The sequence below is a fragment of the Actinomadura darangshiensis genome, assembly GCF_004349235.1.
Classification (GTDB): domain Bacteria; phylum Actinomycetota; class Actinomycetes; order Streptosporangiales; family Streptosporangiaceae; genus Spirillospora; species Spirillospora darangshiensis.
In genome coordinates this window covers 1-57,671 of the sequence record NZ_SMKY01000018.1, presented here as the reverse complement: position 1 = coordinate 57,671, position 57,671 = coordinate 1, and the positions used below count along the sequence as shown (strand labels likewise).

The 57,671-nt window shown below is 71.0% G+C and carries 48 protein-coding genes, 1 tRNA gene and 1 riboswitch (1 of these 50 running past the window's edge); of the genes, 38 read left to right on the top strand and 11 right to left on the bottom strand.

The genetic code is table 11. The features are described 5' to 3' along the window. From E1293_RS06675 to E1293_RS06640, 8 genes are all read left to right on the top strand, one after another. Positions 1-24: the 3' end of an alpha/beta fold hydrolase gene (locus E1293_RS06675; RefSeq protein ID WP_132194923.1), read on the top strand. The gene continues 849 nt to the left of window position 1, outside the view; 24 of the gene's 873 nt are visible here — the last part of the coding sequence; its start codon lies beyond the left edge, outside the window; the stop codon is at positions 22-24. A gap of 1,228 nt (positions 25-1,252) precedes the next feature. Further along, on the top strand, positions 1,253-1,381 hold the full coding sequence (locus E1293_RS50120) for a hypothetical protein (protein WP_279472980.1): 129 nt from the start codon (positions 1,253-1,255) through the stop codon (positions 1,379-1,381). After that, the gene (locus E1293_RS06665) at positions 1,378-2,667 is read left to right on the top strand and encodes an enolase C-terminal domain-like protein (protein WP_243716059.1); all 1,290 of its coding nucleotides are present in this window, start codon (positions 1,378-1,380) and stop codon (positions 2,665-2,667) included. The genes E1293_RS50120 and E1293_RS06665 overlap by 4 nt, the downstream gene beginning before the upstream one ends. Beyond that, positions 2,664-3,416, top strand: a complete 753-nt coding sequence (locus E1293_RS06660; RefSeq protein WP_132194921.1) for an SDR family NAD(P)-dependent oxidoreductase — start codon at positions 2,664-2,666, stop codon at positions 3,414-3,416. The genes E1293_RS06665 and E1293_RS06660 overlap by 4 nt, the downstream gene beginning before the upstream one ends. Positions 3,417-3,419: 3 nt before the next feature. Beyond that, positions 3,420-4,349 carry an aldo/keto reductase gene (locus tag E1293_RS06655; protein WP_132194913.1) on the top strand — a complete coding sequence of 310 codons (930 nt, stop codon included), beginning with the start codon at positions 3,420-3,422 and terminating at the stop codon, positions 4,347-4,349. Then, entirely contained in the window at positions 4,346-5,206 is an 861-nt protein-coding gene (locus E1293_RS06650) for an amidohydrolase family protein (protein WP_132194911.1), read from the top strand. Before E1293_RS06655 ends, E1293_RS06650 begins: the two co-directional genes overlap by 4 nt. 110 nt (positions 5,207-5,316) lie before the next feature. Beyond that, the gene (locus tag E1293_RS06645) at positions 5,317-7,137 is read left to right on the top strand and encodes an alpha-L-fucosidase (protein WP_132194909.1); all 1,821 of its coding nucleotides are present in this window, start codon (positions 5,317-5,319) and stop codon (positions 7,135-7,137) included. Continuing rightward, on the top strand, positions 7,127-7,528 hold the full coding sequence (locus E1293_RS06640; protein WP_132194907.1) for a hypothetical protein: 402 nt from the start codon (positions 7,127-7,129) through the stop codon (positions 7,526-7,528). Before E1293_RS06645 ends, E1293_RS06640 begins: the two co-directional genes overlap by 11 nt. Before the next feature lie 14 nt (positions 7,529-7,542). On the opposite strand, the gene E1293_RS06635 is transcribed toward E1293_RS06640, so the two are convergent. Then, positions 7,543-8,223, bottom strand: a complete 681-nt coding sequence (locus E1293_RS06635; protein ID WP_132194905.1) for a FadR/GntR family transcriptional regulator — start codon at positions 8,221-8,223, stop codon at positions 7,543-7,545. A gap of 197 nt (positions 8,224-8,420) precedes the next feature. On the opposite strand from E1293_RS06635, the gene E1293_RS06630 reads away from it, so the two are divergent. The 4 genes from E1293_RS06630 to E1293_RS06615 are packed head-to-tail and all read left to right on the top strand — an operon-like array spanning position 8,421 to position 12,803. After that, entirely contained in the window at positions 8,421-9,716 is a 1,296-nt protein-coding gene (locus E1293_RS06630) for an ABC transporter substrate-binding protein (RefSeq protein WP_132194903.1), read from the top strand. Next, positions 9,698-10,642, top strand: a complete 945-nt coding sequence (locus E1293_RS06625) for a carbohydrate ABC transporter permease (RefSeq protein WP_207938705.1) — start codon at positions 9,698-9,700, stop codon at positions 10,640-10,642. Before E1293_RS06630 ends, E1293_RS06625 begins: the two co-directional genes overlap by 19 nt. Next, on the top strand, positions 10,639-11,469 hold the full coding sequence (locus E1293_RS06620) for a carbohydrate ABC transporter permease (RefSeq protein ID WP_207938704.1): 831 nt from the start codon (positions 10,639-10,641) through the stop codon (positions 11,467-11,469). Before E1293_RS06625 ends, E1293_RS06620 begins: the two co-directional genes overlap by 4 nt. Further along, positions 11,466-12,803: a glycoside hydrolase family 36 protein gene (locus E1293_RS06615; RefSeq protein ID WP_132194901.1), complete on the top strand. Its 1,338-nt coding sequence runs from the start codon at positions 11,466-11,468 to the stop codon at positions 12,801-12,803. Before E1293_RS06620 ends, E1293_RS06615 begins: the two co-directional genes overlap by 4 nt. On the opposite strand, the gene E1293_RS06610 is transcribed toward E1293_RS06615, so the two are convergent. Beyond that, the gene (locus E1293_RS06610; protein WP_132194899.1) at positions 12,778-15,321 is read right to left on the bottom strand and encodes a beta-glucosidase; all 2,544 of its coding nucleotides are present in this window, start codon (positions 15,319-15,321) and stop codon (positions 12,778-12,780) included. The two genes, E1293_RS06615 and E1293_RS06610, sit on opposite strands and share 26 nt — an antisense overlap. Positions 15,322-15,573: 252 nt before the next feature. Between E1293_RS06610 and E1293_RS06605 the strand changes: the two genes are divergently transcribed. The 5 genes from E1293_RS06605 to E1293_RS06585 all read left to right on the top strand — a co-directional run bounded on the left by E1293_RS06605 (position 15,574) and on the right by E1293_RS06585 (position 22,226). Further along, positions 15,574-17,592: an NPCBM/NEW2 domain-containing protein gene (locus E1293_RS06605; protein WP_207938703.1), complete on the top strand. Its 2,019-nt coding sequence runs from the start codon at positions 15,574-15,576 to the stop codon at positions 17,590-17,592. 33 nt (positions 17,593-17,625) lie between these two features. Further along, positions 17,626-18,441, top strand: coding sequence for a polysaccharide lyase family protein (locus E1293_RS06600; RefSeq protein ID WP_132194897.1), 816 nt, complete (start codon positions 17,626-17,628; stop codon positions 18,439-18,441). Between the two features lie 907 nt (positions 18,442-19,348). After that, positions 19,349-19,756: a PASTA domain-containing protein gene (locus E1293_RS06595; RefSeq protein ID WP_132194895.1), complete on the top strand. Its 408-nt coding sequence runs from the start codon at positions 19,349-19,351 to the stop codon at positions 19,754-19,756. Between the two features lie 144 nt (positions 19,757-19,900). Then, positions 19,901-20,170 (top strand): hypothetical protein, encoded by a 270-nt coding sequence (locus tag E1293_RS48500; protein ID WP_207938702.1) that lies wholly within the window; start codon positions 19,901-19,903, stop codon positions 20,168-20,170. A gap of 1,345 nt (positions 20,171-21,515) precedes the next feature. After that, positions 21,516-22,226 (top strand): hypothetical protein, encoded by a 711-nt coding sequence (locus tag E1293_RS06585; protein WP_132194893.1) that lies wholly within the window; start codon positions 21,516-21,518, stop codon positions 22,224-22,226. Here the strand turns inward: E1293_RS06585 and E1293_RS06580 are convergent. Continuing rightward, the gene (locus E1293_RS06580; protein ID WP_132194891.1) at positions 22,198-22,596 is read right to left on the bottom strand and encodes a class I SAM-dependent methyltransferase; all 399 of its coding nucleotides are present in this window, start codon (positions 22,594-22,596) and stop codon (positions 22,198-22,200) included. The genes E1293_RS06585 and E1293_RS06580 overlap by 29 nt on opposite strands. A 512-nt stretch (positions 22,597-23,108) precedes the next feature. On the opposite strand from E1293_RS06580, the gene E1293_RS06575 reads away from it, so the two are divergent. Both E1293_RS06575 and E1293_RS06570 read left to right on the top strand, forming a co-directional pair. Next, entirely contained in the window at positions 23,109-23,792 is a 684-nt protein-coding gene (locus tag E1293_RS06575) for a response regulator transcription factor (protein ID WP_207938701.1), read from the top strand. Then, a complete protein-coding gene (locus E1293_RS06570; protein WP_132194886.1) occupies positions 23,789-25,237 on the top strand; it encodes a HAMP domain-containing sensor histidine kinase in 1,449 nt (482 codons plus the stop codon). Before E1293_RS06575 ends, E1293_RS06570 begins: the two co-directional genes overlap by 4 nt. 205 nt (positions 25,238-25,442) lie before the next feature. On the opposite strand, the gene E1293_RS06565 is transcribed toward E1293_RS06570, so the two are convergent. The 3 genes from E1293_RS06565 to E1293_RS49280 all read right to left on the bottom strand — a co-directional run bounded on the left by E1293_RS06565 (position 25,443) and on the right by E1293_RS49280 (position 28,586). Further along, positions 25,443-27,521, bottom strand: a complete 2,079-nt coding sequence (locus E1293_RS06565) for an MMPL family transporter (protein WP_243716061.1) — start codon at positions 27,519-27,521, stop codon at positions 25,443-25,445. 157 nt (positions 27,522-27,678) lie between these two features. Next, on the bottom strand, positions 27,679-27,840 hold the full coding sequence (locus tag E1293_RS50660) for an aromatic-ring hydroxylase C-terminal domain-containing protein (protein ID WP_424923603.1): 162 nt from the start codon (positions 27,838-27,840) through the stop codon (positions 27,679-27,681). 254 nt (positions 27,841-28,094) lie between these two features. Continuing rightward, positions 28,095-28,586: a DUF6879 family protein gene (locus E1293_RS49280; protein WP_243716057.1), complete on the bottom strand. Its 492-nt coding sequence runs from the start codon at positions 28,584-28,586 to the stop codon at positions 28,095-28,097. A gap of 1,088 nt (positions 28,587-29,674) precedes the next feature. Between E1293_RS49280 and E1293_RS06550 the strand changes: the two genes are divergently transcribed. Continuing rightward, positions 29,675-29,989: a tyrosine-type recombinase/integrase gene (locus E1293_RS06550; protein ID WP_207938699.1), complete on the top strand. Its 315-nt coding sequence runs from the start codon at positions 29,675-29,677 to the stop codon at positions 29,987-29,989. A gap of 70 nt (positions 29,990-30,059) precedes the next feature. On the opposite strand, the gene E1293_RS06545 is transcribed toward E1293_RS06550, so the two are convergent. Continuing rightward, positions 30,060-30,133: transfer RNA gene (locus tag E1293_RS06545), tRNA-Pro, on the bottom strand. Positions 30,134-30,488: 355 nt separating this feature from the next. Between E1293_RS06545 and E1293_RS47300 the strand changes: the two genes are divergently transcribed. The 11 genes from E1293_RS47300 to E1293_RS06490 all read left to right on the top strand — a co-directional run bounded on the left by E1293_RS47300 (position 30,489) and on the right by E1293_RS06490 (position 44,706). After that, positions 30,489-31,115: a hypothetical protein gene (locus E1293_RS47300; RefSeq protein ID WP_165978106.1), complete on the top strand. Its 627-nt coding sequence runs from the start codon at positions 30,489-30,491 to the stop codon at positions 31,113-31,115. A gap of 166 nt (positions 31,116-31,281) precedes the next feature. Next, positions 31,282-33,174 (top strand): PP2C family protein-serine/threonine phosphatase, encoded by a 1,893-nt coding sequence (locus E1293_RS06535; protein WP_132194880.1) that lies wholly within the window; start codon positions 31,282-31,284, stop codon positions 33,172-33,174. 475 nt (positions 33,175-33,649) lie between these two features. After that, positions 33,650-33,803, top strand: a riboswitch (cyclic di-AMP (ydaO/yuaA leader). 11 nt (positions 33,804-33,814) lie between these two features. Then, positions 33,815-34,588 (top strand): CHAP domain-containing protein, encoded by a 774-nt coding sequence (locus E1293_RS06530; RefSeq protein ID WP_243716055.1) that lies wholly within the window; start codon positions 33,815-33,817, stop codon positions 34,586-34,588. A 159-nt stretch (positions 34,589-34,747) separates the two neighbouring features. Further along, on the top strand, positions 34,748-37,663 hold the full coding sequence (locus E1293_RS06525) for a bifunctional glycosyltransferase/CDP-glycerol:glycerophosphate glycerophosphotransferase (RefSeq protein ID WP_132194876.1): 2,916 nt from the start codon (positions 34,748-34,750) through the stop codon (positions 37,661-37,663). Then, on the top strand, positions 37,647-38,921 hold the full coding sequence (locus E1293_RS06520) for a glycosyltransferase (protein WP_132194874.1): 1,275 nt from the start codon (positions 37,647-37,649) through the stop codon (positions 38,919-38,921). The genes E1293_RS06525 and E1293_RS06520 overlap by 17 nt, the downstream gene beginning before the upstream one ends. Positions 38,922-38,945: 24 nt before the next feature. Next, the gene (locus E1293_RS06515) at positions 38,946-40,127 is read left to right on the top strand and encodes an acyl-CoA dehydrogenase family protein (protein WP_132194872.1); all 1,182 of its coding nucleotides are present in this window, start codon (positions 38,946-38,948) and stop codon (positions 40,125-40,127) included. Next, positions 40,124-40,903: an SDR family oxidoreductase gene (locus E1293_RS06510; protein ID WP_132194870.1), complete on the top strand. Its 780-nt coding sequence runs from the start codon at positions 40,124-40,126 to the stop codon at positions 40,901-40,903. Before E1293_RS06515 ends, E1293_RS06510 begins: the two co-directional genes overlap by 4 nt. Before the next feature lie 24 nt (positions 40,904-40,927). Beyond that, positions 40,928-41,545, top strand: a complete 618-nt coding sequence (locus E1293_RS06505) for a TetR/AcrR family transcriptional regulator (protein ID WP_132194868.1) — start codon at positions 40,928-40,930, stop codon at positions 41,543-41,545. Positions 41,546-41,570: 25 nt separating this feature from the next. After that, positions 41,571-42,725 carry an acetyl-CoA C-acetyltransferase gene (locus E1293_RS06500; RefSeq protein ID WP_132194866.1) on the top strand — a complete coding sequence of 385 codons (1,155 nt, stop codon included), beginning with the start codon at positions 41,571-41,573 and terminating at the stop codon, positions 42,723-42,725. Between the two features lie 2 nt (positions 42,726-42,727). Further along, on the top strand, positions 42,728-43,903 hold the full coding sequence (locus E1293_RS06495; protein ID WP_207938697.1) for an NADH:flavin oxidoreductase: 1,176 nt from the start codon (positions 42,728-42,730) through the stop codon (positions 43,901-43,903). Then, positions 43,900-44,706: an HTD2 family dehydratase gene (locus tag E1293_RS06490; protein ID WP_132194864.1), complete on the top strand. Its 807-nt coding sequence runs from the start codon at positions 43,900-43,902 to the stop codon at positions 44,704-44,706. The genes E1293_RS06495 and E1293_RS06490 overlap by 4 nt, the downstream gene beginning before the upstream one ends. On the opposite strand, the gene E1293_RS06485 is transcribed toward E1293_RS06490, so the two are convergent. The 3 genes from E1293_RS06485 to E1293_RS06475 form a co-directional block, all read right to left on the bottom strand. Beyond that, positions 44,703-46,367 (bottom strand): glycerol-3-phosphate dehydrogenase/oxidase, encoded by a 1,665-nt coding sequence (locus E1293_RS06485; protein ID WP_132194862.1) that lies wholly within the window; start codon positions 46,365-46,367, stop codon positions 44,703-44,705. The genes E1293_RS06490 and E1293_RS06485 overlap by 4 nt on opposite strands. A 107-nt stretch (positions 46,368-46,474) precedes the next feature. Beyond that, positions 46,475-47,992 (bottom strand): glycerol kinase GlpK, encoded by a 1,518-nt coding sequence (gene glpK, locus E1293_RS06480; RefSeq protein ID WP_132194860.1) that lies wholly within the window; start codon positions 47,990-47,992, stop codon positions 46,475-46,477. Between the two features lie 45 nt (positions 47,993-48,037). Then, entirely contained in the window at positions 48,038-48,883 is an 846-nt protein-coding gene (locus E1293_RS06475; protein WP_132194858.1) for an MIP/aquaporin family protein, read from the bottom strand. Positions 48,884-49,129: 246 nt separating this feature from the next. On the opposite strand from E1293_RS06475, the gene E1293_RS06470 reads away from it, so the two are divergent. After that, a complete protein-coding gene (locus E1293_RS06470) occupies positions 49,130-49,897 on the top strand; it encodes an IclR family transcriptional regulator (RefSeq protein WP_132194856.1) in 768 nt (255 codons plus the stop codon). 39 nt (positions 49,898-49,936) lie between these two features. Beyond that, complete coding sequence (gene glpK / locus E1293_RS06465; RefSeq protein WP_132194854.1) at positions 49,937-51,463, top strand: glycerol kinase GlpK; 1,527 nt, start codon at positions 49,937-49,939, stop codon at positions 51,461-51,463. Here the strand turns inward: glpK (E1293_RS06465) and E1293_RS06460 are convergent. Continuing rightward, positions 51,460-52,611, bottom strand: a complete 1,152-nt coding sequence (locus E1293_RS06460) for an acyl-CoA dehydrogenase family protein (RefSeq protein ID WP_132194852.1) — start codon at positions 52,609-52,611, stop codon at positions 51,460-51,462. The two genes, glpK (E1293_RS06465) and E1293_RS06460, sit on opposite strands and share 4 nt — an antisense overlap. A gap of 85 nt (positions 52,612-52,696) precedes the next feature. Here E1293_RS06460 and E1293_RS06455 point away from each other — a divergent pair, with 85 nt between their 5' ends. The 5 genes from E1293_RS06455 to E1293_RS06435 all read left to right on the top strand — a co-directional run. After that, complete coding sequence (locus tag E1293_RS06455; protein ID WP_132194850.1) at positions 52,697-53,392, top strand: GntR family transcriptional regulator; 696 nt, start codon at positions 52,697-52,699, stop codon at positions 53,390-53,392. A 46-nt stretch (positions 53,393-53,438) separates the two neighbouring features. Continuing rightward, on the top strand, positions 53,439-54,233 hold the full coding sequence (locus tag E1293_RS06450) for an enoyl-CoA hydratase/isomerase family protein (protein WP_132194848.1): 795 nt from the start codon (positions 53,439-53,441) through the stop codon (positions 54,231-54,233). Between the two features lie 15 nt (positions 54,234-54,248). Next, positions 54,249-55,424, top strand: coding sequence for an acyl-CoA dehydrogenase family protein (locus E1293_RS06445; protein ID WP_132194846.1), 1,176 nt, complete (start codon positions 54,249-54,251; stop codon positions 55,422-55,424). A gap of 90 nt (positions 55,425-55,514) precedes the next feature. Further along, on the top strand, positions 55,515-56,699 hold the full coding sequence (locus E1293_RS06440; protein ID WP_243716054.1) for a CaiB/BaiF CoA transferase family protein: 1,185 nt from the start codon (positions 55,515-55,517) through the stop codon (positions 56,697-56,699). A gap of 113 nt (positions 56,700-56,812) precedes the next feature. Beyond that, a partial coding sequence (locus E1293_RS06435) for a serine/threonine-protein kinase (protein WP_132194842.1) occupies positions 56,813-57,671 on the top strand: 859 nt, incomplete at its 3' end.

Below are 57,671 nucleotides of genomic sequence, written 5' to 3'. Positions count from 1 at the left end.
TTCCTCGACGGCCTCAACCTCTGAAAGCCCGCACGGGGTGCGGCCTCGGGGACTGTCCTGAAGATCGCGTGGGCGGGATGGTGATCCGGGATGCTGGGGCCGCTGCCCCGGCCGGGAAGGATCACACGTGACCAACCACGACGAGGGCGAACCGCAGGGTGGGCTGCGGGACCGCACTGCGGCCGCCCCTCACCGTCCATCGCCACGCCACCGTCGCTGAGTCTCCTGGTACGGGACGGTGGCTTCCGGTGTCGCGGTGTGGGCGAAGAGCAGGTCGTTGACCAGGCAGCCATAGAGCTGTGCCAGGCGCGTGAGGTGTTCGTAGGAGGGCGCACGGGCCGAGGATGTGGATGGCGCGCTTCCGGGGCCGGGCCAGCATTCCCAGAGGGAGATCTCCTTGCGGGTCCGGGGGCCTCGTCCGGCCATCCGGTGGGTGTGGCTATCGGCCACCTGCGTCTGGGTGAGTCCAAGCGCGTGCCGGTAGGCCACCCGGGGGTGACCTGGGATTCCTCAATAAGCGCTGCCACGATCTGATCGGTGCTGGCGCCCTGGGCGACCATGCGATGGCGGTGGCGCCTGATCTGGCTGAGCGTGCCGTCACCGTCCATCCCGTTTCCTGCCTAAGAGCATGTGGGAGAAGCCATGATCCTCACCAGCACCTGCCGCCACCGCACCGTTCCCAGCCGGGACATGCCGGCCGCGTTCTCGCCGCTGGACCACGCGACCACCGCCGAACTCGACGTTGACACGGTGGAGGGCGCCTACGAGCGCCTGCTCCGCCGTCTGGTCGTCCTTATCGCACTCCACGGGCCCGCGGCGCCCGCCCGCCACCTCGACGCTCCCACCGACGACGCGGATGGTCGCCGGGCAGCTCGCTTTGGGGGCCAAGCCTGGGGCTCGCCTGTTCACCGGCCCGCGTGGTGGGCGAATCACCACCGCCGTTCCTCCCGATGCGACGCATCGGGAGGACGTCGTGACCCGGCTCGGGGACGAGTACCCGGCGTCATGATCTGCGGCACACCGGCCTGACGCGACGCAAACCGCAGCCCCCGCGGCTCAAGGACGGCGGGGACGCCGGGCGGTTGCGGAGCGCCGTCTCCGGGGAAAGCTTCGAGGGTATAGATCCAACCAATTCGGTGTTTGTAACAACTTGATTGCGGGGGATTGCCAGGATACAGGGCATCGGTGTTCTCATTGCCACACGAGACATCAGATGAATCTGGGCGGCTCCAGATGAAGGGGGTATCTCTTCGTGAAGTTGCTGCGCGTCGGCCCGGCCGGCGCCGCGTACCTGCGGGCCGGTGATGTCGTGGCGGCCGAGATCGAGGGTCTCGGCCGTCAGCGGCAGGTCGTGGCGTCCGCGTCCGAGGCGGCGGTGTGAAGGTCGAGGTCACCGGGTTCGATCTGCACGACGTCCGGTTCCCGACCTCGCTGGAGCTGGACGGCTCGGACGCGATGAACCCCGATCCCGACTACTCGGCCGCCTATGTGGTGCTGCGAACCGACCTCGGTGACGGGCACGGGTTCTGCTTCACGATCGGACGCGGCAACGAGGTGTGCGTCGCCGCGATTCGGGCGCACGCGCCGCTGGTGACCGGCCGTGCCCTGGACCTGGACGATCTCGGCGGCTTCGCCAAGGGGTTGCTGCACGACTCGCAACTGCGCTGGCTCGGCCCCGAGAAGGGCGCCGTGCACATGGCCGCCGCGGCGATCATCAATGCCGCGTTCGATCTGGCCGGGAAGGTCGCGGGCAAGCCGGTCTGGAAGCTGCTTGCCGACATGTCCCCGGAGCAGATCGTGGACCTGGCGGATTGGCGATATCTGACGGACGCGCTGACCCCCGCCGATGCGACCGACCTGCTGGCCGACATGCTGCCCGGCCGGAATGCGCAGGAGGCGCGGCTCCTCCAGTACGGATTCCCCGCCTACACCACGACCCCCGGATGGCTCGGCTACTCCGACGACAAGCTCGTCCGGCTCGCCCGCCAGGCCGTCGCGGAGGGCTTCTCCCAGATAAAGCTGAAGGTCGGCGTGGATGTCGCCGCGGACGTGCGGCGGATGCGGCTGGCCCGCGAGGCCGTCGGGCCCGGCGTCCGCATCGCCGTGGACGCCAACCAGCGCTGGGACGTCCCGGAGGCGATCGAGTGGGTACGGGCGCTCGCCCCGTTCGACCCGTACTGGATCGAGGAGCCGACGAGCCCGGACGACGTCCTCGGCCATGCCGCGATCCGGCGCGCGGTCGCCCCGGTCAAGGTCGCCACCGGCGAGCACGTCGCCAACCGGGTGATCTTCAAGCAACTGCTTCAGGCGGGCGCGGCGGACGTGCTGCAGTTGGACGCCTGCCGCGTCGCGGGAGTCACCGAGAACATCGCGATCCTGCTGCTCGCGGCGCGGTTCGGCGTGCCGGTGTGTCCGCACGCGGGCGGCGTCGGGCTGTGCGAGGTCGTCCAGCACCTGTCGATGTTCGACTACGTCGCTGTCGGCGGCAGCACGCGTGGCCGGGTCCTTGAGTACGTCGACCACCTGCACGAGCATTTCGCCGACCCCGTGCGGATCGTGGACGGCCATTACGTCGCGCCCTCCAGACCCGGCCTGTCAACGGAGATGAAGGCCGCGTCCCTGGCCGATCACCTCCATCCCGGCGGACCTGTCTGGAGGAACGCATGAACGAGTTCGGCGGGCTTCGGGCCCTGGTGACCGGGGGAGCGTCCGGGATCGGGCTGGCGACGGCCCGGCTGCTGGCCGATCGCGGCGCGGCGGTGGCCTGCCTCGACCTTCGGCCGCCGCCCGGCAACGCGGTGTACGGCGTCGTTGGTGACGTCACCGACGACGCGTCCGTCCGGCGGGCGGTGGACGATGCCGTCCGCCGCCTCGGCGGCCTCGACGTGCTGATCAACAACGCGGGCGTCGGCGCGCAGGGCACCGTCGAGGAGAACGACGACGACGAGTGGCGCCGCGTGATGGACGTCAACGTGCTCGGCATGGTCCGGGTCGCCCGCGCCGCGCTGCCGCACCTGCGCAGGTCCGAGCATGCCGCGATCGTCAACACCTGCTCGATCGCGGCGACCGCGGGCCTGCCGCAGCGGGCGCTGTACTCGGCGACCAAGGGCGCGGTGCTGTCGCTCACCCTCGCCATGGCCGCCGACCACGTCCACGAGGGCATCCGGGTGAACTGCGTGAATCCCGGCACGGCCGACACACCGTGGATCGGACGCCTGCTGGACGCGGCCGGCGACCCGGTCGCCGAACGCGCCGCGCTGGAGGCCAGGCAGCCGATGGGACGGCTGGTCTCGCCGGACGAGGTCGCCGCGGCGATCGCCTACCTGGCGAGTCCCCTCGCCGGAGCCACCACGGGGACGGCGCTCGCGGTGGACGGCGGCATGCAGGGGCTCCGGCCGCGCCCGCAAGGGAGGTGAGCGATGCGGATCGGCGACCTTCGGCGCCTCGGCCGTTCGCAGGTCGAGGTCACCGCGCTGTCCTTCGGCGGTGCCGCCATCGGCGGGCTGTACGCCCCGGTGCCGGACGACGAGGCCACCGCGGCCCTGAAACGCGCGCTGAGCCATGGCATGCGGTATTTCGACACCGCGCCGCATTACGGGGCGGGCAGATCGGAGCGCAGGCTCGGCATGGCGCTGGGCTCGTCCGGTGCGGTGGTCTCCACGAAGGTGGGCCGCCTGCTGCGCCCGCGTGAGCCTGGGGAGGAACCCGACGACGAGGGCTTCATGGGAGAGCCGCCGCTCAAACGGGTCTGGGACTTCAGCGCCGACGGCGTGCGCCGCTCGCTGACGCAGTCGCTGGAGCGGCTCGGGCTCGACCGCGTGGACGTCGTCTACATCCACGATCCGGACTTTCACGAGGACCGGGTCTACGCCGAGACCTATCCGGCGCTGGCCCGGCTCCGGGACGAGGGGGTCGTCGGTGCGATCGGTGCCGGGATGAATCAGGCCGCCATGCTGACCCGGTTCGTCCGCCGCCTGGACCTCGACGTCGTCCTGTGTGCCGGACGACTCGCGCTCCTCGACCGCACGGCCGAGGCGGAACTGCTGCCGGCCTGCCTGGAGCGCGGCACGTCGGTCGTCGTCGGCGGCGTCTACAACTCCGGCGTCCTCGCGGGAGGCGGCACATTCGACTACGTCCCCGCGCCCGCCGAGATCCGCGCGAAGGCGGCCCGGCTGCGGGACGTCTGCGCCGCGCACGGCGTCCCCCTCCGGGCCGCCGCCCTGCAGTTTCCCGCGCGCCATGCGGCGGTGGCGAGCGTGCTGGTCGGCTGCCGCAGCCCGGCCGAGGTGGACGACAACGCGGCGATGTTCGAGCTGGAGATCCCCGAGGCGCTGTGGGAGGCGGTATGAGAATCGATGCGCATCACCACCTTTGGGACACCGCGGCGCGCGACCATGCGTGGATGGACGGTCCGTGGGCCGACCCGATCCGCGGCCGGTTCGACACCGTCCGCTACACCGAGACCGCCGGCGCCGAGGTCGCCGAGTCCATCGTCGTCCAGGCCCTGCATGACGAACACGAAACGGCAGACCTTCTGGCGGGAGCCGGTGAGCCCGTCGCCGGAGTCGTCGGATGGGTGGACCTGACGGCGCCCGACGTGGCGGAGCGGTTGGCGAAGCTGCGCGACGGCGAGTGCGGGCGGCGCCTGGTCGGGATCCGGCACCTCGTCCAGGACGAGCCCGATCCCCGCTGGCTCCTGCGGGAGGACACGCTGCGCGGCGTGCGCGCCGTCAGGGACGCCGGCCTCGTGTACGACGTGCTGATCAGACCGCCGCAGGCAGATGCGGCGCTGGAGTTCGCACGACGCCTGCCGGAGATACGGCTCGTCCTCGACCACCTGGGCAAGCCGGACATCGCGGGCGGCGTCTGGGAGCCCTGGGCGTCCTGGATCACCGCCATGGCGGCGCTGCCCAACGTCACGGTCAAGCTGTCAGGCCTGGTGACCGAGGCGGCACCCGGCTGGAGAGCAGATGATCTCCTGCTCTATGCGCGGCACGCCTTGGCCGCGTTCGGGCCCGAACGCACGATGTACGGATCGGACTGGCCGGTCTGCACGCTTGCGGCGCCCCACGAGCAGGTCGCCGAGATCGCCGACAGGGCGTGCGCGGACCTGGACGCGGCGGGCCACGACGCGGTCTTCGGCGGTACCGCCGGGCGCGTGTACGGACTGCGCCCCAAGGCGATACATCCTATGAATCATGGGTGATAGCCCTTGATGTCTTGACTCACCTGCCCATCCTGCTAGATTCGCCGCAAAGAGATCCGACCTTTCATTCGCCCCACCCCCTGCACGTTGGCGACAGAGAAGGCGTGACCATGTTCGTTCTCCCCTCCCCGTCCAGACGGAAGATCACCGCGCTCACCGCGGCGGCGGCCCTCGTCCTCGCCCTCTGCGCGGCGCTGGCCGCCCGCGCCACCCCCGCTCGCGCGGAGCTGTTCAACCCGCGCCAGAAGTTCCTGCGCACGGCCAACGCCGGCCTGTTCCTGCACTGGGGCATGCGCACCGCCCCCGCCCACACCGACTGCGCCGCCTGGGAGAAGGATGTCACCGACGGCGGCTGGGACCCCCGGTACTGGGTGGACGAGGCGCGAAAACTGCACGCGCAGTACCTCGTCCTCGCGTCCTTCCACAGCCGGCTCGGCTACGCGCGGGCCTGGCCGTCCACGATCCCGGGCACGTGCAGCACCAAGCGCGACTTCCTCGGCGAGCTGATCAAAGCCGCCGACGCCGAGGGCCTCCGGGTCGTCCTCTACATGACCGACGACCCGAAGTGGTACTGGGAAGGACTGCCCGAAGGGCAGAGCTGGATGGACTCGGCCGCCTACTCCGCCTACAAGGGCAAGGCCGTCGACCTGCACACCCGCGAAGGCTTCGGCGAGTTCTCCTACGACAACTTCATCGAGGTCATGCACGACTACCCGAAGCTGTCGGGGTTCTGGATCGACAACGACAACGAGTACTGGGAGGACCACGGCCTCTACGAGCGCATCCGCGAGGAACGACCGGACATGACGCTCAGCAACAACAACGAGGACACGCCGATCATGGACATGGTCAGCCATGAGCAGAAGACCGGCATGACCCCGCCGTATGACTACCCGCAGGCCGTCTGGACGCCGCAGCCCCGGCTCACCGAAGGGGAGTGGAAGCTCCCGACCAAGGGCGCCTGGTGGTACGACGGCACCGACGCCGACGTCGACACCCGCATCACGCTCGGCCGCCTCATCGCCAACGCCGGCTCGTCCATCAAGTCCCTGATGGCCGAGACCGCGATGGTGAACGGACGCTTCCCGTCCAAGCAGGAGGCCTTCAACGACTTCGCCGACGGCTACCTGGACGAGATCTGGGAGTCGATCCACGGCGTGCAGGGCGGCGGCTACATGTACGGCGGCCTCCAGCCCGGATTCTGGAACGACGGCGCCCACGGCGTCACGACGATCGGCGAGAAGAACCCGAACCGGCAGTACGTCCACGTCCTGACCAGGCCTGAGACGGGCGACTCGGTGACGATCCGCGACAACGGCTACAAGATCCGCCGGGTCACGAACCTGCGCACCGGCGAGCGGATGCGCGTCGAGCAGGGCGGCGGCTCGTTCACCATCAAGGGCATCACCGGCTGGGACGACTACGACACCGTCTTCCGCGTCGACACCGCCGGCCGCCACGGCATCTACCCCAGCGCCATGGTGACGGCAACCGCGAGCGCGTCCACCGACGGGCACCCGGCCGCAAGCCTCGTCGACCATGACTACCTCACCTGGTGGGACAAGGGCGACGCGCTGCCCGTCACGATCGACCTGCGGCTGCCGCACCCGCTGCCCGTGAAGTACCTGGCGGTCAACCAGCGCGAGTGGTCCCCGACCTACAACCGCGAGACGTTCGGACGCCCCGAGGACTCCGCCCGCATCAAGGACTACAAGGTCTACGTCAGCGACGACGGAATGCACTGGGGCGAGCCGGTCAAGACGGGCGTGATGGAGAGCGAACGCGGCGCCCGGTTCATCGACCTGAACGTCCGGCACGCCCGCTACGTGCGGCTGGAGGTCGACAGCATCTGGGCCGCCGAGACCGCCCCGCGCTTCTACAACAAGCTCCAGATCGACGAGATGTGGCTGGGGCACTCCTATGTCCGCTGACTCGCCTTCCAGGCGGGACGCGTTGCGCGCCGGCGACCCGTGGCGCGAGGTGCCGCGGATCCTGCGGCGGGTGCGCCCGCCTCGCTTCCCCGGCCGGCACCTCACCGGGCCCATCCACCTGCTCAGCCGGGTTGACCTCCACGTCGGCGAGTGCGCGACGATCCTCATCACGACCGACCCCGCGGCCTACCTCCCGATGGTGACCACCCGCTGGGTGGGGACGGAGTGCTACAACCACTCGCCCTTCATCCTCGTCGGGGTGCCCACCGACCACATGTCCCACGTGCACCTGCGCAAGTGCGACTTCACGCGGATCAAGGGCCCGGACAGCGTCCAGTACGTCGACGACCTGCGACTAACCGAGGTCACCGTGACCGGGGCGCGGGTGTGAACGCGGGCCCCCGGTCACGACAGCAGCAGCGAGGTGCGGAGCCACTGCTCGACGCCCGCCACATGCACGGTCGCCCACGACTGCGCGAGCTGCGGCTGGCGGTCGGCGATGGCGTCCAGGATGGCGCGGTGCTCGGTGAGGGTGCGCTGCCAGGCGCCTTCTTCAGTGAGGCCGCGCCAGATGCGGCCGCGCATCGTCGGGCCGGACAGGTTCTCCAGCAGGGAGCACAGCACCGAGTTGCCGGACGCTTCGGCGATGCGCCGGTGGAACTCCAGGTCGTTGGCCACGAGTTCCTCCGGAGTCGCGTCCGGGCCGACGGAGTCGAGGTGCGCACGCAGATCCTTGATCTGCGACTCCCCGATGCGCAGCGCCGCGATCGCGACGGCGGGCGGCTCCAGCAGCCGCCTGACCTCGAAGAACTCCAGCACCGTCGAATCGTGGTGGACCTCGACCACGAAGCTCAGCGCGTCCAGCAGGAGGCTGGGCTCCAGGCTGGTGACGTAGGTCCCGTCGCCTTGGCGGACGTCCAGCACCCGCATCAGCGACAGGGCGCGCACGGCCTCCCGCAGCGAGCTGCGGGACAGGCCCAGCTGGACGGCCAGGTCGGCCTCGCGCGGGAGCCGGTCGCCCGGCCGCAGCGCGCCGGAGACGATCATTTCCTTGATCTTCTCGATCGCCTCATCGGTGACCGCCATGGCCGCTCCCCAAAGGTCGGATGTCCTGTCGCCAATTATGCCTGTCCCGCGCCCATGGTTCCGCCACAAACATCCAATGTCTGGGGGCGGTTCGACGCGGTATACGCCTTCTTTTCCTTGACCGCCCTACATACATCCGATCTAATGCCTAGGTGCAATGACGAAGCCGTCATCGTGCCGTGAAAGGGGCGCCCGTCATGCCAACGACCCGGAGACGCTGGGCGGCGGCGCTCGCCATCGCGCTCGGACTGGGCGCGGCGAGCGCCTGCTCGGTGAAGAGCGACACGGGCGGGGGCGGCGCGTCCGGCGGCAAGGAGATCACCTTCCTGGTGTTCGAGACGCCGAACCTCACCCCGCAGGTGTGGGACGCCAACATCAAGCGGGTCACCGACAAGTACCCGGACATCAAGGTCAAGAAGATCGTCTCCCCGACCGAGGACCGGACGGCCTACGCCAAGCAGTTGCTCACCTCCGGGCAGTTCCCCGACGTCATGATCGCGGTGTCGCCGACCGGGTTCGCCGAGGCCGGCAAGCTCTACGCCTGGAAGCCGGACGAGCTGAAGCAGTTCACGCATCCGGACCAGGGCGCGGTGAACGGCAAGGTGTACCAGCTCCCGGCGAACACGCAGACGATCCCGGTCGTGTACTACAACAAGGATCTGTTCGCGAAAGCGGGCCTGCCGGGGCCGCCGAAGAACTACGCCGAGTTCCTCGACGACTGCGCCAAGCTCAAGGCCAAGGGCATCAAGCCGCTCGTGGTCGGTGGCGGACATGACGCGCTCGGCCCGACGTGGGCCGGCGTCCTCGGCACCGAGGTGTACGCCAAGAACCCGAACTGGATGCACGACCGGCGCGCCGGGAAGGTCGAGTTCACCGGCCCCGAGTTCGTGAAGGGCGCGCAGAAGCTCGCCGACCTCGCCGCGAAGGGCTACATCGACAAGCGCGACCTGGCGCTCGACTACCCGAAAACGCAGCAGGCGTTCCTGGACGGCAAGGGCGCGATGTACGCGATGGGCAACTGGTTCGCCGCGGCGGCCGACAACCCCGAGACCAAGCCGGACTTCGGCGTCGGCCAGTTCTTCTGGCCGTCCGACGACGGCGGGCAGGTCGTGCCCGCGTTCACCGGCGGCGGGCTGCTCGTCAGCTCGTCGGCCAAGAACCTGGAGGCCGCGAAAAAGTTCGCGCTGGCCTACCAGCTCGACAAGACCAACCTGGACACCTCGGCCGTCAGCGACGGGCTGATCCCCGCGGTGACGGGCTACACGCCGCCCGCGAAGGCGGGGCCCGTATACCAGGACGGATACCGGCAGTACGAGCAGGCCGCCAAGGCAGGCGCCGTCGTCCCGGCGTTCGGCTTCGAGTCCGGGGACGACGGCATGCCCGCGGGGGTGGTGGACAAGTGGGACTCGGCGGCGCAGGACCTCGTCACCGGGCGCCGGACCGCACAGGAGGTCGCGAAGTTCTTGGACACCGAGTGGTCGAAGGCGTCCTGACCGGGCGGGACAGGCCCGCGGCCGTCCCGGCAGCCGAACCACCCCGCCGGCGCCGGCCCCGGTCGATGCTGCACTTCCTGACCTTCGGCGCGCCCGGCATCGCGGTCTACGTCTGCTTCGTGCTGGCGCCGATCGTGGTGAGCTTCGGCTACAGCCTCACCAACTACAACCCGTTCAACCCGCCGACCGAGTACGTCGGGCTGCGCAATTACCGGCTCCTGTTCCAGGACCCGGAGTTCCTGATGTCGCTGCGGGTGACGACGATCCTCACCGTCATCGTGGTCGTAGTGCCGAACGTGCTGGGCCTGGCCATCGCGCTCGTCCTGGACCGGCGCGGCTGGTTCTACAACGCACTGCGGACGGTGTTCTTCACGCCGGTCGTGCTCAGCACGGTCGTGGTGAGCATCATCTGGGTCCGGCTGATGGCCGACGACGGGCTGATCAACCAGTCGCTGCGCGGCCTCGGGGTGGACGATCCGCCGGGCTGGCTGTCGGACCCCTCGTACGCGCTGTACTCGCTGGGCATCATCCTGTCCTGGCAGATGCTCGGCTTCTGCGTCGTGGTGTACCTGGCCGGGCTGCAGGGCGTCCCGGGCGACCTGCTGGAGGCGGCGGCGATCGACGGCGCCGGGCCGGTCGCCCGGTTCCGGCACATCACCTGGCCGATGCTGGCGCCCGCGCTGACGATCAACACCGTGGTCATGCTGATCACCGCGTTCAAGGTGTACGACCACGTCCAGGTGATCACCAAGGGCGGGCCGGGTTCCGGGACGACCGCGACGATCGCCTACAACGTCATCCAGACCGGGTTCGTGGCCAACCGGCAGGGCTACGCCTCGGCGATGGCCATCACCATGCTCGTGATCATCGCGGGGGCCACCGCGGTGGTCCTGAAGATCCTGCAACGCCGTGAGGTGCAGCTGTGACCGGAGATCGGGCCCCCTGGCTGCGGCCGATGGTGGCGCTGGCGACGAGCGTGCTGTTCTTCGTCCCGCTCTACGTCGCGCTCGTCAACGTGTTCAAGGACGGGCCGAAGATCAGCGAGAGTCCCGCGTCGCTGCCGATCCCGCCGACGCTGGACAACGTCCGGTCCGTCCTGACCAGGCCGGACCGGCTGTTCTGGGTGAGCCTGACCAACAGCGTCGTCATCACCGGGCTGTCGATCATCATCCTGACCGTGCTGTCGGCGATGCTCGGCCACTACCTGGTGCGCGCCGGAGGACGCTGGTCGCGGGTCGTCATGCTCCTGCTGCTGTCCGGGCTGATGATCCCACCGCAGGTCATCCTGCTGCCGATCACCCGCGTGCTGCAGACGCTCCACCTGATGACGACCGTGCAGGGCCTCGTTCTGTTCAACGTCGGGTACTACGTCCCGTTCGGGGTGTTCGTGTTCGCCGGGTTCATGCGCTCGATCCCCGTCGAGCTGGAGGAGGCGGCGGCGATCGATGGCGCCGGCCGCGCGACGGTGTTCTGGCGCGTGGTGTTCCCGCTGCTGCGTCCCGCCAGCGCCAGCGTGCTGATCTTCCTCGGGGTGTGGATCTGGAACGACTTCCTCAACCCGCTGATCATCCTCGGCCCGGGGCAGGGGACCACGATCACCACCGGCATCTACCGCTCGATCGGCCAGTACCAGGCCGACTTCGGCGGCGTGTTCGCGATGATGCTCCTCGCCACCCTCCCCGTGCTGGTCTTCTACCTGTTCCTGCAGCGGCACTTCGTCAAGGGCCTGACGGGAGGCGCGACCAAGGGATGACCCGCATCGCCGAGATCCGGGTGGACCCGGGTCGCGCCCGCGTCTACGAGCACGGATGGCAGAGCTGGAGCCCGTCCACCGACTACCCCGTCACCGCGACGAGCGAGCGGCCTCGGCTGGACCCGCGGTTCCAGACGATGTGCTGGCGGCCGGGCCGTCCGGGACCGGCGAGCGGCTTCCAAGGCGAGGGATTGCTGGCGGTCGATCCGGGCGGCGGCGAGGCCGTGCACCTGTTCGCGGCGCGTGACGGGGTCACCGACGTCCCGTCCATCCGCGCCGTGCTGGACGGCGACATGCTCACGGTGACCGCCGACGGCGCCGCCGAGGAGATCCGGCACGCCGGCTCCGTGGCTTCGGCGCTGGCGGACTGGTCCGACGGGTTCGCGACCCGGGCAGGAGCGGGACCACCGCGACCCGCGCCCACGGTCTGGTGCTCCTGGTACCACTACTTCGGTGACGTCACCGCCGCCGACATCACCGAGAACCTCCTCGCCATCGAGGAACGCGGGCTGCCGGTCGACGTCGTCCAGATCGACGACGGCTGGCAGGCCGAGATCGGCGACTGGCGGTACTTCTCCGGCCGGTTCGCCGGCCTCCCCGCGCTCGTCGACCGGATCCGGTCCGCCGGACGGCGCGCCGGCGTCTGGGTGGCGCCGTTCCTGGTGGGGGAGCGCAGTGCGCTCGCCCGTGAGCATCCGGACTGGCTGGTCGGCGGCGCCGACGCCGGCCGCAACTGGGACCAGCGGCTCTTCGCCCTGGACGTCACCCACCCGGGCGCCCGCGTCTACCTGCGCGACGTCTTCACGTGGCTGCGCACCATCGGCTTCGACTATTTCAAGATCGACTTCCTGTACGCGGGCGCGCTCGGCGGACGGCGTCGCGAGGACGTCCCCGCCACCGCCGCGTACCGCGACGGCCTCGCGCTGATCCGGGACGCCATCGGACCGGACGCCTACCTGCTCGGCTGCGGCGCCCCCATCCTGCCGAGCGTCGGACTGCTGGACGCGATGCGCGTCGGCCCCGACATCGGCCTGACCGTGGAGCCGCCCGCCGGCGACCACTCCCGCCCGTCCCAGCGCGCCGCCACGGTCACCACGCTCGGCCGGGCATGGCAGCACGGCCGCTTCTGGGTGAACGACCCCGACTGCCTGGTCGCCCGTCCCGCCATGGAGGCGCGCGCGGCCTGGGCGCGCACGGTCGAGCGCCACGGCGGCCTGCGCGCCTCGTCCGACCGGATCCTCGACCTGGACGGCTGGGGACTGGAGACGACACGCCGGCTGCTCACCGACGTGCCACCTCCTGTCCCGTTCAACCGCGCCGAACGCTCGCCTTGAGCGGGAGGTCGCGGGACGAGGTGCCCGCGAGGACGGTGTAGGTGTCCGGGGTCGTCACCCATGCGTGGGTTTTCACGTCCCAGTGGGCGAAGGCGCGGTCGTCCAGCTTCACGGTTACCGTGCGGCTCGCGCCCGGCGGCAGGGTGATCTTGGTGAATCCGGCCAGCCGGCGGGGCGGAGCGACCTGGCCGGGGCCCAGGTCGCCATGGTCGTCCGCGCCGCCCACGTAGACCTGGACGACCTGGCTGCCGCGCCGTTCACCGGTGTTGCGCACGTGCACGGTCACCTGGTCCTTGCGCACCTTCAGACGCGACAGCCGGAACGTCGAGTACGACAGGCCGTAGCCGAACGGGAAGAGCGGTTCGATGCCCTTGGCGTCGTAGTGCCGGTAGCCGACGTCGAGCCCTTCGGAGTAGGTGGCGATGCCGTCCACGCCCGGGTATTGGGCGGGGGTGTTCGCGGGGGTGTCGGTGAGGCTCTTGGGGAACGTGATCGGCAGCCGCCCGGACGGGTCGCGCCCGCCGAGCAGCACGGACGCGGCGGCGTTGCCGTGCTCCTCTCCCGGGTACCACTCCTGGACGATCCCGGCGACTTCGTCGGCCCAGGGCATCAGCACCGGGCCGCCGGTGTTGAGCACGACCACGGTGTTGGGGTTGGCTTTGGCGACGGCCTCGATCAGCGCGTCCTGGTGGCCGGGCAGCGCGAGGCCGGGACGGTCGATGTCCTCGGTGTCCTTGTTCGCCGCGAAGACCACGGCGGTGTCGGCGCCGCGCGCGGCGCGCACGGCCTCTGCGATCTGCGGGTCGGCGAGGTCCGCAGGCGGCGTCCAGGCCAGTTCGAGCATGGCCTGCCCGCCCGCCTTGGCGTAGTCGACCCGGATCGCGTGCGCCTGCCCGGCGGTGAGGTGCGCCTTGTAGGACTTGGTCTTGCCGGGGAACCCGCCCCCGTTGTCGATCACCTTCGCGCCGTCCAGGTACAGGGACGCGGCGGCGTGGTTGGTGAGGTGGAAGGTGTAGTCGCCGTCGGCCGGGGCGGTGAACGCCCCGGTCCAACGGATCGACCAGCCGTCGGGCGGCAGTCCTTCGGCGGGCCGCCCGCCGGAGGGGTCCATGACGACGAACGGGTCGACCCGTTCGATCTTCGGCTGGCCGGACCACGTGGTGTTGGCGTAGTACCGGGCGGTGAGCCCGTGGCGCCCGTCCTGCGACGTCAGCGCGTACGACGGGACGGCGGGCTGCGGCCCGAGGTCGACGGGCGGCATGCCTTGGGCGTGCCGGACGTCGACGCCGCGCTCGCGGAACGCCTCCAGCGGGCTGACCTTGTAGATCGGCGCGACGCCGACGCTGCCGCCTCCGCCGGTGACCGCGTCGGCCGAGCCGGGCCCGATCAGCGCGACCGAGTCGTGCCTGCTCAGCGGAAGCACGCCGCCGGCGTTCTTGAGCAGGACGGTGGCGTCCTCGGCGACCCGGCGCGCGACCCGCCCGTCCCGCTCGGCGTCGATCGGGCGGGTGGTCTGCGGCCGGTCGAAGATCCCGAACCGGAACATCGTCTGCAGGATCCGCCGCGCATGGTCGTCCAGCTCGGCCTGGCTGACCCGACCGGCCCGGACGGCCTCGGCCAGTACGGCACCGAAGTGCTTGCCGTCCGGCAACTCGAAGTCCATGCCGCCCGACGAGCAGCGGACGGTGTCGTAGCAGGAGGCGAAGTCGGAGACGGTGAAGCCTTCGAAGCCCCACTCGTCCTTCAGCACGCCTTGCTGGAGCCGCTCGTGCTCGCAGGCGTGGGAGCCGTTGACGAGGTTCTTGGCACACATCACCGAGCCGGCGCGTCCGTCCTTGACCGACGCCTCGAAGCCGGGCAGGTAGATCTCGCGGAGGGTCCGCTCGTCGATGCGCTCGTCGACGGTGTCGCGGTCCTCCTCCTGGTTGTTCGCCAGGTAGTGCTTGGCGTCGGCGATGACGCCCTGCGACTGGATCCCCTTGATCGTGGCGGCGGAGATCCGCCCGGCGAGGTAGGGGTCCTCGCCGAACGCCTCGAATGTGCGGCCGTTGAGCGGCGTCCGGGCGATGTTGAGGTTCGGGCCCTCCATCAGGTTGCGGCCGGTGTCGCGGGTCTCCCGGCCGAGGACCTGGCCGTAGGCGCGAGCGGCCGCGGGATCGAAGGACGCGGCGAGGCCGAGCGGCGCGGGCAGCGCGGTGGTCTGCGGCTGGACGGGCCCGCCGGAGCCGACACCGGCCGGGCCGTTGTTGAGCCGCAGCGCGGGGACGCAGAGCCGGTCGATGGGCAGGGTCTCGCGTGCGTGCCGGTCATCGGACACCGAAGCCGTCATGGACGCCTTCTCCTCCACCGTCATCTGGGCCATCAGCAGGCCGGTGCGTTCGGCGGGGGACAGGGAGCGGTCCATCCAGGGCAGTCCGGCGCAGTTCGGAGCGGCGGCGTGCGCGGTGCCCGGGACGGTGACGACGGCGGCGAGGAGGACGATTGAGCCGAGAGCGGCCTTCAGAGGATGCCTGTGCATCGCTTCTCCTGCGGGCGGGGGTGGCGGGAGTGATCGTCGGCGCCCTCTATGAAAACGCTTTCAGGGCCTCTTGTCCAGAAGATTCATCGGATCTATCGTGCGGGCGACAGGTGAATCAGGAGCGCGACCACATCGAAGACGGCGAGACATCCGATCTCGCCAGGTCGTCGCGCTCCATGTGAAGGGAGCTTTCCCTTGCCCCCCGCCAGCCGCAGGCCACGGCCTCCGCGCATCCGAGTCATCACCACCGCATTGACACTGCTGGCCGCTTCCGTCGCATGGACGGCCGCCACCACCACGGCCGCCGAAGCCGACCCGCCCGCTCTCGCGCTCCCCGACGGACTCGCCAAGACCCCGCCGATGGGCTTCAACAACTGGAACGCGACCGGCTGCGACATCAACGAGCAGATGATCCGCGACACCGCCGACATTTTCGTTTCCTCCGGCCTCAAGGACGCCGGATACCAGTACGTCAACATCGACGACTGCTGGGCCGAGCAGCAGCGCGACCCGCAGACCGGCCGTTACGTCCCGCACCACGAGCGGTTTCCCAGCGGCATCAAGGCACTGGCCGACTACGTCCACGCCCGCGGCCTCAAGCTCGGCATCTACACCAGCGCCGGCACCCAGACCTGCGCCAAGACGATGCCCGGCAGCCTCGACCACGAGGAACTCGACGCGCAGACCTTCGCCGACTGGGGCGTCGACTACCTCAAATACGACAACTGCAACAACCAGGGCCGCCCCGCCATCGAGCGCTACACCAAGATGCGGGACGCGCTGAAGAAGACCGGCCGCCCCATCGTCTACAGCCTGTGCGAATGGGGCGAGAACAAGCCCTGGGAGTGGGCAGCGGATGTCGGCCACCTGTGGCGGACGACCGGCGACATCAGCGACAGCTGGACCTCGATGGTGAACATCCTCAAGCAGAACGCGCCGCTCGCCCCCTACGCCGGGCCCGGCCACTGGAACGACCCGGACATGCTGGAGGTCGGCAACGGCGGAATGACCGACCGCGAGTACCGCTCCCACTTCAGCCTGTGGGCCACCATGGCCGCACCACTGCTGATCGGCTCAGATCTGCGGGACGCGACGCCCGCGACCCTGGAGATCCTCGGCAACCGCGACATGATCGCGGTCGACCAGGACCCGCTCGGTGTCCAGGGCCGGGTGCTGCGCAACCCCGACGGCCACTGGGTGATCGTCAAGCCACTGGCCGACGGGGATGTCGCGGTCACCCTGTTCAACGAGACCGAGGCGAGCGCAACGTTCGGCGCGACGGCAGGCGAACTGGGTCTCCCCGAGCACCCGTCCTACCTGGTCCGCGACTTGTGGGCGCATCGCGACTTCGAGAGCGCGGGAACCTTCACCGCATCCGTCCCACCGCACGGCACGGTGACGTACCGGATTTCGAGCGGGGGAAACTGGTGGCGGCGGCCACCGCTCGCCGAATTCGGCATGGCCCTGTCTCCGCCCGCGCCGGGGGTTCCAGGGACGATCACACCCGCCGGACACCCCTTCACCGCGACCCTCACCGTCACCAACCGGGGCCGGACGCCGATGCTCAATGCAGGGCAGCGGATCGAGACCCCGTCCGGCTGGAACGCCGAGCCCCTGGACCGGACGAGCACGCCGGTCCTGCGCACAGGGGGGAAACTGACCACGAGGTTCCGGGTCAGCCCACCGGACGGCCGGACGCCGGGGATCCATCCGTTGAAGGCCACCCTGTCGTACGCCTCACCGGCCGGGAAGGTCCAGAGGTCCGGCGCGGAGGACCTGGTCGTGCCCGAGGCGGTGCAGAGAGGCACGACGAACCTCGGCGGCGCGCCCTGGGCCGCCGTCACGCGCAACGGTCTCGGCCCCGTCGAGCGCAACACCTCCGTCGGCGGCGCCGAACCCGGGGACGGCCGGACCCTCACGATCAATGGCCGGACCTACGCCACCGGCCTCGGCACGCACGCTCCCGCCGAAATCATCTTCTTCCTCGACCGCCGGTGCACGTCCCTCGCCGTGGACGTGGGCATCGACGACGAACGCGACCCCCGTCCCGACCCGACCCAGGGCACCGCCGGCTTCGAGATCTGGGCGGACGGCACCAAGGCCGCCGACAGCGGGCGGCGCACCTGGCAGGACGACGCCGTCCACCTGACCGGCGACCTCACCGGCGCATCGTTCCTGCGCATCGTCACCGACCCCGGTCCCGACGGATTCCGTTACGACCGGGGTGACTGGGCGACGCCCGTCCTCACGTGCGGAGAACGTCCGTCCTGAACTTTGTCGAGCACAGCCCCAGAGAGGCGACCGATGAACACCCATCCCCGCACGCCCGGAAACCCGTCACGCCGCACGATCCTCGGCGCCGCGGTCGGCGGAGTGGCGGCCGCGGCACTGCCCGGAATCCCGCCCGCCGCGGCTGCGTCCTGGCAGCTGCGCTGGTCCCCGTCCCCCGCCAAGGACGGACTTCGCGCCTTCGAGACCATCGAGGACGACCGGGCCGACTCCCACCCGGCCGGGCAACCGCACATCTTCACCGACGGGGACAACTACCGCTTCAACATGCACATGGTCGACCGCGACACCAGCACCGACCGGCAGCGCCAGGAGGTCACCGGCATGCGCGACCCCGCCGGGGGCTCCTACCTGCAGTGGAGATCCGGCGAGACCTGGCGCGTGACGTACTCGATGTACATCCCGAGTTCGCTGAAAGCGACGACCACCTTCACCCACATCATGCAGATGAAACAGCCGGGGGCCGGGAGCGCGCCCATCATCGTGCAGTCGCTGCGCCGGTCCGGCGGCACCCAGACGATCGAACTCAAGGTGTTCGAGCCCAACATCCTCGTCGGCCGCGCTGACCTGGTGCCGCTGCAGAACAAATGGATCGACGTCGACTTCCAGCTGAAGATCGGCAACGGATCGTCCGGTTCGGTCCGCTGGATTCTCCGGAGCGACGGGGGCACCGTCATCGACGCGAGCAAGACCGGCGTCGACACCTTCCTCGCCGACCGCGTCCGCCCCAAGTGGGGTATCTACCGCTCAATCGAAGACACCTCCGGATCGCTCCAGGACTGCCACATGCTCCTGACCAACATGCGCGGCTACCAGCTGACCGGAGGATGAAGTTAAGAGAATCGCGCTGCTCGTCGGCCTGGGCCTAGCCCTCGGATCGAGCACCGGCACCCTAGCGATTAATGCAGCGATCAAAGCAGCGAACAACGCCGGCGGCGAAACCGCGCGGTTCCCGTCCGGGACGTACCACTCCGCGAACTCCATCTACATCAAGAGCCACGCCACCCTGCTTCGACCGCGACATGTTCGCCATCCACGTATGGCGGCCGGTGCGCGCCAACGGTGACACCAAGACCGAGAAATCGCGCCGGACGCTGGAACTTCCGGGCCAGGCCGTTGAGGCCCTGCACAGGCATCACACGCGCCAAGCCTCACAAAGCCTCAAGGCGGGAAGGGGCTGGCACGACGGCGGGCTGTCCACCTCGTGCCAGGCGGCGGATCATGAGGCCGATCGCGGCCCAGCGGACCATGGCCTCGCTGTTTGAGGTGTGGCGTTCGTAGTCACGGGCGAGTCGGTGGTGCCCGGTGAGCCAGGCCGGGTCAGTTCGATCACCCGCCTGCGGGGCAGCACAGCAAACCCCTTCTGGTCTGCGGGTTTACGGACGACGCTCACCGTGGTGCGCAGAGTATCGGCGGCCCGGTCCAGCAGCCGCCCGGCGAACCCGGCGTCGGCGAACACATACCGGCACGTGGGCGAGGTGAGATACAGGCCCGGCAGCGCCCCCTTGGCCCCGTCGCGGTCCTGGATGTTCGCGGCGCACACGGTCGTCTCATTCGATCCAGAATCGGGTCCGGGAAACCCCGGAACTCTGCGTGGCTGAATCGTGACACCTCCCTTCCTGAGGTGCACGACGGATGAGCACAGCGCGTCACAGAAACACCTGCGCTCGCTATGAGGTGAACTCGAAGAGCCAGCCATGATAAAAACCGGCCCGAACTGAACAACACGGGGAAGACCATGCAGCGCACCACCCTCTTTGCGGCCGCCGTTGCCGCGGCTCTGACGCTCGCCGCCTGCGAGCCCGCCGGTACCACCGCGGCGCCTGCTAAGACCGTCACCGTCACGCCCACTCCAAGCAAGGCCGTGACGACGACGCCGAAGGCCGCGGCCCCGCCGACGAAGACGAGAGTCGCCAAGCCGTCACGGATCCGTGTCCCAGCCGTCGTCGGCCACAATCATCAGAAGGCCCAGAACGAGATGCAGGCACATGGCCTGTTCATGCTCGCGGAGACGGACGCGACCGGTCAGGGCCGGATGCTGCTGTGGGACCGGAACTGGGTCGTCGTCCGTCAGACCCCACCGGCCGGCACCATCGTCAAGCCCGGCACCACCATCACGCTGTACTCAAAGAAGATCGGCGAGTAGCGCCGCCTGTACAACGGAGACGTTGTGCTTGCCGAAAAGTACGTTCGTGCAGGTGACAGACGTAGTGCCTGGCAGGCGGCGGCGCCGGGCTTGGACGGTTCCGGACGGGCCACGACACCGCTGTGCCGCGGGACGACGGGTTGCTTGCTGTTGCGACTGGCCTACCTGACCGTGGCGAACACCTTCGCGGCCCTTCGCCTTCTCCCGATGACCGATCGGGAGAAGGACACCGAAATCCTGGTGCTGCGGCATCAGATCACCGTGCTGGAGCGCCAGCTTGCCGGAAAGCGGGTACGGTTCACAGCGGCGGACCGGGCACTGCTGGCGGCGCTGCTGCACGGGCTGCCTCGCGGGGGCATTGCGGCGGATGCGGCTCCTAGTCTGGCCGGGCACCGTGCTGCGCTCGGACCGTGACCTGATCGCCGACGGGCCCGCCGCTCGCTCCGAACCCCAGCGGCCGGCCGCCGACCGTCCGCTCCGTCCGGCTGCTGGTACTGCGCCTGGTGTGGGAGAACCCGGGCTGGGGCTACCGGCGGGTGCACGGCGAGTTCCCTGACCTGTTCGACGCCGTCTCGGCCGATGCCGGCATCAGGGCGGTGCCGACCGGGGTGCGGATGCCGAGGATGAACGCGGTGATGGAGCGGTGGGTGCAGACCTGCCACCGCGACCTGCTCGACCGGACTCTGATCTGGAACCAGCGGCACCTGCTCCACGACCTCCGCGAGTTCGAGACCTTCTACAACGAGCATCGGCCTACAACGAGCAGAGCACCGGCCTCATCAGGGCATCGCCAACGCCCGCCCGTTGAAGCCACTGCCTCCACCGATCACCGAACCCGACCAGATCGCCGACCTGAACGTCCGAAGAACGCAACATCTGGGCGGAACCCTCAACGAGTACGAGTATTCCGATTGACCTGCACGGATGGGATGAGGTTTTGGCAGGGACACCGTCGGGGCTACTCAGAGTACTGACATACAGTTTGAAGAACCGCAGGTCAAGACCTCTTTCGAGGGGTTTCGATCTGCGGCTCTTCTGTTGTTGGAGTAGCCCAGGGGCGCGCCTGGCTGCGCCAGAATGGCGCACTGGAGCCGTGAACTCTTCCACCGGCCCCCCGGTCCCGTCGTGCGCCCCACAGCGTCAACCTTAGGCACCCCACGGCGCTCGGCCTAGGACGGGGCTCTGGGGCGTTGCTGCCAGATAGCCACGCCAGGGACTGAAGTCCCGATGGAACAGACCGATGGATGGACCGAAGCCCGTCGCTACATGGGCCTGGAATTCCTAGCCAAAGACCGCCTGCGAGTGGTCGACGACACCACAGCGTGGTGCCCGCTCCCGTACATGTCCAGCGGCCCCACGCCGTCCTGACGCCCGCCGGACTGGTGCGAGTTCGCGGGGCGGTTGGCGTCTGACCACCGGAGCCGGTCCAGATCATGCATTATGTTTCCGGGCCGCTTCCGGGTGTGGAAGTCGGTGGTGACACCCTGAGGAGTTCCTTGTGACAGGTCCCGCTGGTCCGCCGTGGGGGCAGGGTGGGCAACGGCCGCCCCCCATACCGCCGCAGGGCAGGCCGCCTCATCACGGGTACGGAGGGCCGCCGCCATGGCAGCAGGGGCCGCCGCCGCAGTATCCGCCTTACCCACCGCGGCCTTACCCGCCGCAGTATCCGCCTCCGCCTCCGCCCTACCCGCCGCCGCATTGGCAGCCGGAACCTCAGCCGCCTCCGCGTCCGCCGACGCGCGCGAGACGGATCCTCCGGATGCTGAACCCGTTCCTGGCCGCGCGGGCGGCTTTTCTGCCCTCCCGACCGGACCTGATCGTCGATTCGCGCGTCAGGAAGTTGCAGTTCGTCCGTGCCTGGGCAGGCATCGTGGTGTCTCTCGCCGTGGCCGTGGTCTACAAGGTCACCGCCCCCAAAGAACTGGCGAGTGAAAGGTTCGATGACGCCTGGATCAACGTTTTGATCCTCACCTGCGCTCTCCCGCTGGTCGTGGGCGGCTTTGTCCTGGCCGCCCGGCCGCCGAACCGGGGCGCGTTCGCGCGCCGGGTCCGCCACCCGCTGATCGCGGTAGGGGCGATCTTCGGCTCCATGTTCACCTTCGTGATCGCGGCCGCACCGGAGTTCGGCGGTCTGCGCGAAGCGGTCGGACCGATCGTTCTGATCCCGGGCGGCGTGGTTCTGTTCCTCTGGATGCTCCCCTTCGCGGTCTACGGCATTGTCCTGTCGCTGACCAACGTGTTCCGGACAGCCGACATCCACGAGGTTGTGCCGCCCTTGGTGAGCGTGTCAGCGTCCTGGGTGATGGCCCTGGTCAACCTTTTCACCGATGCCTATGAGGGAGTGCCGGGCATCTTGGCCATGGCGCTGCTGCTGGGGGCACCGCTGACGGTGTCCGCCCTCGCCCACTACGAGCTGCGCAGGCTGCGCCTTCGGCACAGCATCACGTTGCGGAACACGCTGCTGCGGTGACTTCGCGTAACCGTGCGCCACGGCCACCATCCGCAACCTCGCCGTTGTAGCCGCCCGACCCGATCTCCAGCACTGCCATACCGGGCGCGAGTCCGGCCATTTCGATCATGCGGGCCTGGATGTAGGTCGCGCTGACCGAGGAGATGTGCGCGCCGTGCTCGTCGGTCTTGGTGATCACTGGACTGTCGACGCTGTAGACGACGTCCAAGGCTGTGCCGGCGGGGACGAACAGCGCCCGCGGGACCGTGCGGAACGCGTTGTCCACGGCTGCAGAGACGATATGGCCCCGGGCGAGCAGTGTGTCGGCCAACTCGTGGCGCAGCCGTATCGCCGGACTGGAGTCGTCGGCCGTGTCCACCGCCTGAATCACGTGCTTCCCCCGATTGCTCGATAGCGCTGGCCACCTCAGCCCCGCTCCGCATTTGACCTCGCCCGAACGGACGGGCCGGATACCAACTGGGAAGCCTGACACGACCCGCCGTTCCCGCCGAGAGGCAGACCCGACACCGGCGAACGGGCCGAGTGACGTGATCGGTCGCGAGAAACGCCGGGCGCCTCACGAGACCGGTTCCCATCCGGTCATGGCTGGGTCCCCTCAGGCAGGGAGTGGCTGCACCAATGACCATGACGCTCCGGAACCGTCCCCGGAAAGAGATTTGGCGTTCTTTGGCCCTCGCCCCAGGCCTCGGGTACACCGACCCAGACAAGGCCGCCAACGCCGTTGCCCACTGGGCCTTCCATGTCTTCCAGGTCCACGACGGGCTACGCCGTCCCGAGCAAGAGAACGACTTCTGAAACAGGCCCTAATCCTGGTCTCAGGTTGATCGGGGACAATGAGCGGCAAAAGCATCGACTGGAAGGGGGCGGGCCGGCGTGCGGATCATGATCGCGGATGATGAGAGGGCCATCCGTGAGTCGCTGGAGCGGGTGCTCCAGGTCGAGGGTTACGACACCAGCACCGTCGCCAACGGTCTCGCCGTGCTCGACGGGGTCGGTGGGGCCGGCGGTGACACGCTGGATCTGCTGATCCTCGACGTGATGATGCCCCGCGTCGGCGGGTTGGAGACCTGCCGGCGGTTGCGGGCCGCGGGCCGGGATCTGCCGGTGCTGATGCTGACCGCCCGTGACCAGGTCTCCGACCGGGTCGCGGGGCTGGACGCGGGCGCCGACGACTACCTGCCCAAGCCGTTCGCCACCGAGGAGTTGCTGGCCCGGGTGCGGGCCCTGCTGCGCCGGCGCACGCCGCCCGACGGGGAGTCGCAGATCCTGTCGTTCGCCGACGTCCGGCTCGATCCCGACAGGTTCGAGGCGTGGCGGGGCGGGCGGCCGCTGCGCCTGACCCGGACCGAGTTCTCCCTCCTGCAGGTCCTCGTGCGCAACGCCACCCGGGTCTTGACCCGCGACGCGCTGTTCGAGGCGGTCTGGGGCTTCGACATGAGCGCCACTGCCAACAACCTTCAGGTATACGTGAGCTACCTGCGCCGCAAGATGGAGGCCGAGGGTGAGCCGCGATTGATCTACACGCTGCGCGGCCTGGGATACACGTTGCGGGAGACTCCTCCGTGAGCAGGTCCGCCGGCCGGGAACCGCGCCGGCTGACCCGATGGTGGCGCCGGCGGTCCCTGCGTACCAGGCTGACGGTGATCGCGGCGACGGCCATCGCGGTCAGCGTGTTCGTGGCCTTCCAGGTGGGCATCGAGCTACTGAACTGGGAGCTGCAGGACACCGCCGAGAATCAGCTACGCGCCGACTCCCGCGTCCTGGCGCCGGACGCGGAGCGCGCCGGTCTGGCGCAGGTCCAGCTACCGCCGTATCCCGGATCCGGTCGGCTGGTGCGGGTCATCCTGCCCGACGGCTCGACCCGGACGCCGGCCGGCCAACCCGCGCTGCCCCCGGTCAGCGAGCACGCCGGGCGCGTGGCGCAGGGCGCGTCGGCCGATCTGATGGAGTCGAACGACAGCGACGGCTACTTCATCTACACGCTGCGGGCGGGCGACGGCGCCGTCCAGGTGGCCCGCGTCGCCGACGACGACAGCCCGATCACCCGGTTCGGGTTGGGCATGCTGCTGATCGGGCTGCTCTGCGTAGTCGGCGGCGCCCTTGTCGGGCGGGCCGTGGCGCGGACCGGGCTGGCACCGATCGACCGGCTGACCGCCGCCGCGGTACGTGTCGCGCACACCCGGGATCTCGACGCCGGCATCCCGGACGAGGGCGGTGGGGAGATCCGGCGGCTGATCCAGTCGATCAACGACATGCTCGCCGCGCTACGGGACTCCCGGCGGGCCCAGCGGCTGCTCGCCGAGGACGCCGCCCACGAGCTCAAGACCCCGCTCACCAGCCTGCGCCTCAACGTCGAGCTGCTGATCCGGCTCGATCGGCGCGGCACCCTGGACAGCGCACTACCGGCGGAGAGCCGGACCCGGCTGCTCAACGATCTCGGCGCCCAGGTGACCGAGTTGAGCACCCTTGCCGCCGAGCTGACCGACCTGGCGCGCGGCGACGTCAGCGACGAGAGCACCGAGCTGCTCGACCTCGCCGACGTGGTGGTGGCCGCCGCGACCCGGGCGCGTTCCCGCGTGCCCGACATCGAGGTCGCGCTCGACGTGACCTCCGTGTGGGTGAGCGGGCGTCCCGCCGCGCTCCAGCGGGCGGTGCTCAACCTCATCGACAACGCCGGCAAGTGGTCCCCCGCGGACCAGCCGGTCCAGATCCGGCTCCGTGCCGAGGGCGCGTCGGCGGTGCTCGAGGTCGACGACGCCGGGCCGGGCATCGACGCCGCCGACGTACCGCGGGTCTTCGATCGGTTCTACCGTGCCGACAGCGCCCGGGCGTTGCCGGGATCCGGTCTGGGGCTGTCGATCGTGCAGCGGGTCGTCGACGCCCACGGCGGCCGGGCCACCGTCGCCCGCTCCGCACGCGGTGGCGCGCTGCTTCGGGTCGACCTTCCGGCCGCGGCCCCGCCCGCCCCGATCGCGCGGCTCACCGCCGGGGACGACACCGCACCGCGGTGACCCGCCCCGGCGGCGCGGCGTAGGACAAGGGACGGCGGCCCTCGGGCACGGCCCCGCGCGGCTCACCGTCGGGCACGACACCGCGGTGCGCCGACCCCAACCCCGGCCGCACGGCGCAGGACCGAAGGGCGGCGGCCGTCGGGCCCATGAAAAGATCCGGGACAGGGCTGGGTCCCCATCCCGGATCTCGTCCGTGCCGCCGCGCTCACCGTTGCAGCGTGGGCTCCTCGTCGTCGGCGAGCGACTGTTGACCGTCCGGCAGCTCCGCCGCTGGACGGGACAGCCGGCTCGGCCACCAGATCCGCCGGCCGATCAGCAGGGTGAGGGCGGGCACCAGGACCGACCGCACCAGCAGGGCGTCGAGCAGCACGCCGAAGGCGACCAGGAACCCGACCTCGATCAGCATCACCAGCGGAAGTGTGGCGAGGACCGCGAACGTGGCCGCCAGGACCAGGCCTGCCGAGGTGATGACGCCACCGGTGGCGGAGAGGGCTTTGAGCATGCCCTCCCTGGTGCCGAGACGCACGGTCTCCTCCCGGGCCCGGCTGGTCAGGAAGATGTTGTAGTCGACGCCGAGCGCCACCAGGAACAGGAATGCCAGCAGCGGCACCGAATAGTCGACGCCCTTGAACCCGAGGATCGTGTCGAAGACGAACACGCTGCCGCCGAAGGCTGCGGCGAATGAGACGATCACGGTGGTCATCAGGACCAGCGGGGCCACGATCGCGCGCAGCAGCAGCCCGAGGACGATCAGGACGACGGCGAGCACCAGCGGGATCACCAGCTTCTCGTCGCGGCTGGTGGTCACCTCGGTGTCGAGGTTCTCCGCACTCGGCCCGCCGACGATCGCCTCCGCCCCGCTCACCGCGTGCACGGCGGTGCGCACCCGCTTGATCGTGTCGTACTCTGCGGCGGTTTCCGGCGCGTCCGTCGGGAACACGGAGATGCTGGCCCAGCCGCCGCTGGTCTCCTCCGGGATGGCCAGGGCCACACCGCGAGTGTCCTTGACGATGTCGAGCACCCGCTCCTGGTGCGCCGGCCGCGTGAAGATCGTCATCGGCTGGCCGCCGAGCTCCGGGAAGTGCTGGCGGAGAACGGTGAACCCGGTGACCGACTCCGGCGCGGACAGGAACTGGTCCTGCTCCCGCAGGGCGCCGGTGTTGCCCGCCAGCCCGATGGCGAGCATGCCCAGGATTCCGAGCGAGCCGAGCGTCGCCACCCACCGGCGGCGGTTGATGGCGGCGCCAAGCCGTCCCCACAGCCCCGGCTTCTCCTCCACAGCCGTGCTGAACCGCGGGATGGCCGGCCAGAAGATCCGCCTGCCGAGCACCACGAGCACCGCCGGGAACAGCGTCAGCATGGCCACCAGCGCGCACAGGATGCCGGCCGCACCGATCGGCCCCAACCCGCTGGTGCTGTTCAGGTCCGCGACGAGCAGGCAGAGCAGGCCGGCGACCACGGTGGCCGCGGACGCGACGATGGCCGGCGCCGCGCCGCGTAGCGCGCGGACCATCGCGACCCGGACGTTCTCGTGGTGGTGCAGTGCCTCCCGATATCGAGCGATGAGCAACAGCGCGTAGTCCGTGCCGACGCCGAATACCAGGATCGTCAGCAGCGCCGAGTTCTGGTCGTTGACCACGATGCCGAAGCCCTTGACGAGCAGGTAAACGGTCGCCATCGCGGTCAGTGCGGCCGCGCCCACGGCCACGAGCGGGATGAACCACAACACCGGGCTGCGGTAGGTGAGGATGAGCAGGAGCGTGACGACGAGGACGGTGGTGAGCAAGACCTGCAAGTCGATGCCGTCGAAGACGGCGTCCATGTCGCCGTCGACCGCGGCCGGGCCGGTCACGTCGAGTTCCAGGCCGGCGGGGCGGTCCTTCGCGGCGTCACGCAACGGGCCGACGATGGCCTCCGGTGCGCCGTAGGTCGTGCTCACCGGGAGGGTGAACATCATCGCCTTGCCGTCGGTGGCGGATCTCGTCGGTGGGCCCTCGTCCTCGCCGCCGGCCGGGGCCGCTACCTTCGGCGGGTACCGCTTGGCAAGGGTGTTGTAGTGGCGCTCGACCGTCGCGCGGTCGGCGTCGGTCATGCCGCTGGCGCGGTGGTACACGAAGACGAACGTGTTGTCGTCCCCGGCGGGGAGCCGGTCCTCCAGCACAGCCACCTTGGTGGACTCGGCACTGGCCGGCAGGGTGTCCGCGGCGCTGTCGGTGGTGACCGAGCTCAACTTTCCGCTCAGCGGCACCATGAACGCCGCCAGCCCCACCCACAAGCCAATCACCAACCACGGCACCCACCGACCGGCCAACCGACCGGCCGGCGCTTCCCCGGACGGCGCTGCGTCGACTGCCATCACTGGCCTCCTACATACGGATTACATCGCGTATCTGATGCCTGCTTCCTACCGAGCGAACCTGAGACGACGGTTAATACGGCGCTCAGGCCGGTTGGCCGAACCAGGTGCCCAGCGCACGCACCAGCGTGGTGACGTCGAGGTCCTGCCCGGTAGGCAAGGCCCAGGCGACACAGCCGTCGGGCAGGATGAGTGCACCGCACTCGAACCTGGCGTGTGCCGCGCAGATGCTTGGACACCACAGCACCAGGACTTAACCGAGCGGGAGTCGTCCGGGCTGGGTGCACCGGTCGTGGCGGTTATCGCACAGTTCGGGGGCTCCGCGGCGTCGGAGTGCTCCGTGAACGGCAGCACCGACGGCAAGGGGGATGCCGCCGGGGTGGCGCAAGGGCTCTTGAATCCTCGCTCGTGAGGCCAGGCCATCCATCGCCCGTGGAAGGAAAGACGGGTGGCTCGGCGGGGGTGTATCCCCAGGCCTAGGAGTCCCAGGCCCGTCCTCTGTCAGTCGCGGCTCGGGAACTCGTATTGCTCGTGCGGGATCGCGCGCTCCCACACCCGCTCGAACGCGGCCAGGCAACGCACGTCCTCACCCGCCGCGACGTTCTGCGAGGTGAGCATGTGCTCCCATCGGATGTAGTCCGACAGCGGCTCGGACACCACGCGGGCGCGGCGGATCGTTACACCTCGTTCGACCGCGTCCTGGACGATCTTCCGCCAATTCGTCATCTCGTACGAGCCCGAGCCGCCCGACACGAAATCCTGAAAGGCCGGGTGCGAAGGGTCGTAGGTATCGCGCATCTCCAGATGCAGCGCGGTGTGCTTGGCGACCTGGAGGACCTCTGTGCTGTCCGCCGGGCCGTGCCCGAGACGTCCGGCCTCGTAAGTGCCGGCCGCGGCCTCCTGGACATGCTCGGCCGACGCCGGCCGGACGGCCCGTTCGATCTTCGAGATGTTCGTCGAGTCCCGCCACCCAGCCCTGCGCGCGAACTCCACACCGGAAAAATCCCCGCAGCCGTCCGGAGTTCGCGAAGCTGATCGGCCAGCCGCCGCCGGGCGGCCTGCGCACTGGAGGAGACGACGAAGGCATCATCCCCATCCAAGCGCAGCCGCACTGGCCACCTGCAACTCAACAAGGACGTTCGCTCTGGCCAAGGGGCAGATTTCAGAGACTCCACTGCGCGGGCTGTCATCGGTCGGTATCGTTCCGTCTCGGCAAGCCACGCCTGCCGGTCTGAGTACTGAGCGCCTACGCCGCTGGTGCGCCGACGACGAAGCGTCCATGGACGACGCGTGGTTCCCGGTTTCATGCCGTCCAGCGGTGTGCGTAGGACCTCGCCGGAGGACGTCATACCCGCCGACCCTCATCGTCGCCCTTCCCGTAACCTGCAGCGCCGCATTCGTCGCCGCCAGGCCGCCACCGGCGAGGCCTACATGACCGTGGCCGCTGCCGTGCAGGCCGAATGGGAACGAGGCCAGCGATATCTATCCGACCCGTCCGTGCCCGCCGATGTGGCCGCCGCCGTGCGGCGAGTCGGATTCATACCCCTCGAACCCCTGAACCTGTCAGTTCACTGGGCATGGTGGTGCCGCTGCCAGTGGTGCGACCGGGTCGTCGAGGTGACCCCACGGGGCCATGGCTATCATGGGCCGGGACGCTGCCCGTACATCGTTCACGGCAGCATGCACGCAGACGGGCGCTGCATGCTGCCGCCACACGACCCGGTGATCTTGGAGGACGGGATCAGCGAGCAGGAGCTCCAGCACCTCCGGCCGCTGATTTCGCAGCGTTCACACAGAGTCCTCCCTCGCCCGACCCGTCCACTAGCGCAGACGGGATGTGACGATGCGGAACAGGGCGGCGTTGGCCTGACGGTCGCGGCCGCGGTTGAGCCGGCGGCGACGACCAGCGCACTAGCAGCTACCTGCAACGACGCATCGCCGAGGGGAAGACCAAACGGGAAATCGTCCGCTGCCTCAAGCGCTACAACGCCCGCGAGATCTTCAACCTGATCCGTCCCACGCGAGAACCACGAAACGTGGTGTTCGCGGCTTGACACCTATAGGGGCATCGGGCTTATGCGATGGGCTCAAGGGGCGGACGGGCTGGCGGAGCCGGTCGGCCGGTCCGTCGCAGCTTTGCCTACCGGAGCCAGCGCGCCGGCGTTCGTCCTATCCGGGTGCACGACACGCGGCACACCTGCGGTCGACTCCTGGCTGCGCTGGACGTCCACCCTCGGACGGCGATGCAGATCCTCCGGCACAGCCAGATCAGCATCACCATGGAGGTCTACACGGAGGTGCCAACCGAGATCACCAGGGAGGCCCTGAGGCGTCTGGGGGACAGCCTCACTGGCGCCGACGGGGACCAGCCGGGGACCAACGACCAGGACGCCTAGCTGTACTTTGCTGCTGTACACACGGGAAAAGGCCGGGTCCGCTCGATCGGATCCGGCCTTTGACCTGCTGTCGGGACGGCGGGATTTGAACCCACGACCCCTTGACCCCCAGTCAAGTGCGCTGCCAAACTGCGCTACGTCCCGGTGCCCGTTGGAGCGGGCGTGATTACTGTAGCGCAGTCTGCGGGGTCGTGCGTAACGAGATACGGGGCCTGTGGATCTCTGGTAGGCAGGCCGGATGGTGTCTTTGCGGGTGGTGCCGGCCGGGGTCGCGTGCCTGGTGCTGCTGTGCGGGTGCGGGGGAGGGTCTCGGCCGGTGAGCGGGAGTCCTGAGCCGACGAGGACGCGGTCCGGGTCGAAGGCGCCGGCGCCCTCGGTGTCCAAAGCGCCGGTCGTGCGGGTGCCGGCGGGGGTACGGGCTTCGTATGTCGTGTTCGATCGGGCCGCCGGGCGGGTTGTGTTGGAGCGGCAGGCGAGCCGGACCTATCGGTCGGCGTCGGTGGTGAAGATCCTTATCGCCCTGGACTACATGGATCGGCACCGGGTCTCGGCGGCGGACCGGAAGCTGCTCGTGCCGATGCTGCGGTCCAGTGATGACGGGGCGGCCACCGAGTTCTGGCGGCGCGGTGGGCAGAAGGCGATCATCGAGCGGATGGTCCGGAGGGTCGGGTTGCGGGACACGGCGGCGCCGCCGGCGGAGAAGCCCGGGTTCTGGGGGTACACGGCTCTCAGCGCGCGGGATGTGGTCGCGATGTACCGGTATCTGCTGGACGAGGCGCCGAAGGCTCAGCGGGAGTTCGTGCTGGAGCAGTTGCGGCACTCGACGCCGTGCGGGACGGACGGGTTCGACCAGACGTTCGGGATACCGGGGGCGCTGAAGCGGCCGTGGGCCGTGAAGCAGGGGTGGTCCGGGTTCGGGGAGACTCCGGCGGAGCCGTGCCGGAAGGGTGCGCAGGGGGTGGCCTGGCGGCCGGATCTCGGGCTGGGGCGGCCGGTGCTGCATACGACGGGGATCGTGGGGGACGAGATCGTGGTGGTGCTGACGCTGCATCCGGCGGGCTCGTCGTTCCGGACGGCGGCGGCGAGGATCACGAAGCTGACCGGGCAGGTGTACCGCGCGGCGTGACCAGGTTTCGCCCCCGGGACGGTCACCGGAACCCGTTGAGTTCGGGCGGGGAGGGAAAACCCGGGCAAAGATCTGCGCTGTTTACCGGGTTTTGGGCGAATCGTCCGTAGGAGACGTATGTAGCTTTTTTCTCCCAGGGGCATGTGTCGCCGAACGGGGGACAGGGTTGGCGGAACCGGAGGGCACCCAGCCCGGGGTGCACGTTGCGGACCTGGAGGACCTGCGGGGCGCCGCGCACGATCGCGCGGTCCTCGCCGAGGCGCGCGTGGTGCTGGCCAGGCGGCTCGGCGTCCCACCGGGGGAGGCGCTGCAGCATCTGATCTGGCTGGCGCGCGATCTCGACATCGAGCTGGCCGAGGCTGCGTCCCTGCTGGTCAAGGACGGTGGCGGCGGGCCGGTCGGGGCCGTGATCGCCGATCGGCGGGCGCCGCGCGCCGAGGGCGAGGCGGCGGAGCGGCGGTCCGTCCTGTCGGACGCCGAGGACGTGCTGCGCCGGGTGACGGCCGAGGACACCGCGGGGGACGAGCAGATCCTCGCGGGGGTGCCCGATGACCCGGCGGCGAAGGCGGTGCTGCACGGGGCGCTGGACTCCGCCGCCCATCTCGTCCCGGTGCGGGCGGCGGACGGGAACGTGGCGGACTTCCTGTTCGCCGATCTCAACGGCGTCGCCAAGGACATGTTCGGGCGCGGCCGGGAGGAGCTCACCGGGCTCCGGCTGCTGCGGACCGATCCGGGGGCGGTGCTCAGCGGGCTCTTCGACGACTACGTCGAGGTGCTGGAGTCCGGGACGCGTTTGGAACGTTCCTCGTTCCTTTACTCGACGGCCCAGCGCGGCCTGTCCCGGTCGTCGCGGATGAGCGTGCGCTGCGTCGCGGTGCCGACCGGCGTCTGCGTGAGCTGGCGGTACCACTTCGCCGAGGACCGGGTCACGCGGCGGCTGGAGCGGGTCGAGCGGCTCGCCCTGATCGGCTTCGGGGAGTGGGACCTCGCCACCGGGGAGGCCGAATGGACGCCGCAGATGCTGGCCAACTACGGGCTCGCCCCCGACGAGGTGCCGCCCATGCCGCACGACCTGCCCAAGGTGGTGGCCGACGACGACCTCCCGCTGGTCGAGGAGGCCGTCCAGACGATGTTCTCGCGCCGCGAGCCGGTGGAGGCCGAGCACCGCGTGATCGGCCAGGACGGGGCGCCGCGCCACCTGTGGGTGTTCGCCGAGCCGGTGCTCGGCGAGTCCGGGCTGCCGGTCTCGATCAACATCGTCTCGCAGGACATCACCCGGCGCCGCGGGGTGGAGCGGGCGCTGGCCGAGACGCGCCGGCAGATGCTGCGCCAGCAGGCGCGGACGGCGCAGGAGCGGCGCGTGGCGGTGACGCTGCGCCGCGCGATCCTGCCCGACGAGGACCAGGTGGAGCAGCTGCCGGGCCTGGTCACCGGGCTGCGCAGCCTGGCGGCGGAGAGCACGGCCCGGATCGGCGGGGACTGGTTCGCGACACGCACGCTGGAGGACGGCCGGGGGATGTTCGCGATCGGGGACGCGGCCGGGCACGGGCTGCCGGCGGCGGCGGCCATGGCGCGGACCCGGAACGGGCTGCTCGGACTCGCCTGCACGGGGGAGCCGGCGGGACGGCTGGTGGGCTGGTTGAACGAGCTGGTCGGGACCATGGACCCGCCCGCCACGGGCACCGCCGTCGTCGGCCACTTCGACGCGTCCGGGCGCGTCCTGAAGTGGACGTGCGCGGGCCATCCGCCGCCGATCCTGGTCCGGGACGGGCGGGCGGCGCCGCTGGAGGTGGTCCGCGACCCGATGCTCGGCGCCATGCCGGGCTGGGACTACACGACGATCACCACCGAGCTCCAGTCGGGCGACATGCTCTTCCTGTACACCGACGGCCTGGTGGAGCGCAGGGACGCCGACCTGGACGAGCGGATCGTCCGCCTCACCGGCATCCTCCAGGACAGCGCCGTGCGCCCCGACCTGGTGCTGGACGAGGTGCTGGCGCGGATGGAGCACGACCGGGCGGCGGACGACACCACGCTCTTCGCTCTCTACGTGGAGTGACGTCCACCGCCCGCGGGTGATGGACGCCACGCTTGACCTGCGGTGATCGCGCTGTGTGACTTGGGCCGCGCACGCGGGCCGCGGGAAGGTGGCCGGCGGGCACCCTCCGTGGCCTTCTTTACCCTTTCCGCGCACGCCGGTAAGTCCTGCGCGCAAAGGGCTGAGGGGTAGTTCGGCAAAGATCCGGAAGACGCGGGGCCCGTGCGGTGTTGGTAGTCTCTTGGAAGGGCTTTGAGCAGGCAAGACGCAGTTTTGTGCCTGGTTTGCTTTTCTTGAGAAGGTTGGTACCTTCTATCCGAATCACGCAGCGCGCTTCCCTGCGCTGCCGCGCGGCGCGACCCATGCGTTGCGGCCGGCCGCCCCATGCGCGGCCGAGGATCGCGGAGCGGAGTCTGCACGCGATGCGCGCCACACGATGCGCGCCCCCTCATCAAGATCAGTCACTGAGATAGATCCGAAAAGTCTGCACCGCCCCCGCGGTGCGAGGCCGAGTCCGTCCGGTCGATCCGACCGGCGGAGCCGGGGACCCAGGTTCCAGGGGTGAATCGGCGCGCCCGAGAGTCGCGCCGTAGGGCTACTTCCATGCCCGAATCCGTCAGCTAACCCGGTAGGCGTCATGGAAGACAAGGAGATTCCCTGTATGACCGGTCGTTTCGATCGTCTTTCGCTCAACCGCTTCACGCCCGAGGACAAGGCCGTCGGCGTCGCCGTCAGCGCCGTCCTCGCCGGGACCGTCGGGCTCGCCGTCTTCAGCCCTCTCGCGGACGGCAGCGCCGCCGCCGAGACCCCTGCTCAGGCGTCCGTGGTCGCCGAGAAGGGCACCGCCGAGAAGGGCACCGTCTCGCACGGGTCCGCCAAGACCGCGAAGGTCTCCGCAGCCGTCCAGGCGGAGCGGCAGGGCTTCAAGGTCGCGCCGCACGCGGTCAAGCCCGACGAGGTCATCAAGCTGGCCGAGAAGCAGGTCGGCGTCCACGAGGGCAAGGGCGGCGAGACCAAGTACCACGACTGGTACATCTCGACCCCGCACGCCAAGCAGACCGCCGCGCGCGACGGCGGCTTCCCGGTCAAGGACTACCGGGGCGCCCAGTGGTGCAACATGTTCGTGTCGTGGCTCGGCGCCCAGACCGGCGTGAAGAACATGGGCTGGGACGCCTACACCGTCCAGCACGCCACCTGGTTCAAGGACACCGGCCGCTGGGGCCACGAGGCCAAGCCGGGCGCGGTCGTGTTCTTCGACTGGCAGGACGGCTCCGACGGCGGCATCAACGACATCGACCATGTCGGTCTCGTCGTCAAGGACAACGGCGACGGCACCGTCAACACGGTCGAGGGCAACACCGACAACTCGGTGAACCAGAAGGTCCGCCAGAAGTCTCAGATCGTGGGCTTCGGCTACCCCGACTACGCGAGCTGACCCAGCGCGCAGCCCAGAAGGCGTCCGGCCCTGCCGGGCGCCTTCTGGCGTTACAGGGGTAATGCTAAGCATTGACAGGCTTTGATCCCTCTTGGACCTCAGTGCGCCTTTCCTGGAAAGGAATCACTGGCACGCGGTAGTCGGCGAAGGAGGATGCCCGTGCGGGTGCGCCCGGATGTCAGCGTGGTGGTGATCGCCTACAACGACGCGCGGCGGCTGCCCAGGGCGGTCGCCTCCGCGCTGGGGCAGTCGCTGGGCGGCGTCGAGACGGTCATCGTGGACGATGCCAGCACCGACGGGACGGGCGAGGCGGCCGACCGGCTCGCCGCCGCCCACCCGGGACGGGTCCGGGCCGTCCACCTGCCGGCCAACTCCGGCGGCTGCGGCCGTCCCCGCAACACCGGGATCGAGGCGTCGGCCGGCCGGTACCTGATGTTCCTCGACAGCGACGACCTGCTGGACCGGCACGCCTGCCTGAACCTGCTCGCCGCCGCCGAGGACACCGGCGCCGACATGGTCTCCGGGCTCTGCGACCGGATCTTCCTCGACCTGCCCAGGGGCGCCAAGGGGCGCGTCCGCCCCTGGTATCCGTGGCTCTACCAGCACAGCGCCGTCTACGAGTCGCTGAGCGAGAACCCCGACCTCCTCTACGACACGCTGTCGACCAACAAGGCGTACCGGCGCGGGTTCCTGGAGGAGCACGGGCTCCGGTTCGTCGAGCGGCTGCACTACGAGGACCTGCTGTTCACCGCCGAGGCCTACCTCGCGGCGGGACGCACCGCGCTGATCCCGCACCGCGTCTACAACTGGCTGGTGCAGGAGCGGACGCCCGCGCCGTCGATCTCCAACCGGCGCGCCCAGCTGGCCAACTTCGCCGACCGGCTGGAGATCCACCGGCGCATCGACATGCTGTTCGCGCTGCGCGGCGCCTACGACCTGCGGCGGGCCAAGGACGTCAAGTTCGTCAACCACGACCTCGTGCTCTACCTGCGCGAGCTGCACGGCCGCGATCCGGGCTACCGGGCCCGGTTCCTCGACCTGGCCGCCGCGTATCTGGCCGAGTTCGACCCCAGGGTCTTCGAGCAGGCCAACCCGCTGCCGGCGATCGCCGCCTACCTGATCCGCGAGGGCGACCACGCGGGGGCGCTCGCCGCCGCCGAGTACGGCCCGGCCGTACGGCCCGAGCTGCGGGCCCGGCTGGTCGAGCGGGACGGACGGGTCTTCTGGGGCGCGGGCCGCCCGCGCGGCACGCTCGGCCGCCGCATCCTGGACGTCACCGGCTTCGGCTTCCACGTGCGCCCGCTCAAGGAGCTGCGGCCCGCGAACACGGTCACGCGGCTGGAGACGCGCGGCGACCGCGTCCTCATGGCCGGACACGTGCTGAACCCGCTGGACCGGATCCCGCCGGACGCCGACCTGGCCGGCGTCCTGGAGTTCCGCGACCGGCGCCGCCGCGCCCCGGTGGGACGCGTCCGCGCGTCCGTCCGGCACGAGGGCGACCGGCTCGCCTGGCGCGCCGAGTTCGACCCGTCCAGGCGGATCCGCCCGATCGGGTTCATCGATCCGGTCTGGGACGTCCGGCTGCGCGTGCGGGTCGACGGCGAGGAGATGGCGACCCGCCCCGGCGAGGGCAGCGGGTCGCCGTCGCTCGGCGGGGTGGTGCTGCCCGTCCGGCCGCGGCTGGGCCGGCTCGCCGCCGACCGGCTCCGCTCCTACGTCACCGCGGGCGGGCACCTGGCGTTCGCGCTGGAGACGGGGAGCCCGTGGGCGCGGCTCACCGGGGCCACCGCCCGCCGCGCCGCGGGGTCCGCCGCGGGGCGGCTGGCCTGGAGGCGCGCCAAGCGCCTGGACAAGACGGTCCGCCGGACGCTGACCGGCCGGAAGACCAAGGTCGCCGTGTTCAACCGGGTGCTGAGCCGGCTGCCCGTCCGGACCGGCCTCGCCGTCTTCGAGAGCCACCTCGGGCGCCACTACTCCGACAACCCCAAGTACATCTACCGGGAGCTCCGCAGGTCCGGCCGCCCCGTCACGGCCGTGTGGTCGTACGCGTCGTCGCCCAAGGGGTTCCCGGACGACGCGAGGCTCGTCCGGCGCGGGTCGTGGGCGTACTACCTGGCGCTCGCCCGGGCGCGGTACTGGGTCGACAACCAGGGCTTCCCGGACGGGCTGCGCAAGCGTCCCGAGACGACCTACATCCAGACCTGGCACGGATCGGCGTTCAAGCTGATGGGCCTCGACCAGCCGGGCCTCAAGTCCGGGCCGGCCGCCGACCGGTCGCGGCTGCGCCGGATGGTGGAGCGCTACGACTGCTTCCTCGTGCGGTCGGGCCATGACGTCGAGACCCTGTGCCAGGGCCTGGGCGTCTGCTCCGAGCTGCTCCCGGCCGGCTATCCGCGCAACGACCCCCTGGTCAACGGCGTGGACGGCGACGCGGAGCTGGCCGCCGAGGTCGAGGCCCTCCGCGACTCGCTCGGGCTGGACGACGGGCGCCGCGCCGTCCTGTACGCGCCCACGTTCGTCACCGGGCCGAAGGGGCGGCCGGTCAAGCTCCTCGAACCGCCCGTGGACCCGGAGCTGTTCGCGCGGGAACTGGGCGAGGAGTACGTCCTGCTCGTCCGGCCGCACTACCTGTGCCGCGCCAACGTGCCGCCCGGCGCCCGCGCGGTCATGCGGGACGTCGGCGCGGTCCCGGACGTCACCCCGCTGCTGCTGCTCGCGGACGCGCTCGTCACCGACCACTCCTCGATCATGTTCGACTTCGCGCTGCTGGACCGGCCGATCGTCCTGCACCTGCCGGAGGGCCGGGACCTGGCCGCCGGCTACTTCGATCTGGAGCGGCATGCGCCTGGGCCGATCACCCGCGGCGCGGACGAGCTCGTCGCCGCGCTCGCCGGTCTGGACGCGGCGGAGGCGGTGCACGCGGGGAGGCGCCGCGCCTTCGCCGCGCGCTTCGGCGAGCACGACCGCGGGACCGCCGCCCGGACGGTGGCGGACCGCTACTTCCCGGCCGCACGGCAGAACCGCAGGGGGAAACGCCCGAGCCGCAGAGGGGAACGCAATGGCCGCACCGCGTGACGTCTTCATCGTGTGCAACAACGCCGACGACATGGGCGGCCTCCAGCGCTGGGCGCACCACATGGCGCGGCTGCTGACCGGACGTGGCGACCGCGTCACCCTCGTCGGGATCACCCGCGGGCTCGAGCCCTACCATCACGGCCGCGACGGCTCCTACGCCGGCGAGGTGCTGCACGATGAGTGGCGTCCGCCCGTCCTCGCGTGGCGCCCGCGCAAGGCGCGGCAGCGCCTCAACATGGCGGCGCGGGGACGCGACCTGTGGCGGGCGTCCGCGCAGCGGCGCGGTGCGGCGCGCCTGTCGGAACTGTTCGCCGCCGCCGGGCCGGGGTCGGTCGTCATCGTGGCGCAGGTGTGGGCGATGGAGTGGGTGCGGCGGGCCGACACGTCCGGGCTCCGCGTGGTGGCCATGAGCCACGAGTCGTACCAGGCGACCCGCAGGTCGTCGCGGTTCCGGCGGGTCAAGGAGCACTACGCGGGCGCCGACCGCATGCTCGCGCTCACCGCGGAGGACGCCGACGCCTGGGCCAGGGCCGGCATGACCAACGTCGACCACATCCCGAACGCGCTGCACGTCACGCCCGGCGTCCATCCCACGCTCGACCTCCCGGTCGTCACCTGCGTCGGCCGCCTCTCTTACGAGAAGGGCATGGACCTCATGCTGGAGGCGTGGGAGCGGATCACCGGCCGGCACCCGGAGTGGCGGCTGCACATCTACGGCAGCGGCCCGGACGAAGAGGACCTGCGGGCGCGGGCGGCCGCCTCCGGGGCGTCCGGCTCCGTCGAGTTCCGGGGCGTGGTGTCCGACGTCGAGGAGGCGCTCGTCGAGGCATCGGTCTTCGCGCTGCCGTCGCGGGCCGAGGGCTTTCCCATGTCGGTGCTGGAGGCCATGGCGTACGGGCTGCCCACGGTCGCGTTCGACTGCGCGCCGGGCGTCCGGGCCCTGATCGGGGACGAGCGGGACGGCCTCCTGGCGCGGCCGGGCGACGTCGCCGCGTTCGCCGGAGCCCTGGACCGGCTCATCGAGAGCCCCGAGCTGCGCCGCGCGCTCGGCGCCGAGGCCCGCGCGTCGGTGCTGCGGTTCCACCCGGACGCCGTCCTCGCCCGCTGGGACCGGCTGTTCGACCTGCTCCACCGCGACCTGCCCGTGGCCGCACCCGATCCGGCGCCCGCTCCCGCGCCGGCCTCCGCACGGGCCCCGGCCGTGCCGCGCGTTCCGGCGGCGGAGGCGGAACCCGCCCTGGAGGGTGATTCTTTCTAACAACTGTTTGGTAGAGTTCGCGGCGTGAACCAGAACGAGTCCCCGGCGGACCGGGCCTTCCGGGCCGAGGTCCGCGACTGGCTCCAGCGCAACCTGTCGGGCGAGTTCGCGCACGCCCGCGGGCTCGGCGGGCCGGGCCGCGAGCACGAGGCGTTCGAGGAGCGGCTGGCCTGGGAGCGGCACATGGCCGCGGCCGGCTGGACGTGCGTCGGCTGGCCGGAGGAGCACGGCGGCCGCGGCGCCACCGTCGAGCAGCAGGTGATCTTCCACGAGGAGTACGCGCTCGCCGACGGGCCCGCCCGGGTCAACCACATCGGCGAGAACCTGCTCGGCCCGACGATCATCGCGTTCGGCACCGACGAGCAGCGCGCCCGCTTCCTGCCGCCGATCGTGGCGGTCGAGGAGCTGTGGTGCCAGGGGTACTCCGAACCGGACGCCGGCTCCGACCTCGCGAACGTCCAGACTTGCGCCGAGCTCGCCGGCGGCCACTGGCTGGTCAGCGGCCAGAAGGTGTGGACGTCCCTCGCGCTCGAAGCCGACTGGTGCTTCGCCGTCTGCCGCACCGAGCCCGGCTCGTCCCGGCACAAGGGCCTGTCGTACCTGCTGGTGCCGATGAAGCAGGACGGCGTGGACATCCGCCCGATCATCCAGCTCACCGGCACCTCGGAGTTCAACGAGGTCTTCTTCGACGGCGCCCGTACGGGCGCCGGGAACATCGTCGGCGCGCCCGGCGAGGGCTGGAAGATCGCGATGGCGACGCTCGGGTTCGAGCGCGGCGTCGCGACGCTCGGCCAGCAGGTCGGGTTCCGGCGCGAGTTCGAGAGCGTCGCCGATCTCGCGCGGCGCACCGGGGCGATCGGCGACCCGCTGCTGCGCGACCGGCTGACCAGGGCGTACATGGGGTTGGAGATCATGCGGCTGAACGCGGTCCGGACCATGGCGGGCGTCGCCGCGGGCGCCCCCGGGCCCGAGTCGTCGATCTCCAAGCTCGTCTGGGGCACCTGGCACCGCGAGCTGGGCGAGCTGGCCATGGACGTCCTCGGCGCCGCCGGCATGGTCGCCGACGGCGAACCCTACGACCTGAACGACTGGCAGCGGCTGTTCCTGTTCTCCCGCTCCGACACGATCTACGCCGGGTCGAACGAGATCCAGCGCAACATCATCGCCGAGCGCGTGCTCGGCCTCCCGAGAGAGGTTCGCGGATGACGCCGCCCCCCTACGTCCCCGGGCACGGGCTGCTCACCGGCCGCGCCGTCGTGATCACCGCGGCGGCCGGGGCCGGGATCGGCGGCGCCACCGCCCGCCGCTTCCTGGAGGAGGGCGCCCGCGTCCTGATCTCCGACGCGCACGAGCGGCGGCTCGCCGCGTCCGCGCAGGAGCTGGAGAAGGAGTTCGGCGCCGACCGCGTCGCCGCGCTGCCCTGCGACGTCACGTCCGAGGAGCAGGTGCAGGCCCTCTACGATCTCGCCGTGGAGCGCTTCGGGCGCATCGATGTCGCCGTCAACAACGCCGGGCTCGGCGGGACGGCCGACCTTGTCGACATGACCGACGAGCAGTGGGGGCGCGTCCTCGACATCACCCTCAACGGCACCATGCGCTGCACCCGCGCCGCCCTGCGGATCATGCGCGGCCAAGGCGCCGGCGCCATCGTCAACAACGCGTCGGTGATCGGCTGGCGGGCGCAGAAGGGGCAGTCGCACTACGCGGCCGCGAAGGCGGGCGTCATGGCGCTGACCCGCTGCTCCGCGCTGGAGGCGGCGGACCACGGCGTCCGGATCAACGCCGTCTCCCCGTCCCTCGCCATGCACCCGCACCTGGTCAAGGTGACGTCCGAGGACCTGCTGGACGAGCTGACGCGCCGGGAGGCGTTCGGCCGCTACGCCGAGCCGTGGGAGGTGGCCAACGTTATCGTCTTCCTGGCCAGCGACTACTCGTCGTACATGACCGGCGAGGTCGTCTCCGTCTCCTCCCAGCACGCATAGGAAGCCCCGCATGAGGAAAAGCGCATGAGTCCACGACGCCGCGACGCCGAGGGGACCGCCGCCGCCCGCGCGGGACGGCGGGCCGAGCTGCTCGCCACGGCCGCCGAGGTGTTCGCCTCCCAGGGCTACTCCGCCACCACCGTCCGGAAGGTCGCCGACGCCGCCGGGATCCTCGGCGGCAGCCTCTACTACCACTTCGACTCCAAGGAGTCGATGGCCGACGAGATCCTGTCGACCTTCCTGGACGAGATGTGGGCCGCCTACGGCCGCGTCCTGGACGCCGGGCTCAGCGCGCGCGACACGCTGGAGGCCGTCGTCGTCGAGTCGTTCCGCTCGATCGACAGGCACCGCCCGGCCGTCGTCCTCTACCAGAACGAGTCCAAGCACCTCGCGACGAGCGAGCGGTTCCACTACCTGCTCGACTCCCAGCGCCGGTTCGAGGAGATGTGGCTGTCCCTGCTGGACAGGGGCGTCGCGGAGGGCGCGTTCCGCGCCGACCTCGACCGGACCCTCATCTACCGCTTCATCCGCGACACCGTCTGGGTCGCGGCCAACTGGTACCAGCACGGCGGGCGGCTGTCCGCCGAAGACATCGCCAAGCAGTATCTCGCCATGTTCCTCGAAGGCATCAAGGCGAGCTAGCCCCCTGCACGAAGGAGACACCCCGATGGCCGAGGCATACATCGTCGACGCGGTCCGCGCCCCGGTCGGCCGGCGCAACGGCGGGCTCGCCGGAGCGCACCCCGCCGACCTCGGCGCGCACGTGCTGGCCGCCCTCATGGACCGGACGAAGGCCGACCCGTCCGCCGTCGAGGACGTCGTCTTCGGCTGCGTCGACACCCTCGGCCCGCAGGCCGGCGACATCGCCCGCACCTGCTGGCTCGCCGCCGGGCTGCCCGAGGAGGTCCCCGGCGTCACCGTCGACCGGCAGTGCGGGTCCTCCCAGCAGGCCGTCCACTTCGCGGCGCAGGCCGTCCTGTCCGGGACGTCCGACCTGGTCGTGGCGGGCGGCGTGCAGAACATGTCGCAGATCCCGATCGCGTCCGCGATGACCGCCGCCGCGCCGCTCGGCTTCACCGAGGGCCCGTTCGCCGGCTCCAAGGGCTGGACGCGCCGCTACGGCGACGCCGAGGTCTCCCAGTTCAACGGCGCCGAGATGATCGCCCGTGACTGGGACCTGTCCCGCGCGGACATGGAGGCGTTCGCCTACGAGTCGCACCAGCGCGCCATCCGCGCCATCGACGAGGGCCGCTTCGAACGCGAGATCGCCCCCTACGAGGGCGTCACCACCGACGAGGGCCCGCGCCGCGACACCACCCCGGAGAAGATGGCCGGGCTGAAGACCCTCGTGGACGGCGGGCGCCTCACCGCGGCCGTCTCGTCCCAGATCTCCGACGGCGCCGCCGCGCTGCTCATCGCGTCCGAGCAGGCCGTCAAGGACCACGGCCTCACCCCGCGCGCCCGCATCCACCACATCTCCGCGCGCGGCGAGGACCCCATCCGGATGCTGTCTGCCCCCATCCCCGCCACCGCGTACGCGCTGAAGAAGACCGGGATGACCATCGGCGACATCGACGCCGTCGAGATCAACGAGGCGTTCGCGTCCGTCGTCCTGGCCTGGCTCAAGGAGACCGGCGCCGACCCGGCGAAGACCAACCCCAACGGCGGCGCCATCGCCCTCGGCCATCCGCTCGGCGCCACCGGGGCGCGGCTGATGACCACCCTGCTCCACGAGCTCGACCGCACCGGCGGCCGCTACGGCCTCCAGACCATGTGCGAGGGCGGCGGCCAGGCCAACGTCACCATCCTCGAACGCCTCTGATCGTGGACGTCTTCGAGCCGGCCCGGCTCGGGCCGCTGACCCTGCGCAACCGCGTGATCAAGGCGGCGACGTTCGAGGGGATGACGCCGGACGCGGTGGTGACCGGCGACCTGATCGAGTACCACCGCCGTCCGGCCGCCGGGGGAGTGGGCATGACGACCGTCGCGTACTGCGCGGTCGCACCCGAGGGGCGGACCGAGCGGGGGCAGGTCTGGATGCGGCCCGAGGCCGTGCCCGGGCTGCGCCGCCTCACCGACGCCGTCCACGCCGAGGGTGCCGCCGCGTCCGCCCAGATCGGGCACGCCGGGCCCGTCGCCGACTCCAGCTCCACCAAGCTGCCCGCCATCTCGGCGGGACGGTTCTTCAACCCGCTCGGCATGGCCTTCACCAAGGTCGCCACGGCCGAGGACGTCGAGCGCATCACCCGCGCCCACGCGGACGCCGCCCGGCTGGCGGTCGAGTCCGGGTTCGACGCCGTCGAGATGCACTTCGGGCACAACTATCTGGCCAGCTCGTTCCTCAGCCCCCGCCTCAACAAGCGCAAGGACGGTCTCGGCGGCCCGATCGAGAACCGCGCCAAGGTCGCGCTCGGCATCGCCCGCGCCGTCCGGGACGAGGTGGGCGACCGGATCGCCGTCACCGGCAAACTCAATATGCGCGACGGTGTCCGCGGCGGCCTGGAGATCGACGACAGCCTGTACGTCGCCCGGAAACTCCAAGAGGAGGGCACGGTCGACGCCCTCGAACTGACCGCCGGCAGCTCACTGCTCAACCCGATGTACCTGTTCCGCGGCCCGATGCCCATCCCCGAGTTCGCGGCGAGCTACAACCTCCCCATGCGCATCGGCATGCGCATGTTCGGCAAGAGGTTCCTGCGCGTCTACCCCTACCAGGACGCCTACCTCCTGGAGCACGCCCGAAGGTTCCGCGCCGAACTCGACCTCCCGCTGATCCTGCTGGGCGGCATCACCACCCGCGAGACCATGGACAAGGCCATGGCGGAAGGCTTCCAGTTCGTCGCCATGGCCCGCGCCCTCCTCCGCGAACCCGACCTCGTGAACCGCATCGCCGCCGACCCGTCCACCCCGTCCCTGTGCATCCACTGCAACCGCTGCGTCCCCACCATCTACCAGGGCACCCACTGCCCCCTCATCCCGGCTGAGACGATGGGGGCGTGATCGATGTCGCGGGGTGGGCGCCGGAGCCGCAGGAGACGACCGAGGTCATCGACGCGGCGCCGTCGGCCGCGTTGGCGGGAATGCTCGACGTCGAGCCGCCGGGGGAGGAGCTGCCGCCGTTGTGGCAGTGGGTCCACTTCCTTGAGCGGCCCGCGCAGCGGGAGCTGGGACCGGACGGGCATCCGCGTGAGGGCCGGTTCCTGCCGCCGATCCCCGAGCGGCGGCGCATGTTCGCCGGGGGACGGCTCCGGGTCCACCAGCCGCTGCGCGTCGGCGATGCCGTCACGAAGCGGGTGGAGCTTGCCTCGACCGCGGTGAAGCAAGGGCGCAGCGGGGAGATGCTGTTCGTTACCGTCCGGCACACGTTTCTGCGGGACGGGGCCGAGATCGCGGTCGAGGAGCAGGACCTCGTCTACCGCAGCGGCGACGCGGCGTCCCGTCCGGGCGAGGTGTCGTTCGAGGCGCCGCAGGTGAAGGCACCCTGGACGCTTGAGATGAACACCGATCCGGTGATGCTGTTCCGGTTCAGTGCGCTCACCTACAACGCTCACCGCATCCACTACGACGAGGCGTACGCGACCGAGGTGGAAGGCCACGGCGGGCTCGTCGTGCACGGGCCGCTGCTCGCGATCCTGTGCCTGGAACTGCCGCGCCGGGCGGGCCTGGAAGTGCGGGAGCTGTCGTTCCGTGCCCGCAGGCCCGTCTACGCGCGGCAGCCGTTCGTGGCGGCCGGATCGCCGGACGGCGCCCTGTCGATCGAGGCCCCTGGCGGGGTCACCGCGATGACCGCCACGTTCGCCTAGGCGGCGGTGACCGGGGTCTCCTCGACGGCCGGTCCGCCGCGGCGCTCCGAGGCGATCCGCAGCACGTACCGCTTGATCTCGTCGTTGACCTCCTCGTCGCCCCAGCCCAGCACGGGAGCGATGAGTTCGGCGACGCGGGACGCCGCGGCGACGCCGCCGTCCCACTCCTCGATCGAGATGCGCAGCCGCCGCGCGAGGACGTCGTCCAAGTGCAGCGCGCCCTCGTGCGTCACCGCGTAGACGGCCTCGGCGCACAGGTAGTCCTCGGCGCCGGGGATGGGGGCGCCGAGCGCGGAGCTGTCCGCGACCAGGTCCAGGACGTCGCGGGCGCACGCCCCGTACCGGTGCAGCAGGTGCTCGATCCGCGCGACGTGCAGGCCGGACTCGGCGGCGAGCCGGCGCCGCTCGTTCCACAGGACCTCGAACCCGGTCGCGCCGAGGATCGGCAGCCGGGCGGTGACGGACGAGGGGACGGAGTCGTCCAGGCCCTCGGCGACGACGTCGATCGCGTCCTGCGCCATCACCCGGTAGGTGGTGAACTTCCCGCCCGTGACGACGACGAGACCCGGCACGGGTTCGGCGACGGCGTGCTCGCGCGACAGCCGCGTGGTGTCGTCCACCTCACCGGACAGCAGGGGCCGCAGCCCGGCGTACACGCCCTCGATGTCGTCGTGCGTCAGCGGGGTCCGCAGGACGGCGTTCGCCTGGTCGAGGAGGTAGCCGATGTCGGTGTGGTCGGCGACCGGTTCGTCCGGGCCGTCCTCGTGCGGGGTGTCGGTGGTGCCGACGAGCCAGTGCCTGCCCCACGGGATGATGAACAGGACGCTCTTGGACGTCCGTGTGATCAGCCCGGTGTCCATCGGGATCCGGTCGCGGGGCACGACCAGGTGCACGCCCTTGGACGCCTGTACGCCGAACGCCGCCCGGGACCCGGTCATCGCCTGGGCGCCGTCCGTCCACACACCGGTGGCGCACACCACGCTCCGCGCCCGCACGGCGATCTCCTGGCCGCCTTCCAGGTCAAGGACGCGCGCGCCGGTCACCCGCTCGCCCTCGCGCAGGAACCCGGTGACTTCCGCGCGGGTGGCGACCCTGGCGCCGTACTGGGCGGCGGTCCGGGCGACCATCATCGTGTAGCGGGCGTCGTCCACCTGCGCGTCGTAGTACTGGACGGCGCCGATCAGAGCGTCCGACCGCAGGGCCGGGGCCTCGCGCAGTGCGCCGCGCCGGGTGAGCTGCCGGTGCCGCGGCAGCGAGCGGGCGCCGCCCATCGTGTCGTAGAGCGTCACGCCCGCGCTGACGTACGCCCGCTCCCAGACCCGGTTGCGCAGCGGGTACAGGAACTGGACGGGACGCACCAGGTGCGGCGCGAGCCGGTGCAGCAGCAGGCCGCGCTCCCGCAGCGCCTCCCGGACGAGCCCGAAGTCGCGCTGTTCGAGGTAGCGCAGCCCGCCGTGGATCAGCTTGCTGGACCGGCTGGACGTGCCGGCCGCCCAGTCCCGCGCCTCCACGACGGCGACGGACAGGCCCCGCGAGATCGCGTCGAGGGCCGCGCCCGCGCCGACGATCCCGCCGCCGACGACCAGGACGTCGAACTCGGTCTCGGCGAGGTCGCGCAGGGTGTCCTCGCGGTACTGCGGGCCGAGGGCTACGGATGTCACTGCATGCTCCCGAGGAGAGATCGAGTCAAGTGTCCGGTCGCCGGGTTGCGGCGGGCCGTCGCCAGGAGGACCTCCGGGACAACAGCCCGCCGCGCTCCGGCAAAGGGTCAGTCCAGGTCGACCCAGTCGAGCGTGCGGTCGACGGCCTTCTTCCAGCCGGCGTAGCCGGTCCGGCGCTGGTCGTCGTCCCAGGTGGGCTGCCAGCGCTTGTCCTCGTTCCAGTTCTGGCGGAGTTCGTCGGTGTTGTTCCAGAAGCCGACGGCCAGTCCGGCGGCGTAGGCGGCGCCCAGGGCGGTGGTCTCGGCGACGACGGGCCGGGAGACCGGGACGCCGAGGATGTCGGCCTGCATCTGCATGCACAGCTCGTTGGCCGTGATGCCGCCGTCCACTCTCAGCGTGTCGAGGGCGACGCCGGAGTCCTCGCGCATCGCCTCGACGACGTCGCGGGACTGGTAGCAGATCGATTCGAGGGTGGCGCGGGCCAGGTGGGCGTTGGTGTTAAACCGCGACAGGCCGACGATCGCGCCCCGGGCGTCGCTGCGCCAGTAGGGCGCGAACAGCCCGGAGAAGGCGGGGACGAAGTAGACGCCGCCGTTGTCGTCCACCTGCCGGGCCAGTGCTTCGCTTTCGGAGGCGCCGGAGATGATGCCGAGCTGGTCGCGCAGCCACTGCACGGCCGACCCGGTCACCGCGATCGACCCCTCCAGCGCGTAGACCGGCTTCTCGGACCCGAACTGGTAGCAGACGGTCGTGAGCAGGCCGTTCTTCGACCGGACGAGCTCGTTGCCCGTGTTGAGCAGCAGGAAGTTGCCGGTGCCGTAGGTGTTCTTGGCCTCGCCGGGCGCGAAGCACACCTGCCCGACGGTCGCGGCCTGCTGGTCGCCGAGCGCGGCGGTCAGCGGCACCTCGCCGCCGAACGGCCCGTCCGGACGCGTCAGGCCGTAGGCGCCGGACGTCGACGACGGCTTGATCTCCGGCAGCATCGAGCGAGGAACCCCGAAGAACGACAGGAGCTCGTCGTCCCAGTCGAGGGTCTCCAGGTCCATCAGCATGGTGCGGCTGGCGTTGGTCGGGTCGGTGACGTGCACGCCGCCGTCCGTCCCGCCGGTGAGGTTCCACAGCACCCACGAGTCGGTCGTCCCGAAGACCGCGTCGCCGCTCTCCGCGGCCTCGCGCACGCCGTCGACGTTCTCCAGGATCCACTGGATCTTGCCGCCGGAGAAGTACGTGGCGGGCGGGAGACCGGCCTTGCGGCGGATGACGTCGCCCTTGCCGTCGCGCTCCAAGGCGGCGGCGATGCGGTCGGTGCGGGTGTCCTGCCAGACGATCGCGTTGTAGTAGGGGCGCCCCGTGCGCCGGTTCCACACGACCGTGGTCTCGCGCTGGTTGGTGATGCCGACCGCGGCCAGGTCGCTGTGGCTCAGGTTCGCCTTGTTCAGCGTGGTCTGGATGACGGCGCGGGTGCGTTCCCAGATCTCGGTCGGGTTGTGCTCGACCCAGCCGGCCTGCGGCAGGATCTGCTCGTGCTCGAGCTGGTGGCGGGCGATCTCGTTGCCGCCGTGGTCGAAGATCATGAACCGGGTACTGGTCGTGCCCTGGTCGAGGGCGCCGACGAAGTCAGCCATGCGTGCGGTCTCCTGGAGTGGTCGTGGCGGACGGGCCGGGACGGTTCACGCCGTCTCGTACTCGGGCTCGGGCTTCGCGCTCGCGGACAGCGGCTCCGCCGCGGGCAGGAACCGGCCGATCAGGAGCTTGTAGAGGCCGGCGCCGAGGACGCCGCCGATCAGCGGCCCGACGATCGGCACCCAGAAGTACAGGTGTCCGTACTGGTCGCGCCAGGCTCCGTCGTAGCCGGTGAGGAACTGGGCGAGGCGCGGGCCGAAGTCGCGCGCGGGGTTGATCGCGTACCCGGCGTCGGAGCCGAACGCCATCCCGATCGCCACCACCACGAGACCGATCATGAACGGCGCCAGGTTCGCCAGCGGCGGCTGGTTGCGCACGTCGGTGAGGACCTTGATCAGGAAGAGCAGGATGGCGGTACCGATGATCTGGTCGCGGAAGGCCCCCCAGGTGCCGACGGGAAGGCCTCCGTTGCCCGGCAGGGTCGAGAAGACGCCCTGCGACTTGATGGTGTGGCCCGGGTCGAACTTGGCGAGGATCTCGCTGTAGTTCCATCGGACGATCAGCGCCGCCACGAAGGCGCCGAGCGTCTGGGCCGCGATGTAGGGCGCCGTCTTGCGCCACGCGAAGTCCTTGAAGACGGCGAGCGCGATGGTCACGGCCGGATTGAGGTGGGCGCCGCTGATCCGCGCCGCGACGTAGACGCCGAGCGTGACGCCGAGGCCCCAGGCCCAGGCGATGCTGTTGTGGTCGCCGAGACTCTGGGGGTCGCCCAGGCCGCTTGCGGCGACGGCCTGGGCGACGACGCCGACGCCGAACAGGATGAGGATCATGGTGCCGGCGAACTCGGCGGCGAGTTCACCGGCCAGCGCGGGCATTCTGGGTCGTTCCGCCATGGGCACTCCTCGGCAGGTGGGGTGGACGCGAGCCCCGTGAGGCTGGCAGGACGGTAAGCCGGGACGGAACGCCGTACAACGGGGCGCTGCCGACAATGTCGAACACTTTCGCCGTGGCCTGGGGGCGGTTACCCTCCACCCTGTGCACCAGATCACAGAATCCGGGCAGTTCGGGGCGCATGGGACGGCGATTACGACGGCCGCCGACATTGTCGGCACCCTGCCGGGCGAACTACCATCGAATCCATGCCCGGACCTGTGCAGTCGATCGAGCGGGCGGCCGCGATCCTGCGCCTGCTCGCCGCGAGCTCGGGCCGGCTCGGAGTCGGTGAGATCGCCAGTTCGCTGGGCCTCGCCCGCGGCACCGCCCACGGCATCCTGCGCACCCTGGAGCGCGTCGGCTTCGTCGAGCAGGACGGCGGCACCGGCAAGTACCAGCTCGGCGCCGCCCTGCTGCATCTCGGCACCAGCTACCTCGACGTCAACGAGCTCCGCTCCCGCGCGATCAACTGGGCGGACGCGCTCGCCTCGCGCAGCGGCGAGGCCGTCCGCATCGGGACCCTGCTGGACGGGAAGGTCCTCGTCGTCCACCACGTGTTCCGCCCGGACGACACCCTCCAGGCCATGGACGTCGGCTCGCTGCTGCCCCTGCACGCGACCGCGCTCGGCAAGGCGCTGCTCGCACACGACGCGAACGCCGCCGCGTCCATCCGCGACACCGTCCTGGAGTCCTACTGCCGGCGGACCATCACCGACCCCAGGGAACTCGCACGGGCCGCCACCCGCGTCCGGGAGAGCGGCTGGGCCGCCGAGACCGAGGAGCTGTCCATCGGCGAGGCCGGCGTCGCGGCGCCGATCCGCGGGTACGGGGGACTCGTCGTCGGTGCCATCGGCATCTCCGGGGCGGTCGAGCGGATCTGCGACGCCCGCCGCGTCCCCGAGCCGAGGCTCGTGGCGTTCGTGCGGGACGCGGCCCGCGCGGTCTCCCGCGACCTCGGCGGCTCGCGCTGGTGACCGCGCGCCGGGGGCACGCCCAGGGGGAGGGGGCCGACAGTGACTGAACGGTACGTGATGTCGATCGACCAGGGCACCACGTCGACGCGGTGCATCCTGTTCGACCACGGCGGCCGCCTCGTGTCGGTGGCGCAGCGCGAGCACCGGCAGCACTTCCCGAAGCCCGGCTGGGTCGAGCACGACCCGATGGAGATCTGGCGCAACCTGGAGCGCATCGCCCCGGAGGCGCTCGCGCAGGCGGGCGTCACGACGAACCAGGTCGCGGCCGTCGGCATCGCCAACCAGCGTGAGACGACCGTCCTGTGGGACCGGCTGACCGGCGTCCCGATCGGCCGCGCCATCGTCTGGCAGGACATGCGGACCGGCGCCCTCGTGGACGAGCTGGGCCGCGCCCCCGGCGCCGCGATGGTCACCGAGCGCAGCGGGTTGCCGCTCGCCACCTACTTCTCCGCGCCGCGGATCCGCTGGATGCTCGACCACACGCCCGGCCTGCGCGAGCGCGCCGAACGCGGCGAGGTCCTGTTCGGCACGATGGAGAGCTGGCTGATCTGGAACCTCAGCGGCGGTGTCGACGGCGGCGTCCACGTCACGGACGTGACCAACGCCAGCCGCACCCTCCTCATGGACCTGTACACGCTGAGCTGGGACGACGGCCTGCTCGACTTCTTCGGCGTGCCGAAGGCGATGCTGCCGGAGATCAGGTCGTCCACCGAGACCTACGGGACGGCCCGCCGCGTGTTCCCCGGCGTGCGCGTCGGCGCCGCGCTCGGCGACCAGCAGGCCGCGCTGTTCGGGCAGACGTGCTTCGCCCCGGGCGAGACCAAGTGCACCTACGGGACGGGCGCGTTCCTGCTGATGAACACCGGCACCACGCCGGTCAAGTCCGACAACGGGCTGCTCACCACCGTCGGCTACAAGATCGGCGACGAGCCCGCCGTGTACGCCCTGGAAGGCTCGATCGCGATCACCGGCGCGCTCGTCCAGTGGTTCCGCGACGGCCTCGGGATCATCAGCACGGCGCCGGAGATCGAGACCCTGGCCCGGTCGGTCGACGACAACGGCGGCTGCTACATCGTGCCCGCGTTCTCCGGGCTGTTCGCCCCCCACTGGCGCAGCGAGGCGCGCGGCATCATCGTCGGCCTCACCTCCTATATCACCAAGGGGCACCTGGCGCGGGCCGTGCTGGAGGCGACCGGCTGGCAGACCCGCGAGGTCGTGGACGCGATGAACGCCGACTCGGGGCTGTCGCTGAAGGAGCTGAAGGCCGACGGCGGCATGACGTCCGACAACCTGGTCATGCAGATGGTCGCCGACGTGCTGAACGTGCCGGTGGCGCGGCCGATGGTCGTCGAGACGGTGTCGCTCGGCGCCGCCTACGCCGCCGGGCTCGCCGTCGGCTACTGGGCGGGCCTCGAAGGGCTGCGGCGCAACTGGCACCGCGCCGCCCGCTGGGTCCCCGCGATGGAGCCCGGCCGCCGCGCCGCCGAGTACGACAACTGGAAGCGGGCGGTGGAGCGCACCTTCGACTGGATCCGGGCGGGGGAGGACCCCGCCGCCACGCCCTAGATCCGGTTCCGCTCGATGAGCTGCTTGACGATGACGTTGCGCTGGATCTCGTTCGTCCCCTCGCCGACGATCATGAGCGGCGCGTCCCGGAAGTAGCGCTCGACGTCGAACTCGGTGGAGTAGCCGGCCGCCCCGTGGATGCGGACCGCGTTCAGCGCGATCTCCATGGCCGCCTCGGACGCGTACAGCTTGGCCATGCCCGCCTCCATGTCGCAGCGCTCGCCCGCGTCCAGGCGCCCGGCGGCGTCGAGGGTGAGCAGCCGTGCCGCCCGCAGCTGGGTGGCCATGTCTGCGAGGTAGTTGCCGATCGACTGGTGCCGCCAGATCGGCTTGCCGAACGCTTCCCGCTCCTGCGCGTAGCGCAGGGAGTCCTCCAGGGCGGCGCGCCCGACGCCGAGAGCGCGCGCCGCGACCTGGATCCGGCCGACTTCGAGGCCGCGCATCATCTGGGCGAAGCCCCGCCCCTCCTCGCCGCCGAGGAGCGCGCCGGGCGGCGCCTCGTACCCGTCGAACGACAGCTCGCAGCTCTCCACGCCCTTGTAGCCGAGCTTCGGCAGGTCGCGGGAGACGGTGAGGCCCGGCCCCGGCTCGACGAGCAGGATGCTGATCCCCTTGTGCCGCGGGGACGCGGCCGGGTCGGTCTTGCACATCAGCGCGATCAGCCCCGACGTCCGCGCGTTGGTGATCCACATCTTGGCGCCGTCGACGACGTACCGGCCGCCGTCGCGCCGCGCGGTCGTGCTCATGGCCTGCAGGTCGGAGCCGCCGGACGGCTCGGTGAGCGCCATCGTGGCGCGCAGCTCGCCGGTCGCCATCCGGGGCAGGTAGCGGGCCTTCTGCTCCTCGGTGCCGAACACGGCGAGCAGGTGGGAGACGACCGTGTGCCCGCCGAACGCGCCCGCGAGGGTCATCCAGCCGCGCGCCAGCTCCTCGGTGACCAGGGCGTAGCAGGCCTTGGACACGCTGACGTCGCCGTACGGCTCGGGCACGGCGAGCCCGTAGACGCCGAGCTGCTTCATCCGGTCGATGAGGTGCGCGGGATAGGTGCCCGCGTGCTCCAGGTCGCGGGCGACCGGCCGGACCTCCCTGTCGACGAAGTCCGCGACGACCTCGACGATGGCGCGCTCCTCGTCGCTGAGTGTGAACACGGCTGCCGATCTCCTTCCACGCCGACCCGAACTCTCATATATTTGATTTGAAAATACACCCGACCACGCGGGCGCACGGGAGACGATGACTGTGGCACTGTCCGGCGACCAGGCCCTCGGCAGGCGCCGCCAGTTGAGCGACGAGGTGGCCGCCTACGTCCGCGAGCTCATCATGTCGGGCCAGGTCGGGCACGGGGAGTTCCTCCGCCTGGAGCGGATCGCCGAGGACCTCGGGATCAGCGTCACCCCCGTCCGGGAGGCCCTGCTGTCGCTGCGCGGCGAGGGCTTCGTCACGCTGGAGCCGCGGCGCGGGTTCATGCCGGCGCCGCTGACCCGGCAGGACGTCCAGGACCTGTTCGAGGCCCAGGCGTACTTCGCCGGCGAGCTGGCCGCCCGCGCCGCCGGGAAGATCACCGAGACGGAGCTGGCGTCGCTGGAGCGGACGCAGGCGCTGCTGGAGGAGGCGTCCGGGAACCGGGACCCGGCGGCCATCGAGCGCGCCAACCACCGGTTCCACCGGGCGGTCAACCTGTGCGCCGGGTCGCCGAAGACGGCCTGGCTGCTGCAGCTCGTGGTCCGGTACGCGCCGCGCCGCTTCTACTCCAGCATCGAGGGCTGGACGCAGGCGTCGGTCGACGACCATCGCCTCGTCCTGGCCGCGCTGCGCGCCGGGGACGCCGACGCCGCGCGGCAGGCGATGCGCGCCCACATCCGGCACGCGGGCGCGCTGCTGGTCGTCCACCTGGAGGCGCAGGGCTTCTGGGAGGCCCGGCCGGAGTGACCTCGCCCGCGGGCCGTATCGTATAAAAAATTTCCGGGGAGGGCTGATGGACGACCGGGACGCGGCGGCCGCCGGCGTGGTCGCGGTGACCGACCACAACGCGACGCGCGTGCTCACAATGAACCGGCCCGAGGCCCGCAACGCGATCGACATCCCGATGCGCGAGCGGCTCTGGGAGGAGCTGGAGCGCGCCGCCGGCGACCCGGACGTCCGGGCGATCGTGCTGACGGGCGCGGGCGGGACGTTCTCGGCGGGCGGCGACGTCCGGTCCATGGAGGGCGCAGGCCCCGACGCCGTGCGGGCGCGGCTCGAACCCGTCCACAAGGCGGTCCAGCTGATCGCCACCTGCGGGACGCCGGTGATCGCCGCCGTCGAGGGCGCCGCCGCCGGGCTCGGCGTCTCGCTCGCCGCCGTGTGCGACCACGTGGTCGCCGCCGAGGACGCCCGGTTCGTCGCCGGGTTCGGCAAGGTCGGCCTCGTCGCCGACGGCGGGCTGCTCTGGACGCTCCCGCAGCGCGTCGGCATGGGCCGCGCCAAGGAGATGCTCGTGTTCGGGCGGACCGTGCCCGCCCCCCGCGCCTGCGAGATCGGCCTCGCCGACTCCCTCGCCCCGTCCGGCGGGGCCCTGGACGCCGCCCTCGACCGGGCCGCCGAGGCCGCCGCGCTCGCCCCGCTGTCGGTCGCCGCCGCCAAGCGCCTCCTGGCCCGCGCCGACCACGGCCTGGAGCGGCTGCTGGAGGCCGAGCGGGAGGAGCAGGCCGCGCTGTTCGGCAGCGCCGACTTCGCCGAGGGGCGCGCCGCGTTCGCCGGGCGCCGCCCGCCGCGCTTCGAGGGACGCTAGAGGGAGGAGCAGAAGGTGAGCAGGCTGCAGCAGACCCACGGGCTGTCGGACGAGCAGCGGGAGATCGTCGCGACCGTCCGGGCGTTCGTCGACAAGGAGATCCTCCCGGTCGCCACCGATCTGGAGCACGCCGACGAGTACCCGCAGGCCATCGTCGACGGGATGCGGGACCTCGGGCTGTTCGGCCTGACGATCGGCGCGGAGCACGGCGGGCTCGGCGCGTCGCTGCTGACGTACGCGCTGGTCGTGGAGGAGCTGTCGCGGGGCTGGATGAGCGTGTCGGGCATCGTCAACACCCACTTCATCGTCGCCTGGATGATCACCCAGCACGGCACGGACGAGCAGCGGGCGCGCTACCTGCCGAAGATGGCGGCCGGCGAGATCCGCGGCGCGTTCTCGATGTCGGAGCCCGGCTGCGGCTCGGACGTGTCCGCCATCAGGACGCGCGCCGTCCCGGACGGCGACGCGTACGTCATCGACGGCCAGAAGATGTGGCTGACCAATGGAGGCTCGGCCAACCTCGTCGCCACGCTGGTCAAGACCGACCCCGATGCGGGCCACCGCGGCATGACGACCTTCCTCGTCGACAAGACCCCCGGGTTCGGCGAGGTCGCGCCCGGCCTGACCGTCCCCGGCAAGATCGAGAAGATGGGCTACAAGGGCGTCGACACCACCGAGCTGGTCTTCGACGGGTACCGGATCCCGGCCGCTCAGGTCCTCGGCGGGACGCCGGGACGCGGCTTCTACCAGATGATGGACGGCGTCGAGGTCGGCCGCGTCAACGTGGCCGCCCGCGGCTGCGGCGTCGCGAAGCGCGCCTACGAGCTGGCCCTCGCCTACGCCCGGCAGCGCGAGACGTTCGGCAAGCCGATCGCCGAGCACCAGGCCGTCCTGTTCCGGCTCGCGGAGATGGCGACCAAGGTCGAGGCCGCGCACCAGATGATGGTGATGGCGGCGCGCCGCAAGGACTCCGGCGAGCGCAACGACCTTGAGGCGGGCATGGCCAAGTACCTGGCCAGCGAGTACTGCAAGGAGGTCGTGGAAGACGCGTTCCGCATCCACGGCGGCTACGCCTACTCCAAGGAGTACGAGATCGAGCGCCTCTACCGCGAGGCCCCCATGCTGCTGATCGGCGAGGGCACCGCCGACATCCAAAAGATGATCATCGGCCGCCGCTTGCTGGAGGGTTGAGCGATGACCGCAGCGGAGCGCCGGCGCAGCGAGGATCGTCGGTCGGCCCCCTTGCGGGGGTCTGGGGGTCGTCCCCCAGAAGGTGCTGCCGTGCTTCCGCTGGAAGGGGTCACGGTCGTCGCGCTGGAGCAGGCGGTGGCGGCGCCGTTCGCGACGCGGCAGCTCGCAGACCAGGGCGCCCGCGTCATCAAGGTGGAGCGCGTGGACGGCGGCGACTTCGCCCGCGCCTACGACACGGCCGTGCGCGGCGGCCTCGGTACGCACTTCGCGTGGCTCAACCGCTCGAAGGAGTCGGTCGCGCTCGACCTCAAGCAGGACGCGGGCCGCGCGATCCTCGCCGACCTGGTCGCGGGCGCCGACGTGTTCCTGCAGAACCTCGCGCCCGGCGCGGCGGCCCGCCTGGGGTTCGGCGCGGACGAGCTGCGCGCCCGCGACCCCAGGCTGATCGTCGTCGACATGTCCGGGTACGGGACGCGCGGGCCGTACCGGGACAAGCGCGCCTACGACATGCTCGTCCAGGCCGAGGCCGGGCTGATCTCGGTCACCGGCACCCCGGACACGCCGGCGAAGGCGGGCTCGCCGCTGGCCGACATCGCCGCCGGCATGTACGCGTTCTCCGGGACGCTCGCCGCGCTCGTCCGGCGCGGCACCACCGGGGAGGGCGCGTCGATCGAGATCACCATGTTCGACGCGGTCGCCGAGTGGATGGGCCAGGCGATGTACACGACGCTCTACACCGGCACCCCGCCGCCGCGCACCCGGCTGAGCCACCCGGTGATCGCGCCCTACGACGCCTACCCGACGTCCGACGGCGTGGACGTCGTGATCGGCGTCCAGAACGACCGCGGCTGGGCCACCCTGGCGGCCGAGGTGCTGGAGCGGCCCGACCTCGTCACCGACCCCGAGTACGCGACCAACCGCGCGCGGGTCCGCAACCGGGAGAAGGTGGACGCGATCGTCGCCGGCGTCACGTCCCGTATGGGACGCGACGAGCTGCTCCGGCGGCTCGACGAGGCGGGCGTGCCCAACGCCTCGCTGAACGACGGCCACGGCCTGATCGGCCACCCGCAGCTCGCCGAGCGGGACCGCTGGCGCGAGGTCGGCTCCCCGGTCGGCGGCATCCGGGCGCTCCTCCCGCCGATCACGTTCGCCGGCACCGAGCCCCGCATGGACCCGATCCCCGCGCTCGGCGAGCACACCGACGGCGTCCTGCGCGAGCTGGGCCGCGACGACGCCGCGATCGCGGCCCTCCGCGCCGCCGGCACGGTGGCCTGAGCCCGCCGCCGTGGTGCACGCCGCGTCACCGGTATTTCGCTGTCCGGGATGCCGGACGCCAAGCCGTGCATTAGGGTACGGAAACCGTTTAATGATCATGGGGGTCGTCGAGCATGCCGGCAACGGAGCCGTTGCACCCAGAGGATCCGCCCCGGGTCGGGCCCTACCGGCTGGACGGCCGCCTCGGGGCGGGCGGCCAGGGCGTGGTCTACCTCGGGTACGCGGGCGACGGGGTGCCCGTCGCCGTCAAGCTGCTGCGCGAGGAACTCGCCGCCGACACCCGCGTCCGGGAGCGCTTCACCAAGGAGATCGCCGCCGCGCGCCGGGTGGACCCCTTCTGCATCGCGCAGGTCCTCGACGCCTCCCTTGAGGGCACCCGCCCGTACATCGTCACCGAGTACGTCGAGGGACCCTCGCTCCAGCAGGCGGGGCCGCGCCCCGGGACGGCCGCGGTGCAGCGGCTCGCGGTCGCGACCGCGACGGCGCTGGCGGCGGTCCACGACGCGGGCATCGTGCACCGCGACTTCAAGCCGTCCAACGTACTGCTCGGCCCGGACGGGCCCCGGGTGATCGACTTCGGCATCGCCCGCGACACCGAGGCCCCCCTCACGGTCACCAGCAGCATCATCGGGACCCCCGCCTACATGGCGCCCGAGCAGTTCGAGGCGGGGCCGATCGGACCGGCCGCCGACGTGTTCGCCTGGGCGGCCGTCGTCACCTACGCCACCACCGGCCGGCCGCCCTTCGGCGCCGACAGCTTCCCGGCGATCATGAGGCGGGTGCTGAGCGGCGAGCCGGATCTCGGCGACCTGGCCGAGCCGCTCCGGTCGATCGTCGTCTCCTGCCTCGCCAAGGACCCGGCCCGGCGCCCTGCCATGCAGGACGTGCTGCTGCGCCTGGTCAGCGGCCGGTCCGCGCAGACCGGCCCGAGACCTCCCGCCGTGCCCACCCCCGCAGTGCCCACTCCCGCGG

Coding starts and splice junctions, on each gene's coding strand:
- E1293_RS06660 (WP_132194921.1), top strand. CDS start 2,664: ATGAACGAGTTCGGCGGGCTTCGGGCCCTGGTGACCGGGGGAGCGTCC.
- E1293_RS06655 (WP_132194913.1), top strand. CDS start 3,420: ATGCGGATCGGCGACCTTCGGCGCCTCGGCCGTTCGCAGGTCGAGGTC.
- E1293_RS06650 (WP_132194911.1), top strand. CDS start 4,346: ATGAGAATCGATGCGCATCACCACCTTTGGGACACCGCGGCGCGCGAC.
- E1293_RS06645 (WP_132194909.1), top strand. CDS start 5,317: ATGTTCGTTCTCCCCTCCCCGTCCAGACGGAAGATCACCGCGCTCACC.
- E1293_RS06640 (WP_132194907.1), top strand. CDS start 7,127: ATGTCCGCTGACTCGCCTTCCAGGCGGGACGCGTTGCGCGCCGGCGAC.
- E1293_RS06635 (WP_132194905.1), bottom strand. CDS start 8,223: ATGGCGGTCACCGATGAGGCGATCGAGAAGATCAAGGAAATGATCGTC.
- E1293_RS06630 (WP_132194903.1), top strand. CDS start 8,421: ATGCCAACGACCCGGAGACGCTGGGCGGCGGCGCTCGCCATCGCGCTC.
- E1293_RS06615 (WP_132194901.1), top strand. CDS start 11,466: ATGACCCGCATCGCCGAGATCCGGGTGGACCCGGGTCGCGCCCGCGTC.
- E1293_RS06610 (WP_132194899.1), bottom strand. CDS start 15,321: ATGCACAGGCATCCTCTGAAGGCCGCTCTCGGCTCAATCGTCCTCCTC.
- E1293_RS06600 (WP_132194897.1), top strand. CDS start 17,626: ATGAACACCCATCCCCGCACGCCCGGAAACCCGTCACGCCGCACGATC.
- E1293_RS06595 (WP_132194895.1), top strand. CDS start 19,349: ATGCAGCGCACCACCCTCTTTGCGGCCGCCGTTGCCGCGGCTCTGACG.
- E1293_RS06585 (WP_132194893.1), top strand. CDS start 21,516: ATGCTGAACCCGTTCCTGGCCGCGCGGGCGGCTTTTCTGCCCTCCCGA.
- E1293_RS06575 (WP_207938701.1), top strand. CDS start 23,109: ATGATCGCGGATGATGAGAGGGCCATCCGTGAGTCGCTGGAGCGGGTG.
- E1293_RS06550 (WP_207938699.1), top strand. CDS start 29,675: ATGGGCTCAAGGGGCGGACGGGCTGGCGGAGCCGGTCGGCCGGTCCGT.
- E1293_RS06530 (WP_243716055.1), top strand. CDS start 33,815: ATGACCGGTCGTTTCGATCGTCTTTCGCTCAACCGCTTCACGCCCGAG.
- E1293_RS06520 (WP_132194874.1), top strand. CDS start 37,647: ATGGCCGCACCGCGTGACGTCTTCATCGTGTGCAACAACGCCGACGAC.
- E1293_RS06510 (WP_132194870.1), top strand. CDS start 40,124: ATGACGCCGCCCCCCTACGTCCCCGGGCACGGGCTGCTCACCGGCCGC.
- E1293_RS06505 (WP_132194868.1), top strand. CDS start 40,928: ATGAGTCCACGACGCCGCGACGCCGAGGGGACCGCCGCCGCCCGCGCG.
- E1293_RS06500 (WP_132194866.1), top strand. CDS start 41,571: ATGGCCGAGGCATACATCGTCGACGCGGTCCGCGCCCCGGTCGGCCGG.
- glpK (WP_132194860.1), bottom strand. CDS start 47,992: ATGGCTGACTTCGTCGGCGCCCTCGACCAGGGCACGACCAGTACCCGG.
- E1293_RS06475 (WP_132194858.1), bottom strand. CDS start 48,883: ATGGCGGAACGACCCAGAATGCCCGCGCTGGCCGGTGAACTCGCCGCC.
- E1293_RS06470 (WP_132194856.1), top strand. CDS start 49,130: ATGCCCGGACCTGTGCAGTCGATCGAGCGGGCGGCCGCGATCCTGCGC.
- E1293_RS06455 (WP_132194850.1), top strand. CDS start 52,697: ATGACTGTGGCACTGTCCGGCGACCAGGCCCTCGGCAGGCGCCGCCAG.
- E1293_RS06450 (WP_132194848.1), top strand. CDS start 53,439: ATGGACGACCGGGACGCGGCGGCCGCCGGCGTGGTCGCGGTGACCGAC.